At 66.4% G+C, this 55,003-nt stretch carries 54 protein-coding genes, 1 other RNA gene, 2 pseudogenes and 1 other annotated feature (1 of these 58 cut by a window edge); of the genes and pseudogenes, 37 read left to right on the forward strand and 20 right to left on the reverse strand.

Going from position 1 to position 55,003, the window contains the following annotated elements:
• Positions 1-984 carry the 3' portion of an IS30 family transposase gene (locus tag ACFOOL_RS09975; protein ID WP_449240189.1) on the forward strand. It extends 21 nt beyond the left edge of the window, so only the last 984 of its 1,005 coding nucleotides appear in the window; its start codon lies off the left edge, out of view; it ends in the stop codon at positions 982-984.
• 56 nt (positions 985-1,040) lie between these two features.
• Here ACFOOL_RS09975 and ACFOOL_RS09980 read toward each other — a convergent pair whose 3' ends face one another.
• From ACFOOL_RS09980 to ACFOOL_RS09990, 3 genes are all read right to left on the reverse strand, one after another.
• Positions 1,041-1,775 (reverse strand): YqaA family protein, encoded by a 735-nt coding sequence (locus ACFOOL_RS09980; RefSeq protein ID WP_380096811.1) that lies wholly within the window; start codon positions 1,773-1,775, stop codon positions 1,041-1,043.
• 126 nt (positions 1,776-1,901) lie between these two features.
• The gene (locus ACFOOL_RS09985; protein ID WP_380096812.1) at positions 1,902-2,840 is read right to left on the reverse strand and encodes a 2-hydroxyacid dehydrogenase; all 939 of its coding nucleotides are present in this window, start codon (positions 2,838-2,840) and stop codon (positions 1,902-1,904) included.
• Positions 2,841-2,909: 69 nt separating this feature from the next.
• The gene (locus ACFOOL_RS09990; RefSeq protein WP_380096813.1) at positions 2,910-3,680 is read right to left on the reverse strand and encodes a c-type cytochrome; all 771 of its coding nucleotides are present in this window, start codon (positions 3,678-3,680) and stop codon (positions 2,910-2,912) included.
• A 259-nt stretch (positions 3,681-3,939) separates the two neighbouring features.
• Here ACFOOL_RS09990 and ACFOOL_RS09995 point away from each other — a divergent pair, with 259 nt between their 5' ends.
• The 5 genes from ACFOOL_RS09995 to ACFOOL_RS10015 all read left to right on the forward strand — a co-directional run bounded on the left by ACFOOL_RS09995 (position 3,940) and on the right by ACFOOL_RS10015 (position 8,113).
• Positions 3,940-4,767 (forward strand): prephenate dehydratase, encoded by an 828-nt coding sequence (locus ACFOOL_RS09995; RefSeq protein ID WP_380096814.1) that lies wholly within the window; start codon positions 3,940-3,942, stop codon positions 4,765-4,767.
• 50 nt (positions 4,768-4,817) lie between these two features.
• Positions 4,818-5,660 carry a 2,3,4,5-tetrahydropyridine-2,6-dicarboxylate N-succinyltransferase gene (dapD, locus tag ACFOOL_RS10000; protein WP_380096815.1) on the forward strand — a complete coding sequence of 281 codons (843 nt, stop codon included), beginning with the start codon at positions 4,818-4,820 and terminating at the stop codon, positions 5,658-5,660.
• A 173-nt stretch (positions 5,661-5,833) separates the two neighbouring features.
• Entirely contained in the window at positions 5,834-6,988 is a 1,155-nt protein-coding gene (gene dapE, locus ACFOOL_RS10005; RefSeq protein WP_380096816.1) for a succinyl-diaminopimelate desuccinylase, read from the forward strand.
• Positions 6,985-7,527, forward strand: coding sequence for a hypothetical protein (locus tag ACFOOL_RS10010; RefSeq protein ID WP_380096817.1), 543 nt, complete (start codon positions 6,985-6,987; stop codon positions 7,525-7,527). Before dapE ends, ACFOOL_RS10010 begins: the two co-directional genes overlap by 4 nt.
• Positions 7,528-7,543: 16 nt before the next feature.
• Complete coding sequence (locus tag ACFOOL_RS10015) at positions 7,544-8,113, forward strand: hypothetical protein (RefSeq protein WP_380096818.1); 570 nt, start codon at positions 7,544-7,546, stop codon at positions 8,111-8,113.
• 308 nt (positions 8,114-8,421) lie between these two features.
• On the opposite strand, the gene ACFOOL_RS10020 is transcribed toward ACFOOL_RS10015, so the two are convergent.
• On the reverse strand, positions 8,422-9,288 hold the full coding sequence (locus ACFOOL_RS10020) for an LOG family protein (protein ID WP_380096819.1): 867 nt from the start codon (positions 9,286-9,288) through the stop codon (positions 8,422-8,424).
• A gap of 528 nt (positions 9,289-9,816) precedes the next feature.
• Here ACFOOL_RS10020 and ffs point away from each other — a divergent pair.
• From ffs to recR, 4 genes and pseudogenes are all read left to right on the forward strand, one after another.
• Positions 9,817-9,912: signal recognition particle sRNA small type (gene ffs / locus ACFOOL_RS10025), an RNA gene on the forward strand.
• Between the two features lie 118 nt (positions 9,913-10,030).
• Positions 10,031-11,824: pseudogene (locus tag ACFOOL_RS10030) on the forward strand (DNA polymerase III subunit gamma/tau); the annotation flags it as partial.
• Complete coding sequence (locus ACFOOL_RS10035; RefSeq protein WP_380096820.1) at positions 11,821-12,144, forward strand: YbaB/EbfC family nucleoid-associated protein; 324 nt, start codon at positions 11,821-11,823, stop codon at positions 12,142-12,144. The pseudogene ACFOOL_RS10030 and the gene ACFOOL_RS10035, both read left to right, overlap by 4 nt.
• A gap of 302 nt (positions 12,145-12,446) precedes the next feature.
• Positions 12,447-13,043, forward strand: coding sequence for a recombination mediator RecR (gene recR / locus ACFOOL_RS10040; protein ID WP_380096821.1), 597 nt, complete (start codon positions 12,447-12,449; stop codon positions 13,041-13,043).
• Positions 13,044-13,063: 20 nt separating this feature from the next.
• Here recR and ACFOOL_RS10045 read toward each other — a convergent pair whose 3' ends face one another.
• Together ACFOOL_RS10045 and ACFOOL_RS10050 are read right to left on the reverse strand one after the other, a co-directional pair.
• Entirely contained in the window at positions 13,064-13,540 is a 477-nt protein-coding gene (locus tag ACFOOL_RS10045; protein WP_380096822.1) for a hypothetical protein, read from the reverse strand.
• Between the two features lie 67 nt (positions 13,541-13,607).
• Positions 13,608-14,999, reverse strand: coding sequence for a DNA recombination protein RmuC (locus tag ACFOOL_RS10050; protein WP_380096823.1), 1,392 nt, complete (start codon positions 14,997-14,999; stop codon positions 13,608-13,610).
• A gap of 132 nt (positions 15,000-15,131) precedes the next feature.
• On the opposite strand from ACFOOL_RS10050, the gene def reads away from it, so the two are divergent.
• The 3 genes from def to truA all read left to right on the forward strand — a co-directional run bounded on the left by def (position 15,132) and on the right by truA (position 17,412).
• Entirely contained in the window at positions 15,132-15,647 is a 516-nt protein-coding gene (gene def / locus ACFOOL_RS10055; RefSeq protein WP_380096824.1) for a peptide deformylase, read from the forward strand.
• A gap of 101 nt (positions 15,648-15,748) precedes the next feature.
• A complete protein-coding gene (fmt, locus tag ACFOOL_RS10060; protein WP_380096825.1) occupies positions 15,749-16,672 on the forward strand; it encodes a methionyl-tRNA formyltransferase in 924 nt (307 codons plus the stop codon).
• Positions 16,672-17,412: a tRNA pseudouridine(38-40) synthase TruA gene (gene truA / locus ACFOOL_RS10065; RefSeq protein ID WP_380096826.1), complete on the forward strand. Its 741-nt coding sequence runs from the start codon at positions 16,672-16,674 to the stop codon at positions 17,410-17,412. Before fmt ends, truA begins: the two co-directional genes overlap by 1 nt.
• 15 nt (positions 17,413-17,427) lie before the next feature.
• Here truA and ACFOOL_RS10070 read toward each other — a convergent pair whose 3' ends face one another.
• Genes ACFOOL_RS10070 through ACFOOL_RS10080 form a run of 3 tightly spaced genes read right to left on the reverse strand, consistent with a single transcriptional unit; the run spans position 17,428 to position 20,288 of the window.
• On the reverse strand, positions 17,428-18,183 hold the full coding sequence (locus tag ACFOOL_RS10070) for a FadR/GntR family transcriptional regulator (RefSeq protein ID WP_380096827.1): 756 nt from the start codon (positions 18,181-18,183) through the stop codon (positions 17,428-17,430).
• 27 nt (positions 18,184-18,210) lie between these two features.
• Positions 18,211-19,275 (reverse strand): Gfo/Idh/MocA family protein, encoded by a 1,065-nt coding sequence (locus ACFOOL_RS10075; protein ID WP_380096828.1) that lies wholly within the window; start codon positions 19,273-19,275, stop codon positions 18,211-18,213.
• 5 nt (positions 19,276-19,280) lie between these two features.
• Positions 19,281-20,288, reverse strand: a complete 1,008-nt coding sequence (locus tag ACFOOL_RS10080; protein ID WP_380096829.1) for a Gfo/Idh/MocA family protein — start codon at positions 20,286-20,288, stop codon at positions 19,281-19,283.
• 287 nt (positions 20,289-20,575) lie between these two features.
• On the opposite strand from ACFOOL_RS10080, the gene ACFOOL_RS10085 reads away from it, so the two are divergent.
• The 7 genes from ACFOOL_RS10085 to ACFOOL_RS10115 all read left to right on the forward strand — a co-directional run bounded on the left by ACFOOL_RS10085 (position 20,576) and on the right by ACFOOL_RS10115 (position 28,169).
• A complete protein-coding gene (locus ACFOOL_RS10085; RefSeq protein WP_380096830.1) occupies positions 20,576-21,847 on the forward strand; it encodes an ABC transporter substrate-binding protein in 1,272 nt (423 codons plus the stop codon).
• A 69-nt stretch (positions 21,848-21,916) separates the two neighbouring features.
• Positions 21,917-22,915: a carbohydrate ABC transporter permease gene (locus tag ACFOOL_RS10090; protein WP_380096831.1), complete on the forward strand. Its 999-nt coding sequence runs from the start codon at positions 21,917-21,919 to the stop codon at positions 22,913-22,915.
• Entirely contained in the window at positions 22,908-23,993 is a 1,086-nt protein-coding gene (locus tag ACFOOL_RS10095) for a carbohydrate ABC transporter permease (protein WP_380096832.1), read from the forward strand. The genes ACFOOL_RS10090 and ACFOOL_RS10095 overlap by 8 nt, the downstream gene beginning before the upstream one ends.
• A 9-nt stretch (positions 23,994-24,002) precedes the next feature.
• Complete coding sequence (locus ACFOOL_RS10100; RefSeq protein ID WP_380096833.1) at positions 24,003-25,079, forward strand: ABC transporter ATP-binding protein; 1,077 nt, start codon at positions 24,003-24,005, stop codon at positions 25,077-25,079.
• Between the two features lie 24 nt (positions 25,080-25,103).
• Positions 25,104-26,342, forward strand: a complete 1,239-nt coding sequence (gene uxuA, locus ACFOOL_RS10105) for a mannonate dehydratase (RefSeq protein ID WP_380096834.1) — start codon at positions 25,104-25,106, stop codon at positions 26,340-26,342.
• An 81-nt stretch (positions 26,343-26,423) separates the two neighbouring features.
• Complete coding sequence (locus ACFOOL_RS10110) at positions 26,424-27,206, forward strand: (2Fe-2S)-binding protein (protein ID WP_380096835.1); 783 nt, start codon at positions 26,424-26,426, stop codon at positions 27,204-27,206.
• 51 nt (positions 27,207-27,257) lie between these two features.
• Positions 27,258-28,169: an acetamidase/formamidase family protein gene (locus ACFOOL_RS10115; RefSeq protein ID WP_380096836.1), complete on the forward strand. Its 912-nt coding sequence runs from the start codon at positions 27,258-27,260 to the stop codon at positions 28,167-28,169.
• 21 nt (positions 28,170-28,190) lie between these two features.
• Here the strand turns inward: ACFOOL_RS10115 and ACFOOL_RS10120 are convergent, their stop codons facing one another.
• On the reverse strand, positions 28,191-28,598 hold the full coding sequence (locus ACFOOL_RS10120; protein ID WP_380096837.1) for a zinc ribbon domain-containing protein YjdM: 408 nt from the start codon (positions 28,596-28,598) through the stop codon (positions 28,191-28,193).
• Between the two features lie 4 nt (positions 28,599-28,602).
• Positions 28,603-28,658, forward strand: a sequence feature (sul1 is cis-regulatory element that is thought to sense ions involved in sulfur or methionine metabolism; They are found in Alphaproteobacteria).
• A 68-nt stretch (positions 28,659-28,726) separates the two neighbouring features.
• Here ACFOOL_RS10120 and ACFOOL_RS10125 point away from each other — a divergent pair.
• The 5 genes from ACFOOL_RS10125 (at position 28,727) to fghA (ending at position 32,912) form a co-directional block, all read left to right on the forward strand.
• Positions 28,727-30,211, forward strand: a complete 1,485-nt coding sequence (locus ACFOOL_RS10125; RefSeq protein ID WP_380096838.1) for a SulP family inorganic anion transporter — start codon at positions 28,727-28,729, stop codon at positions 30,209-30,211.
• A gap of 86 nt (positions 30,212-30,297) precedes the next feature.
• Positions 30,298-30,528, forward strand: coding sequence for a hypothetical protein (locus ACFOOL_RS10130; protein ID WP_380096839.1), 231 nt, complete (start codon positions 30,298-30,300; stop codon positions 30,526-30,528).
• Positions 30,529-30,621: 93 nt separating this feature from the next.
• Entirely contained in the window at positions 30,622-30,912 is a 291-nt protein-coding gene (locus tag ACFOOL_RS10135; protein ID WP_380096840.1) for a metal/formaldehyde-sensitive transcriptional repressor, read from the forward strand.
• Between the two features lie 34 nt (positions 30,913-30,946).
• On the forward strand, positions 30,947-32,059 hold the full coding sequence (locus ACFOOL_RS10140; RefSeq protein WP_380096841.1) for an S-(hydroxymethyl)glutathione dehydrogenase/class III alcohol dehydrogenase: 1,113 nt from the start codon (positions 30,947-30,949) through the stop codon (positions 32,057-32,059).
• Positions 32,060-32,072: 13 nt separating this feature from the next.
• Entirely contained in the window at positions 32,073-32,912 is an 840-nt protein-coding gene (fghA, locus tag ACFOOL_RS10145; protein ID WP_380096842.1) for an S-formylglutathione hydrolase, read from the forward strand.
• 50 nt (positions 32,913-32,962) lie between these two features.
• Here fghA and ACFOOL_RS10150 read toward each other — a convergent pair whose 3' ends face one another.
• The 6 genes from ACFOOL_RS10150 to ACFOOL_RS10175 are packed head-to-tail and all read right to left on the reverse strand — an operon-like array spanning position 32,963 to position 41,441.
• Positions 32,963-33,757 (reverse strand): 2,3-dihydro-2,3-dihydroxybenzoate dehydrogenase, encoded by a 795-nt coding sequence (locus tag ACFOOL_RS10150; RefSeq protein WP_380096843.1) that lies wholly within the window; start codon positions 33,755-33,757, stop codon positions 32,963-32,965.
• On the reverse strand, positions 33,754-37,671 hold the full coding sequence (locus tag ACFOOL_RS10155; RefSeq protein ID WP_380096844.1) for an amino acid adenylation domain-containing protein: 3,918 nt from the start codon (positions 37,669-37,671) through the stop codon (positions 33,754-33,756). Before ACFOOL_RS10155 ends, ACFOOL_RS10150 begins: the two co-directional genes overlap by 4 nt.
• Positions 37,668-37,904 carry a phosphopantetheine-binding protein gene (locus ACFOOL_RS10160; protein ID WP_380096845.1) on the reverse strand — a complete coding sequence of 79 codons (237 nt, stop codon included), beginning with the start codon at positions 37,902-37,904 and terminating at the stop codon, positions 37,668-37,670. The genes ACFOOL_RS10155 and ACFOOL_RS10160 overlap by 4 nt, the downstream gene beginning before the upstream one ends.
• Positions 37,901-38,539 carry an isochorismatase family protein gene (locus tag ACFOOL_RS10165; protein WP_380096846.1) on the reverse strand — a complete coding sequence of 213 codons (639 nt, stop codon included), beginning with the start codon at positions 38,537-38,539 and terminating at the stop codon, positions 37,901-37,903. The genes ACFOOL_RS10160 and ACFOOL_RS10165 overlap by 4 nt, the downstream gene beginning before the upstream one ends.
• Entirely contained in the window at positions 38,539-40,167 is a 1,629-nt protein-coding gene (locus ACFOOL_RS10170) for a (2,3-dihydroxybenzoyl)adenylate synthase (protein ID WP_380096847.1), read from the reverse strand. The genes ACFOOL_RS10165 and ACFOOL_RS10170 overlap by 1 nt, the downstream gene beginning before the upstream one ends.
• Positions 40,164-41,441 (reverse strand): isochorismate synthase, encoded by a 1,278-nt coding sequence (locus tag ACFOOL_RS10175; protein WP_380096848.1) that lies wholly within the window; start codon positions 41,439-41,441, stop codon positions 40,164-40,166. Before ACFOOL_RS10175 ends, ACFOOL_RS10170 begins: the two co-directional genes overlap by 4 nt.
• A gap of 135 nt (positions 41,442-41,576) precedes the next feature.
• Here ACFOOL_RS10175 and ACFOOL_RS10180 point away from each other — a divergent pair, with 135 nt between their 5' ends.
• The 4 genes from ACFOOL_RS10180 to ACFOOL_RS10195 all read left to right on the forward strand — a co-directional run bounded on the left by ACFOOL_RS10180 (position 41,577) and on the right by ACFOOL_RS10195 (position 45,550).
• Positions 41,577-42,380 carry an alpha/beta hydrolase gene (locus ACFOOL_RS10180; RefSeq protein WP_380096849.1) on the forward strand — a complete coding sequence of 268 codons (804 nt, stop codon included), beginning with the start codon at positions 41,577-41,579 and terminating at the stop codon, positions 42,378-42,380.
• A gap of 119 nt (positions 42,381-42,499) precedes the next feature.
• A complete protein-coding gene (fepB, locus tag ACFOOL_RS10185; RefSeq protein ID WP_380096934.1) occupies positions 42,500-43,399 on the forward strand; it encodes a Fe2+-enterobactin ABC transporter substrate-binding protein in 900 nt (299 codons plus the stop codon).
• Positions 43,400-43,457: 58 nt separating this feature from the next.
• On the forward strand, positions 43,458-44,492 hold the full coding sequence (locus ACFOOL_RS10190) for a FecCD family ABC transporter permease (RefSeq protein WP_380096850.1): 1,035 nt from the start codon (positions 43,458-43,460) through the stop codon (positions 44,490-44,492).
• Positions 44,493-44,551: 59 nt separating this feature from the next.
• Positions 44,552-45,550, forward strand: a complete 999-nt coding sequence (locus tag ACFOOL_RS10195) for a FecCD family ABC transporter permease (RefSeq protein ID WP_380096851.1) — start codon at positions 44,552-44,554, stop codon at positions 45,548-45,550.
• 6 nt (positions 45,551-45,556) lie between these two features.
• Here the strand turns inward: ACFOOL_RS10195 and ACFOOL_RS10200 are convergent, their stop codons facing one another.
• The 3 genes from ACFOOL_RS10200 to ACFOOL_RS10210 all read right to left on the reverse strand — a co-directional run bounded on the left by ACFOOL_RS10200 (position 45,557) and on the right by ACFOOL_RS10210 (position 48,288).
• A complete protein-coding gene (locus tag ACFOOL_RS10200) occupies positions 45,557-46,381 on the reverse strand; it encodes an ABC transporter ATP-binding protein (protein ID WP_380096852.1) in 825 nt (274 codons plus the stop codon).
• An 85-nt stretch (positions 46,382-46,466) separates the two neighbouring features.
• Positions 46,467-46,916, reverse strand: coding sequence for a hypothetical protein (locus ACFOOL_RS10205; RefSeq protein ID WP_380096853.1), 450 nt, complete (start codon positions 46,914-46,916; stop codon positions 46,467-46,469).
• A gap of 115 nt (positions 46,917-47,031) precedes the next feature.
• Entirely contained in the window at positions 47,032-48,288 is a 1,257-nt protein-coding gene (locus ACFOOL_RS10210; protein ID WP_380096854.1) for a YncE family protein, read from the reverse strand.
• A gap of 366 nt (positions 48,289-48,654) precedes the next feature.
• Between ACFOOL_RS10210 and ACFOOL_RS10215 the strand changes: the two genes are divergently transcribed.
• Positions 48,655-49,242, forward strand: coding sequence for a cytochrome b (locus ACFOOL_RS10215; protein WP_380096855.1), 588 nt, complete (start codon positions 48,655-48,657; stop codon positions 49,240-49,242).
• Positions 49,243-49,255: 13 nt separating this feature from the next.
• A complete protein-coding gene (locus tag ACFOOL_RS10220) occupies positions 49,256-49,831 on the forward strand; it encodes a YceI family protein (protein WP_380096856.1) in 576 nt (191 codons plus the stop codon).
• An 82-nt stretch (positions 49,832-49,913) separates the two neighbouring features.
• Here the strand turns inward: ACFOOL_RS10220 and ACFOOL_RS10225 are convergent, their stop codons facing one another.
• Positions 49,914-51,230 carry a tetratricopeptide repeat protein gene (locus ACFOOL_RS10225; protein WP_380096857.1) on the reverse strand — a complete coding sequence of 439 codons (1,317 nt, stop codon included), beginning with the start codon at positions 51,228-51,230 and terminating at the stop codon, positions 49,914-49,916.
• 186 nt (positions 51,231-51,416) lie between these two features.
• Here ACFOOL_RS10225 and ACFOOL_RS10230 point away from each other — a divergent pair, with 186 nt between their 5' ends.
• The 6 genes and pseudogenes from ACFOOL_RS10230 to ACFOOL_RS10255 form a co-directional block, all read left to right on the forward strand.
• Positions 51,417-51,794: an integron gene (locus ACFOOL_RS10230; RefSeq protein ID WP_380096858.1), complete on the forward strand. Its 378-nt coding sequence runs from the start codon at positions 51,417-51,419 to the stop codon at positions 51,792-51,794.
• A gap of 5 nt (positions 51,795-51,799) precedes the next feature.
• On the forward strand, positions 51,800-52,912 hold the full coding sequence (locus ACFOOL_RS10235) for a hypothetical protein (RefSeq protein WP_380096859.1): 1,113 nt from the start codon (positions 51,800-51,802) through the stop codon (positions 52,910-52,912).
• A 21-nt stretch (positions 52,913-52,933) separates the two neighbouring features.
• A complete protein-coding gene (locus tag ACFOOL_RS10240; protein WP_380096860.1) occupies positions 52,934-53,785 on the forward strand; it encodes a rhodanese-like domain-containing protein in 852 nt (283 codons plus the stop codon).
• 67 nt (positions 53,786-53,852) lie between these two features.
• Positions 53,853-54,182, forward strand: a complete 330-nt coding sequence (locus tag ACFOOL_RS10245) for a Rap1a/Tai family immunity protein (protein ID WP_380096862.1) — start codon at positions 53,853-53,855, stop codon at positions 54,180-54,182.
• The gene (locus ACFOOL_RS10250) at positions 54,183-54,653 is read left to right on the forward strand and encodes a hypothetical protein (RefSeq protein WP_380096864.1); all 471 of its coding nucleotides are present in this window, start codon (positions 54,183-54,185) and stop codon (positions 54,651-54,653) included.
• A gap of 128 nt (positions 54,654-54,781) precedes the next feature.
• Positions 54,782-54,952 (forward strand): annotated as a pseudogene (locus ACFOOL_RS10255) (IS3 family transposase); the annotation flags it as partial.
• Positions 54,953-55,003 lie beyond the last annotated feature (51 nt).

Raw genomic sequence — 55,003 nt, forward strand, 5'->3', positions numbered from 1 at the left:
TTGAGCCTGCGCGAGCGGGTGCTGGTGGGCCACTGGCTCGGCGAAGGTCGGTCGGTGCGCTGGATGGGCCGGGAACTGGGCCGTGCCGCCTCCACGATCAGCCGGGAGCTGGCCCGCAATAGCCGACCCACCAAACAGTGGCGCAGCCGCTACGAGGGGGAACGGGCCCACGGCCTGGCGCTGCGCCGCCGGCGCTGGGATGCCCGCTTCAAGCTGGCGCGCCAGCCGGACCTGCGCGAGCGGGTCAGGCAAGGCCTTGCGATGGGACACTCACCCGAACAGATCGCTGGCCGGCTGGCGCGCCAGCACGGTCGCACGATCATCAGCCACGAGTCCATCTACCGGTTCATCTATCACCGCTCGGCCCAGAAGGATTACTGGCACCGCTTGCTGCCCCGGGCCAAGAGCCGGCGGGGGCGGCTGGGCCGGGGCGGCGGCTCGTCCACCAGCCTGATCCGCCGCCGCCGGCCCCTCGCCCTGCGGCCCGCAGAGGCAAACGAGCGCGCCGTTCCGGGCCATTGGGAGGTCGACCTGATGGCCTTCTCCAGATATGGCCAGTACGTGCTCGTCACCCATGAGCGGACATCGCGCCGGCTCAGCCTCGAGCGCCTGCTCAACAAGAGCGCTGCCGCCGTCCGTCTGCGCCTGGCGGCGCAGCTGGCGGCCTTGCCGCGCTCCCTGCGCCGCTCGCTGACCTTCGACAACGGCACCGAGTTCGCCCTGCACTACAAGCTTTCCTGCAAGCTCAGCCACGGCACCTTCTTCTGCGATCCGCACGCCCCCTGGCAGAAGGGCGGCATCGAGAACGCTATCGGCCGCATGCGCCGCTCCCTGCCGCGCAAGACCGACCTGGCAACCCTGGGTGCCGACGAGCTCGAGGCCCTCGTCAAGGCCTACAACGACACCCCCAGAAAATGCCTTGCCTTCAAAACACCCAATGAGGTCTTCTGCGAAACAATCAACCGTGTTGCACTTCAAACGTGAGACCACCTTCCCGCCTCCGCGGGAATGACCCCGCGATGGGGACGCCCCCGTCCCCATTACTCGCCGGGCGCGTCCTCCCCGCCGCCGCCCAGCAGCTCGCCCGGATTGGGCAGCAATTCGCGCGGCACCACCTCGTCCACCGCCGTCATCTGCTCGACGGCGATTTCGGTGGCCGGTCCGTGGCTCTTGGGGAACAGCAGCGGCGCCATGGCGAAGCCCGCGACCACCAGCACCACCATGCCCCAGCCGGCCCATTTCTTGTGCCGCTCGATGAATTCGCTGGCCACCGGCCCGAAGAAATAGAACAGGCCGCAGGGCACGAAATAGCGCAGTCCGCGCCCGATCAGCCCGTAGATGATGAAGGTCCACAGATCGAGCCCCGCCACGCCGGAGGTGATGGTGATCACCTTGTAGGGGATGGGCGAGAGCGCCCCGATCAGGATCATCAGCGGCCCGTTGGCCACGAAGCTGTGGCGCAGCGATTCGAAGCCCTCGCCGGCGCCGTAGAAATCGATGATGGCCCGCCCGACGGAATCGAAGAGGAAATAGCCGATCGCATAGCCGGCCAGCCCCCCGGTCACCGAGGCGATGGTGCAGATCGCCGCCAGCCGCCAGGCGCGCATCCGGTCCGCGATGATCATCGGCGCCAGCATGATCTCGGGAAAGATCGGCAGGATCATGGCTTCGAGAAAGCACAGCAGCGCCAGGATCGGCTCGGCGAGGCGGTGGCGGGTCGCCTTTTTCAGGCGGTCGTAGAGGCTGACCTTGGCGGCAGGGGCAATATCGGTCATTCGGTCTCGGACGGATGGGCGTTTCTGTCGCCATGCTTGACCATTATCGTCGTCCCGCACCAGTGAATTTTGTGTGTCGGGCCCGTCCGCCCCGCATAAAGGATGGTTTTCCGCAATAAACTGGCCTCAATAGCCGCGCTTGCGGTCCACCACATTGATCAGCGGCTTGCCCGCCTCGTGATCCTCGAGGATGCGCGAGAAATAGCGCACCCCGCTCGCCTCGTCGGAAATGGCCGCGATATGCGGGGTGATGTAGCAGTTCTCGATGGCCCAGAGCGGGCTGTCCTCCGGCAGCGGCTCGGTCTGGAACACGTCGAGGCTCGCCGCCCCCAATATGCCGGTCTCGAGCGCCCTGGCGATGTCCGCTTCGTTCTGGTGGCCGCCGCGCGCCGCGTTGACGATCACCGGCCCGCCCTCCAGCCCCCCGCGCCGCAGCTTGGAAAAATTCTCCATGTTGAGGATGCCGGCGGTCTCGGGGGTCAGCGGCAGCAGGTTGACGAGGATATCGGTGCCCGCCAGAAAGGCGTCGAACTGCTCGGCGCCGGCGAAGCCCTCGACGCCCTCGACCCGTTTCGGCGTCCGGCTCCAGCTACGCAGCGAAAAGCCCAGCGGCCGCAGCCGCGCCGCCGCGTCCTGCCCCAATACGCCCATGCCCATGATGCCGACGCTGGTTTGGCTGGCCGAGGGCGGGTAGAACTGGTCCCAGCGCCGCGCCTTCTGGTCGGCGCGGAAGCGGGTGAACAGCCGGTGATGCATGCTCACCTGCGCCACCACGTAATCGCTCATGCGCTGGCTCAAATCCTCGTCCACGAAGCGCACGATGGGCGCGTCGGGCAGATGGGGGTGCTGCATCAGCGCGTCGACGCCCGCCCCCAGCGACAGCACCGCCTTGAGATTGGTCAGCCCCGCGAAGGCGTCGGCCCCGGGCTTCCAGACGAAGATATAGCGTATCTCGGCCGGGTCGAATTCGTCGCCGCGCCGCACGACGGGGTAGGGGGCCAGCGCGGCGGCGAAGGCTTTCGCCCAGCTCGCCTCGTCGACATCGGAAAGGTGCAGCAGCAGCATGGTGTCGTCCTCAAGAAAAAGCCGCGCCTCCGGGCGCGGCTCGATGATTTTCCTATCGCAGCCGGCCGTTTACTGGCCGGTGGTCGTGTCCGATCCCGGGGCTTCGGGCGTGGTCTCCTGCACCGGCGTGCCTTCCACCGGGGTCTCGTCCTGGGTGGTGGTGGGGGTCTCCACCGCGCTTTCGGGCGCGGTCGGCTCGGTCGCCTCGGCTTCGGGAATGGCTTCCTCGGCCGGTGCGGCGTCCTCCTCCACGGCCTCCTCGGAAGCCGCCTCGTCCTCGGCCGGGGCTTCCTCGGCTGCCGGGAACGGCACCGGATCGCTCGACAGGGTCTGGAGATAGGCCAGCACGTCGGCGCGCTCCTCGGGCGAACGGATGCCGGCAAAGGCCATCTTGGTGCCCGGCGCATAGCCGCGCGGATTGGTCAGGAAGGCGTCGAGATTCTCATAGGACCAGACCTGGCCCTCTTCGCGCTGCTGCAGCAGGATGTCGGAATAGGCGAAGCCTTCCGCATGCGCCTTGGGGGCCCCCACGATATTGTAGAGATTGGGGCCCTGCTTGGCCGATTCGCCCTCCCCGAAGGTGTGGCAGGACTGGCACTTGCGCACTGCCGAGGCGCCGCGATCGACGCTGGCGCTGGCCAGCAGCACCCCGAGCGGCACTTCCGGCGCGGCCTCGGCCGGCGCGCTGGCTTCGGCCATTTCCGGCTCCGGCAGGACATAGCCCGGCCCGCGGCCCTCGATGGGATGGTAGATGGCTTCGGCCAGGAAGCCGACGCCCATGATGAACAACAGGGTGCCGAGCACGGCGCCGATGATCTTGTTTAGCTCGAACGAATCCATTTGGTCTCTCTGCCGGTCCATCCCCTGTGGGCGAATCGCGTCGCCGGCCCAACTTCCGATCCCCTGGCGGGGTTCTGCCTCAACCGGCCGGTCCGATGCGCGCGGAAGATAGTATTAAGCCCCTCGTGGCGCAACAGGTCAAACCCCCTATGCGACAATTCCCCTCCGGCCCCCGGCGTTCGGGCCGTTCCGGGGCGCAGATTGACACCGGCGGGCCCCCGCGTCAAAACCCGCGGGCCAAAACAGCCACGGATCTTCCATGACCAAGACCATTGCCTTTCAGGGCGAAGCCGGCGCCTTCAGCCACGCCGCCGCCGCCAATGTGTTTCCCGGCGAGGAGTTCCTGGGCTGCGTCACCTTTGAGGAGACGCTGAGCGCCGTGCAGTCGGGCCGCGCCGATTTCGCTGTGGTGCCGGTGGAGAACTCGCTTTACGGGCGCATCACCGACATCCATCACCTCCTGCCCGAAAGCGGTCTCTACATCATCGGCGAGACCTATTTGCGGGTGGAAATGACCCTTCTGGGCGTGCCCGGCGCGCGCCTCGAGGATATCGCGGCGGTGCAGTCCCTGTCGGTGGCGCTGGGCCAGTGCCGCAAGTTCATCTCCGGGCGCGGCCTGCGCACCATCAATGCGGTGGACACCGCCGGCTCGGCCCGCGAAATCGCCCAGAAGGCCGACAAATCCGTCGCCGCCATCGCCTCGCGCTTTGCCGGCGAGATCTACGGGCTCGAGGTGCTGGCCGAAAACATCGAGGATGCCGACCACAACACCACCCGCTTTCTCGTGCTCTCGCGCGCCGAGCGGCCCGCCGCCAACCAGGGCCGGGTGAAGACCACCTTCATCTTCCGCGTCCGCAACGTGCCCGCCGCGCTCTACAAGGCCATGGGGGGCTTCGCCACCAATGGCGTCAACATGACCAAGCTGGAAAGCTACATGGTGGGCGGCGCCTTCACCGCCACCCAGTTCTATGCCGATATCGAGGGCCATCCCGACGATGAAGCGGTGCGGCTGGCTTTCGAGGAATTGAAGTTCTTCACCGACCGGTTCAGCATTCTGGGCGTCTATCCGGCCGCGCCCGTGCGTTGACACGCGGCCGGCGCGCTTTATTGTCCGCGCGGCCGCAACGAGGAACTGCCATGTCGCAAGCCCAGCTCGCCCCGCTCATCGACGCCGCCTTCGACAATCGCGCCGATATCGGTGTCGAGACGGGCGGCGAGGTCCGCGAGGCGGTCGAGGCGGCGCTCGAACTGCTCGACAGCGGCCGCGCCCGCGTCGCCGAGAAGGTGGATGGCGTCTGGCGGGTCAACCAATGGCTCAAGCGCGCCGTGCTGCTCTCCTTCCGGCTCGAGGCCAACCGGCCCATGAGCGGCGGGCCGCAGGGCTCCTTCTGGTGGGACCGGGTGCCCACCAAGTTCGCGGGCTGGGACGAGGCGGCCTGGCGCGCGGCCGGCTTCCGCGCCGTGCCCGGCGCCATCGTCCGCCGCTCCGCCCATATCGCCCGCAATGTCGTGCTGATGCCCAGCTTCGTCAATCTGGGCGCCCATGTCGGGGAGGGCACCATGGTCGACACCTGGACCACGGTGGGCTCCTGCGCGCAGATCGGCCGCAACGTGCATCTTTCCGGGGGCGTGGGCATCGGCGGCGTGCTCGAGCCGCTCCAGGCCGGCCCCACCATCATCGAGGACAATTGCTTCGTCGGCGCCCGCTCCGAGATCGTCGAGGGCGTGGTGGTGGGCGAGGGCGCGGTGATCTCCATGGGCGTGTTCATCGGCGCCTCCACCAAGGTGGTCGACCGCCAGACCGGCGAAATCCATATCGGCCGCGTGCCGCCTTTTTCCGTGGTGGTCTCGGGCAGCCTGCCCGGCAAGCCATTGCCCGACGGCTCTCCGGGGCCGAACCTCTACTGCGCCGTCATCGTCAAGACCGTCGACGCCCAGACCCGCGCCAAGACCGCCATCAACGAGCTGCTGCGCGACTAGAGCATCGGACCGAAAAGTGCGAAGCGGTTTTCGGACTGATCCGATGCGGTGAAAAAGATAGAGCATCGGACCGAAAAGTGCGAAGCGGTTTTCGGACTGATCCGATGCGACGATAAACAGATAGAGCGCCCGATCCGATTGCATCGGATCGTCCGGCGCTCCGGGAGACCCGCTTGGCCCTCGATCCGGTTGCCCTGCTCGAACGCCTCATCGCCTGCCCCTCGGTGACCCCCGCGGAGGCCGGGGTGCTCGACCTGCTCGAAACCGAGCTCACCGCGCTCGGCTTCGCCGTCACCCGGCTGCGCTTCGATGGCGACGGCTCCTATCCGGTCGACAATCTCTTCGCCACGCGGGGAGAGGGGGGGCGCCGCCTGCTGTTTGCCGGCCATACCGATGTGGTGCCGCCCGGCGACCCCGCCCTCTGGCGCTCCGACCCGTTCGTCGCGCGTCACGAGGCGGGCCGCATCCATGGCCGCGGCGCCGCCGACATGAAATCGGGCATCGCCGCCTTCCTCGCCGCCTGCGCTGCCCTGCCCCCCGAGGCGGGCACCATCCTTCTTGCCATCACCAATGACGAGGAAGCCGATGCCGTCAACGGCACCGACAAGCTGCTGCAATGGATGGCGCGGAACGGCCACGGCTTCGATTTCGCCGTCGTGGGCGAGCCCAGCTCCGCCGAAGTGCTGGGCGACAGCATCCGGATCGGCCGGCGCGGCTCGTTTTCCGGCGTGGTGACAATTGCCGGCACCCAGGGCCACGTCGCCTATCCGCACCGCGCCAACAATCCGCTGCCGGTGCTGGCCGCCATCGCCTCGGCCCTCGCGGCCGCCCCGCTCGATGCCGGCACCGCCCATTTCCCCGCCAGCAATCTGGAGCTGACCTCCATCGACGTGGGCAATCCCGCCGCCAATGTCATTCCCGCCGCCGGCCGGCTGCATTTCAATATCCGCTACAACGATCTGTGGACCCCCGAAACCCTCGCCGCCTGGGTGCGCGACCGCCTCGCCGCGGTGCCGGCCGGCGGCACCACGGTCGGTTTCGAGATTTCCGGCGTGCCCTCGCGCGCCTTCCTCTCGCCGCTGGGCGAGGACGTCGAGACGCTCGCCGCCGCCATCGCGGCCCGCTGCGGGCGGCAGCCGGACTATTCCACCGGCGGGGGCACCTCCGACGCCCGCTTCGTCGCCCTTTACGGCCCGGTGGTGGAATGCGGCCTGGTCGGCGCCTCCATGCACCGGGCCGACGAGCACGTGCTGGTCTCCGACCTTTTGGGCCTTGCGCAGATCTATGCCGATTTCATGCGGCGCTTCTTCGCGCGGGAGCCGGCATGACCATTCTCCGGGCGCTCCGCCAGGCCGTTTACGGCTGGATCATGCTGCTGCGCGGCGAGGCCGGCTGGCAGCAGCGGTTCCGCCTCGGACCCGCTGGGCTCTCGACGGCGCTGGTGCTGTTCTATCTCTGCGCCTTCCTCGCCATCGTCCTCGCCTCGCTCGAACTGGGCGTGCCCACGCTGCGGGGCGTCCTCGACATCATGCTCGTCCACACGCTGTGGCTGCTGGCGCTGGCGGCGGGCGTCTTCGGCATCCGCCGCGTGCTGCGCGATCGCGGCCCGGCGCTCGGCGTGCTGGTGCCGGGCGTCTATGCGCTGATCTTCTACCTGATCCTGGGGACGCTGATTTCCCTCACCCTCGGCCCGCTGCTGCCCCTGATATGGCTGGGGCTGGCCTTTCTGCTATACCGGCTGGGCCGGGCGGCCGGCGGCTGGGGGCCGGGCGCGTCGGCGGCTTTCGCGCTTCTCACCCTCATGCTGCTTGTCGGCCTGCCCCTGACGCTTTACATGCTAACTGCCCCCGCGCTTCCCGCCGCCTGAGACGAGACCTGTTGCCTTGGCCCAGCCCAACCAGACCTTTCCCCAAGAAGCCCTGAGTGCGGCTGCCGGCTGCTGGGCGCTGGTCCTGGGCCGGCCCGACGCGGCGCGCCACTTCGATTTTTCCCCGCGCGGCGTGCTGGGCAGCTTCATCGCCCTGCTGCTGGCGGTGGCCGTCAGCGTCTTCGGCCCGCAACTGCTCGGCGTTCCCGCCCCCGCCGGCGCCGCCACCAGCGCCGCCATCCTCGCCGCCCTGCTGTTCGCCCTGCAGCTTGGCGCCGCCTATTTCACCCTGCGCGCCATGGGCCGGCTCGACGGCTTCATGCCCTATGTGGTGGCCGACAACTGGGTGAACTTCTTCGTCTCCCTGCTCGGCACGATCAGCGTCGTGCTCCTGGGCGGCAGCGACATCATGCTGCTCGTCGTGGGCATTGTCAGCATCGTGGTCGAGGTCAACATCGCCCGCCGCATCGTCACCCTCGCGCCCATGCAGGTGGCCATCTTCATCGTCGTCCAGATCGCCGCGCAACTGGCCGGCCTGCTCCTGCTCGGTGGCCTCATGCTCCAAGCCATGCCCCCCGGCGCCTGAACCCGCGCCCGTGCACCGCCCCATCCCCTTTCGTCATTGCCGGGCTTGTCCCGGCAATCCATCTTCCGAGGCACCGCCTGGACCACCGGGACAAGCCCGGTGGTGACGATGGGAGAGGTGTGGGGCCGGTCCGAGGGCATCGTCGGTTAGGGATTTCCGTTGGTAAATCACCCCGAACCCCGGCTCACCTTCCCCGCCCCGTCCCCCTTTCGTCATTGCCGGGCTCAGTCCCGGCAATCCACCTTCCCGAAGCGCCGCATGGACCAATGGAACAAATCCGGTGGTGATGATCGGCCCCAAGCCGCCCCTCAGCCGCCGCGCCAGACCGGCTCGCCCATCAGCGGCAGGTTGTAATATTGGCGCACCACGTCCCAGCCTTCCTGGGCGGTATCCACCAGGGTGAACAGTTCGGGATCGGTGGGCGAGATGGTGCCGGCCTCGGCCAGCGCCTCCAGATTGATGACGCGGCTCCAGAAATCCTTGCCGAACAGCAGCACGGGCACGCTTTCCATGCGGCCGGTCTGGATGAGGGTGAGCGCCTCGAAGAATTCGTCCAGCGTGCCGAAGCCGCCGGGAAACACCGCCAGCGCCTTGGCGCGCAGCAGGAAATGGATCTTGCGCGTGGCGAAATAGTGGAAGTTGAAGGAGAGGTCGGGCGTGACGTAGAGATTGGGCGCCTGCTCGTGCGGCAGGACGATATTGAGCCCGATGGAGGGCGCGCCCATGTCGGCGGCGCCGCGATTGCCCGCCTCCATCACCCCCGGCCCGCCGCCGGTGACCACCACGAATTCCTTGAAATCGGTGGCCGCCGAGGTCTGCGCCGCCAGTTGCGCGAAGCGGCGCGCCTCGTCGTAATAGCGCGAGGCCGCCTCCAGATTGCGCTTTTGCGTCTCGTTGCGCGCCGCCCAGGCGGGCTTGCCCGGCTCGGGAATGCGGGCGCCGCCGAACAGCACCACGGTCGAGACGATGCCGTGCTGGCGCAGGCGGAATTCGGGCTTGAGATATTCGAGCTGGAAGCGGACGCCCCGCGTATCCTCGGAGGTCATGAACTCGTCGTCGGCGAAGGCCAGGCGATAGGCGGCGCTGCGCGTCTGGGGCGTGTCGGGCGCCTTGCGCGAAACGGCGATGTCCTGGCTCGACGTGCGCAAGGCGGTGCGGTGGCGGCGTTTGGCCAAATCGGTCTCCTCGGTCCTGGCCCCTAGGGCATAACCAGCCTCGGTGGATCGGGCAAGCAATCGGTTTGGTGCCGGCGCTGTGCGGCAGGCCAATCCAGCCCGACAAGGGGCTGTCGCACAGGAACTCGAACCCGAAAATGGCACCGTCGCCTTCCCCTCCCCCTTGAGGGCTTCGAACTGTCCCGTAGGGTCAATCGCTCCGGTGGAGCGATTGAAAGTGAGAGCTATGCTCGAGTGGCTGGGCCAGGGGTAGGGGTTTGGGATTGTCCGGTAGCTCATAAATCATCCCCTTCCCTGTCGTCATTGCCCGGCTTGTCCGGGCAATCCAGCTTTCGCCGCACCATCGCATGGACCACCCGAACAAGTCGGGTGGTGACGATGGAGGGGGTAGTTCGGGGCGGAAGCAGCGGTTTGCGCCGGATGCCATCCCCCCTGCCTCAAGGGGGAGGGAAGCAAAAGAGCCGGGAGCCTTGTGCCATCCGCCCCCGCCCCCTTGCCATGGCGGCGTTTTCTGCCCATATAGCCGTTGGGAGGTTGGCGCGGACGTGTTCCTCGCCAACCGGGTCAGGTCCGGAAGGAAGCAGCCCCAACGAGATCCTCACGGGTCGTTGCCAGCCTCCTGCCCAATCTGTTCAAAGATGGCATTTCACCAGGGCAAATCCTCTCGGGGCTTTTGCGGGCCGGGCCGTGTTGCCCTATGGTCGGGCCATGACTTCCGGCAGATTCCCCCAAAGGCCGGGTCCCGCAAGACCCGGCAAGGACAGGCAGCATGGCTGACACCCGCACCGCGCCCTATCTGGTGCTGGCGCGCAAATACCGCCCCCGCGACTTTTCCACCCTGGTGGGGCAGGATGCCATGGTGCAGACGCTGGGCAATGCCTTCGCCCAGAACCGCATCCACCACGCCTTCATCCTCACCGGCGTGCGCGGCGTGGGCAAGACCACCACCGCCCGAATTCTCGCCCGCGCCTTCAATTACGAGGACGAAAGCGGCCGCCATCCCACGCTCGATCTCGGGGTCGAGGGCAATCATTGCCGCGCCATCATCGAGGGGCGGCATGTCGACGTGGTCGAGATGGACGCCGCCTCCAATACCGGCATCAACGACATCCGCGAGATCATCGATTCGGTGAAATACGGCCCGGTCTCGGCGCCCTACAAGGTCTATGTCATCGACGAGGTGCACATGCTCTCGACGGCGGCCTTCAACGGGCTCCTCAAGACCCTGGAGGAGCCGCCGCCCTATGTGAAGTTCATCTTCGCCACCACCGAGATCCGCAAGGTCCCCATCACCATATTGTCGCGCTGCCAGCGCTTCGACCTGCGGCGCATACCCGCTGCGGTGATGACCGCCTATCTCGAGGACATTCTGGGGCAGGAGGGGATCGGCTTCGAGCCCGACGCGCTGGCCATGATCGTGCGGGCCGGCGAGGGCTCGGCGCGCGACAGCCTGTCCCTGCTCGATCAGGCCATCGCTCACGGCAACGGCGAGGTCTCGGCCTCGACCGTCAAGGCCATGCTGGGGCTGGGGGACCGGGCGCGGATCATCGACCTGTTCGAGGACCTGATGGGCGGGCGCGTCGCCGAGGCGCTCACCGCCCTGCGCGAGCTCTACGATCTGGGTGCCGATCCGCAGACGCTGCTGGCCGATCTGGCCGAATTCACCCATCTGGTCACCCGCATCAAGGTGGTGCCGGCCGCCGCCGACGACGCCGCCCTGACCCCGGACGAGCGCAGCCGCGGCACCGATCTGGCCGCCCGCCTCACCATGCGCGCCCTGACCCGCGCCTGGCAGATCCTGTTCAAGGGCAATGAGGAGGCGGCGCGGGCCGGCAACGCCTTGCAGGCGGCCGAAATGGTGCTCATCCGCCTCGCCTATGCCGCCGACCTGCCCGGCCCCGACGAGGTGATTTCCCGCCTCACCCAGCAGGGGCAGGCCGCCACCGTCGCGCCCGCCGCCCCGCCCGTTTCGGCCCCGCCGCCGCGCCTGCCCCCGGGCGGCTCGTCGGGCGGCCCCGCGGCCCTGCGCGTCGAGGCGGCGCGGCCGGCGCCGTCCGCCCCCGTGTCGGCCCCCATGCCCGCCGCCGTGCCGCAGGCGCTGGCCCAGCCGGCGCTCGCCAGTATTTCCAGCTACAAGGACCTGATCGCGCTGGCCGCGGCCAAGCGCGACGTGCTGGTCAAGCTGGCGCTGGAAAGCCAGATGCGGCCGATTTCCTTCGAGAAGGGCCGCATCGAGGTGGCGCTGGCCGATGGCGCCGATCCGGGCATCATCGCCACGCTGTCGGCGCGCCTGCAGAACTGGACCGGCGAGCGCTGGCTGGTGATGGTATCCACCCGCCCCCCGGAGGGGCTTACCATCCGGCAGGAAAAGGAGCAGCGCCAGCAGGAGGCGACGGCCGCCGCCCATGACGATCCGCTGGTCAAGGCCATAATCGAGACATTTCCCGGGGCGAAGCTGGTCAATGTGACGGTGCGCGAGGAAGCCGCCGCCGATCCGGACGGGCTGCCGCCGCCACACGAAGAGGACGACGAATGAAAGACATCATGGGCATGATGAAGGCCGCCGGCGAGATGAAGGCGAAGATGGAGGCCATGCAGGCCGAACTGGCCGAGCTGGTGGTCGAGGGCCGCTCGGGCGGCGGCATGGTCACCATCGCCCTGTCCGGCAAGGGCGAGATGCGCTCGATCAGCATCGATCCGGCGCTGCTCAAGCCCGAGGACGCCGGCATGGTCGAGGACCTGATCGTCGCCGCCTTCAACGACGCCAAGGGCAAGAGCGAGGCCGAGATGCAGCGCAAGATGGCCGAGGTCACCTCCGGCCTGCCGCTGCCCCCCGGCATGAAGCTGCCGTTCTAGGGCATCGGATCGTCCGGCTCCGGGGGTTTTGCCGCCCGAGGGAAACGCATATGCACACTGCCATCCTGCACCCCCATCCTCGCCGTCCTTCACGGTGTCATTCCCGCGCAAGCGGGAATCCCTGTTCGGCGGACGGAAGGGAAACGGAGCTTCCCGCTTGCGCGGGAATGACCCGGGGGGATGTTGCATCTTTCTTGTGAGGGGCTTCGCCGCAGCGCCGGGATGTCGCTCCGGCGTTACGGCCTGCACCGCAAAATGCTAACGATGTGCTGGCCTCGGCGCCAGAAAGGCGAACGCGAAAAATGGCTTCCGGCGGACCGGAGATCGAACAGCTGATCCAGCTCCTGGCGCGCCTGCCCGGGCTCGGCCCCCGCTCGGCCCGGCGGGCCGTGCTGCACCTGATCAAGAGAAAGGAGCAGCTCATGCTGCCCCTCTCGGCGGCGCTCGACCGCGCCGTCGCCGCGGTGCGCTCCTGCGAGGTCTGCGGCAATGTCGATACCGTCAGTCCCTGCTCCATCTGCGCCGATCCGCGGCGCGCCGAAAGCGGAATTCTCATTGTGGTGGAAGACGTTGCCGATCTGTGGGCGCTGGAGCGCGCCGGCGTCGGCCAAGTGCGCTACCATGTGCTGGGCGGCGTTCTCTCACCCCTGGACGGGGTGGGGCCGGACGATCTCAACCTCGATGGCCTCCTCGCCCGGGCCCCCGATTACGCCGAGATCGTCCTGGCCATGAACGCCACGGTCGAGGGCCAGACCACCGCCCACTACATCACCGACCGGCTGGCGGGCACTCCCATCAGGGTCACCCGCCTCGCCCATGGCGTGCCGGTCGGCGGCGAGCTCGACTATCTGGACGAGGGTACGTTGAGCCAGGCGCTCAAGGCGCGGACGGAAATCTGACAGCGATTCCAATCGCTTGCCTAATTCATGTCGTGGCGGAATTCCTCGCTGCCGGCCCATTCGTGGTCGTCATCGGCGGGGCCGTCCTCGTCGTCCTCGTAGAATTCCTCCTCGCCGATCAGCGCCTCGCGCGCCTCCACATCGTCGGGCGCGAGCGCGTCGAGATGATCCTGCGGGTCCCTGATCGAGGAGATGTCGAAATCGCCCGTCGCCTCGGCATTGTCCAGGTCGCCCTGCAATTGCTCGATGGCGCGGTCGATTTCCTCGAGCATGGCAGCCGGGTCGCGGCCGCCGAAATCGCCGCTTTCCCGGGCGATGGCCTCGGCCCGCATTTCCCGCAGCCGCGCGATGCGATCCTGTGCCGGGCGGTCGTCGCCGAACAGCAGGTCCTCGATTTCGCTCTGGCTATAGGGCTGGGCGATGCCCGGCGTGTCGGCATTGTCGAAGCTGGTTTCCTGCGGCACCAGACTGCCCGGATGGCCGTGATGCTGAACCATGATCGGTCTCCCTAAGCTGTTGCATAGGGAAGGAACGCATGAGGGCCGCGCCGGTTCGATCACCCTTTCAGGCGAGGTCCCCCGGTTCGTCCTTGACGAGGCGGAGCGCCGGCGGCTCGTCCTCGCCCCCGTCCCAGCCGGCGGGCAGGGCCTTGCTCGACTTGGCGCCCAGATCGCGCAGCATTTCCACCTGCCGGACCAGGCTGCCCCTGCCGGTGGCCAGTTGTCCCTTGGCGTCGTCATAGCTTTGCCGGGCACGCTCGAGATGGGTCTCGAGCTTGTCCATGCTGCCCAGAAACCCCGCCACCTTGTCGTAGAGCGCCCCTGCGCGGGCGGCGATCTCCTCGGCGTTCTGATGACGCTTTTCGATGTCCCAGACATTGCGCACCGTGCGCAGCACGGTCATCAGCGTCGTCGGCGTGGTCAGCATCACTCCCCGCCCCATCGCATATTCGACCAGTTGCGCATCGTGCTGGATGGCGGTGGCCAGCGCCGATTCGATGGGCACGAACATCATGACGAAGTCGAGCTTGCTCCTGGCGTGGCGCTGATAGGTCTTGTCGCCCAATGTCCTGACGTGATTGCGGATGGAGGCGATATGGGCCGCCAGATGCACGTCGCGGTCTTCGTCCTCTCCGGACGTATAGGCGGCGAAGGCGGTCAGCGAGACCTTGGAATCGATGATCAGCCGGTCGTCATTGGGCATCAGCACCTCGACGTCGGTGCGCACCCGCGCCCCGTCCTCATTGGTGTGGCTGGTCTGGGTGACGAACTGCTCGCCCTCGCGTAGCCCGGAGCGCTCGAGGATGGACGACAGGATCATCTCGCCCCAGGCGCCCTGGGCCTGGGAGTTGCCCTTGAGGGCGCGGGTGAGATTGCCGGCCTCGGTCTGCATCTGCAGGCTGGATTCGGCCAGCGCCCGGATCTGCTCCTTCATCGAGGCGCTGTCGCGCGCCAGTTCGCCCTGGAATTCCACCAGCTTGTCGTTGAGCGGCTTGAGCAGCGTATCGACCTGTTCGCGGTTCTGCTTGGTGAAGGTCTCGCTGTGCGAGCGCAGCACGTCCCCGGCAATGGCCTTGAATTCATCGGTCATCTGCTGGCGCGCTTCGGTGAAGCGCTTGAGATTGAGCTCGTTCTGGCGCGCCTGCTCGTCCAGCCTCGTGCGCATCGCCGCCAGCTCCGATTGCAGCCCCGTGCTCCGGTCGCGCTCCCGCTCGAGGCGCAATTCGAGCTCGCTTATGCGGGTGTCGCGTGCCGCGACCTGCTCGTGGAAGCCCGTGCGCAGCGTATCGATCACGTCCTGCCCCGCCGCCTCGGCACGCCTCTGATTGCCCCGCGCCCATTGCACCAGGAGGACGAGGGCGGCGAGCAGCATGATGGCGCCGCCGGCTATCAGCGCCATGGCCAGGGACACCGGCACATCGCCGAGGAAAAACACAATACGGTCGAGTTCGCTCATGCCGCCACTCTACGCCGATTCTCATGTTCGCAAAATGTTCCGATTCCGGCGAGATTGAACCGGCTTGCAGTTGACCGGCGGAACGGAAATAGCCATATCGGGGTCAATCCATTCTTCGCCGGACCTTCTGCCATGGCCATCCGCCCCATTCTGATCATTCCCGATGCGCGCCTGCGCGCCGTAGCCGACCCCATCATCGAGGTCGACGACGAGATCCGGGCGCTGGCCAAGGACATGCTGGACACCATGTACGATGCGCCGGGCATCGGCCTGGCCGCCACGCAGTTGGGCGTGATGAAGCGCATCGTGGTCATGGATCTGGCCGGTGAGGATGAGCCCGCTGCCCCGCTGGTGATGATCAATCCGGAAATCACCGGGTTCGGCGACGAGATGCAGGTGACCGAGGAAGGGTGCCTCAGCATTCCCGAGCTTTATTACGAGGTCGAACGTCCCAGCACGGTGACGGTGAAATATACCGATCTCGAGGGCAAGCAGGTCGATCTGGAGGCCGATGGCCGGCTCGCCGTATGCGTTCAGCACGAGATCGACCACCTCGATGGCGTGCTCTATATCGATTATCTGAGCCGCCTGAAGCGCGACCGGGTGATCAAGAAATTCGACAAGGCCGCCCGGCGCGCGGCCGGTTGATCCGGCTCCGGCGCGATCGCTGTCAAGCCGAGCGTCATCACCGGGCTTGTCCCGGGCAATGACGATGAAACAGAGTCTAGATCGCCAGAGGACATTTGGGCATGCGCGTCGTCTTCATGGGTACGCCCGAATTTTCCGTGCCGACGCTGACCGAGATCGTCTCGGCCGGGCATGACGTGCTGGCGGTCTATACGCGCGCGCCCAAGCCGGCCGGGCGCGGCCAGGCCGAGCGCCGCAGCCCGGTGCATGAAGCGGCCGAAGCCTTCGGCATTCCGGTCTTCACCCCCCGGTCGCTCAAGGGTGCGGCCGAGCAGGCGCAATTCGCCTCGCTGGGCGCCGAAGTGGCGGTGGTGGTGGCCTATGGCCTGCTCTTGCCTGCGCCGATCCTAGGGGCGCCAGAGCATGGCTGCCTCAACCTGCATGGCTCGCTGCTGCCGCGCTGGCGGGGCGCCGCGCCGATCCAGCGCGCCATCATGGCAGGCGACCGTCAGACCGGCATCGTCGTCATGCAGATGGACGAGGGGCTGGATACCGGCGCCATGGGCCCGACGGAAATCATCCCCATCGGCGAAAACATGACAGCGGGCGAACTGCACGACCAGATGATGCGGTTGGGGGCCGATTTGATGGGCCGGGCGCTGGCGGCGCTGGAGCGGGGCAGCCTCGATTTCACCCCGCAGCCGGCGGACGGCGCCACCTATGCGGCCAAGATCGACAAGGCCGAGGCACGGATCGATTTTTCCCGCGATGCGCAAAGCGTCCACGACCTGATCCGCGGTCTCTCGCCCTTTCCCGGCGCCTGGTTCGAGCTGGAACTGGGCGGCAGGAAGGTGCGGGTCAAGGCCTTGCGCTCGGCGCTGGCCGAAGGCGCGGGTGTGCCGGGAACCATTCTGGGTGGCGATCTCGTCATTGCCTGCGGCAGCGGTGCCGTGCGCCTTCTGCAGGTGCAGCGCGAAGGCAAGGGCGCCATGGATGCGGCCACTTTCCTGCGCGGAGCGGGAACGCTGCCCGCCGCATTGGCCTGATGCCGCGCTACAAGCTCACCCTCGAATATGACGGCACCCCGTTCTGCGGCTGGCAGCGCCAGGCCGAGCGGCTGAGCGTGCAGCAGGTGCTGGAAGAGGCGGTGGCGCGGTTTTCGGGCGAGGCCGTCACCAGCCAGGCGGCGGGCCGCACCGATGCCGGCGTCCATGCGCTGGGCCAGGTCGCCCATATCGACCTCGACCGCGACTGGGACCCGTTCCGCATCCGCGAAGCGCTCAACTATCATCTGCGGCCCCATCCGGTCGTGGTGATCGAATGCGACGGCGTGGGGGAGGATTTCGAGGCGCGATTCTCGGCCCTGGCCCGCCACTACGAATACCGCATCCTCAACCGGCGGGCGCCGCCGGCCATCGAGCGCAATCAGGTCTGGCACGTGCCGGTGCCGCTCGACGCGAAAAAGATGCACGAGGCGGCCCAGCTCATTCTGGGCAAGCACGATTTCTCCACCTTCCGCTCATCCGAGTGCCAGGCCAGCTCGCCCATCCGCACGCTCGACATCCTCGATGTCAGCGGCGACGGCGAGGTGATCGCCATTGCCGCCAGCGCCCGCAGTTTCCTGCATCACCAGGTGCGCTCCATGGTGGGGTCGCTCAAAATGGTGGGCGAGGGCAAATGGAGCCCGGCCGATTTCCGCGCCGCGCTCGACGCTGCCGACCGCAGAAGCTGCGGCCCCATGGCGCCGGCGGGCGGGCTTTATCTCATCGGCGTCGATTACCCGTAAGTCCGCCCGCGCGCTTCAGCTCTCGCGGGCGATGGAGCCGTCCAGCCTTCCCTGTTCGTCGGCATCGAGCAGTTCGTTGATGACGTTGCGGATATGGCGGGCCATGGCCTTGTAGGCGGCGTCGGGATTGCGCAGCCGCAGCGCGGCGACGATGGAGTGATGATCCCCGATCCAGAGCGGGCGCACGTCCTCGGCGTGGATGTGCTCGTGCAGCTTCTGCCACATGATCGACTCGTCCCGCTGCGCCCACAGCGCCTCGATCATCGAGAAGATGATGGCGTTGTTGGTCATCTTGGCGATGGTCATGTGGAAGTCGCGGTCGCCCTTTTCGTGCAGCAGCACCACATTGCGCTCGCGTTCCATGCGCGCGATGCATTCTTCCAGCACCATCAAGTCGTAGGAGGTGGCGCGCTCGGCGGCGAGCGCCGCCGCGCTCGATTCGATGGCGAGTCGCGCCTCGAGCAGCTCGAACGGGCCGGGACCGACATCGATGCCGACCAGGTCGAAGCTGATCTGGCCGGACGAGCGCGGCGGCAGGATGACCATGCCGGCCCGCCCACGCACCTCGACGATGCCGCGCATTTCCAGCGCGATGATGGCCTCCCGGATCACCGGGCGGCTGACATTGAGCTCCTCGGCCAGCTCCCGTTCCGAGGGAATGCGCCAGCCCTTGTTGCCGGCATTCTCCTCGATCAGCCGGGCGATGCGGCGGGCGACGACCTGGTAGAGCCGCTGCCCGCCAGCCAGATGTGGGACCGGTTCTTCGCGCATGCGGCCGGGCTCCTTCCTTCCTGCCCGCTAGGGGAGCCAGGACGTATAGAGGGGATGATCGGGGGTGATGGGCAGCGGCGTCGGCTGTCCGGTGCGCTGTGAATGATAGGCGGCGGTCACCAGCTCCAGCGAATTGCGCGCATCCTGCAGCGTCACCGGCGGTTCGCCCCCCTCGACGATGGCATGATGGAACAGCTCGAACTGGCGTGTATAGCCATCCTCCTTCACCTCGTAATCGGCCAGCGCCGCGTCGATCCTGGCCTGGTGCTCGGGCTCGCCGGCAATGAAGGTCCACGGATCGCGGCCCATCGTATAGGGCTCGAGGATGCTTTCGGCCACCATGTCGGCGAAGCAGAAGCGCAGCCGCGAGATTTCCTTGCGCGAGCCCAGCGTCATGGACAATGCCGCCAGCGAGCCGTTCTGCATCCTGACGGAAAGCGTCATGGTGTCCTCGACCTCGATCGGGTTCACCAGGGTCGCGCCATAGGCGAAGACTTCCGCGCAGGCGCCATGGACATAGTTGAGCATGTCGTGCGCGTGGATGGCGTGGCCGAGCAGCCCGCCGCCCAGCTCGCTCTGCCATTTGCCGCGCCAAGGCACCTCGTAATAGGCCGGGCCGCGCCACCAATGGGTCTCGATCGTGGTCAGGAACGGCTTGCCGGTCAGCCCCAGCTCGATCAGGCGCTTGAGCTTCTGCAGCCCCGTGCCGTAGCGGTACTGGAAGATGGGCATGAACTTGCGGTCGGTGCCGGCCACGATCCCGGCCATGCGGTCGACATCGGCGATGGAGCCGAATAGCGGCTTTTCGCAGATGACGTGCTTGCCCGCCTCGATGGCGCGCCGCGACAGCTCGAAATGCGAATCGGGCGGCGTGCACACATCGATGATGTCGAGGTCGTCGCGCTCGAACAGGGTCTCGACATTGCTGGTGAACTCGCCCACGCCGTAATCGGCAACCGCCTGGCGGCCGCGATCCTCGTCCAGCGAGCACAGCACCGGAACCTCGAACAGCTCCTTGTTCCAGTTGTAGCCGACCAGGTGGCGCTGGGCGATGCCGGCGCCGATGACGCCGACGCGCAGTTTACGGGTCATGACGATTATCCTTGCGAGATGGTGACGGCCTTGGCCTGCGCCTCGAGCGACAGGCGGCACACTTCATAGACATGGGCCTGGGTCATCGCCGTTTCCGTGCGGTCGCGCACATCGGCGATGAAGTCGCGGAAATAGTCGAGCTCCTCGCCTGAGCAGTCGATATGCTCGACCCCGGACTTGTTGACGAGGAACAGGTGATCCTTGCCCTCGCGCCCGGCGATGTCGATATATTTGCGCAATTCGATATAGCCCTCGGTGCCCAATATGGTGAGGCGTCCGTCGCCCCAGGTGGGCAGTCCGTCGGGGGTGAACCAGTCGACGCGCACATAGCCCGAGGCCCTGTCGCTGCGCAGCATCAGATCGCCGAAATCCTCGAATTCGGGCGCCTGCGGATTGGCGAAATTGGCCACCTGCGCGGCCACCACCTCGGCGGCCGACGAGCCGGTATAGAACAGGAACTGGTCGATCTGGTGCGAGGCGATGTCGACGATGATGCCGCCAAAGGCGTCGCGCTGCCAGAACCAGTCGGGCCGCGAGCCGCCCAGCCGGTGCGGACCGGTGCCCAGCGTCTGGATGACCCGGCCGATAGCGCCCTCGGCGATCAGCTTGCCGGCCTTGACCGCCGAACGCACGCAGAGCCGCTCGGTGAAGCACACCGAAAAGATGCGGCCGGTTTCGGCAACCGTCTGCCGGACCTGATCGAGTTGCTCGAACGTGGTGACGCCCGGCTTGTCGGTGATCACGTCCTTGCCCGCCCGCATCGCCGCGATGGCGACGCCGGCGCGGTCGCGGGGAATGGCGGCGGTGCAGATGACGTCGATGCTCTCGTCCGCCAGCAGCGTCTCCCGGTCGATCTGCGGCGCGTCGGGATAGGTTTTGGCGAATTGCTCGACCAGGCCCGGCACCGAGGTTTTCGGGCAATAGCCGACGAATTCGGCGCCAGCGCGCGTCAGCCCTTTGACGTGGTCGAAGATATGGCCGTGATCGATTCCGACGACCGCAAATCTGATCATTGAGATACTCCCGCTTGCCCCATGGCCGCCTGTCGGATCGGGTCCTCCGGATGCGGCTTTCTGGTCAAACCAGATCGCATTCAAAAGCCGGTGTCAAGAAGCTGGCTGACCAGATGCGGGCATCGCATGACGACAAAATTCGCTGATAAACCCGCATTTTTCCGAGAAATATACCCCATTTTTCAACGGGAAAATTTTTGGCCTTACCAGCGGGTTGACAATCTGGCCTTACCAGAACAGATTTCGGGACGTGTCGTGGAGGCGGCACCAGTGGAGGAGAGAGATAAATGATACGCAGGAATATGACGACGGCTGCCTTGGCGGTGATCATGGCTGCCGCGCCGTTCAGCGCCCAGGCCCAGCAAATCACCGTCTGGGCCGGCGATACGGGGACGGGCGGCAAGATTTTCGATGAGCTGTCCAAGACCTTCGAGGCGGAAAATCCGGGCGTCGACGTGGTGGTCGAAGAGGTCAGCTACCAGACGCTGGTGGAGAGCCTGCCCGTGCAGCTCGAGGCCGGCGAAGGCCCCGACATCGCCATCATCACCGATCTGGGCGGCCTCAGCCGCTTCTATCTCGACATCGCGCCCTATGTGGATACCGACTATTTCGAACAGGAATGGGGCCAGACCCTGCAATGGCTGCGCGGCGGCGTCCCCAGCAGCACCGCGATCAACGGCATGCCGACTACGCTGACCGTGAATGGCGGCTATGTGAACCTCACCCTGTTCGAGCAGGCCGGCGTCGACGTGCCCGAGGAAGGGGCCACCTGGGAGGAATGGGCCGAGGCCACGCGGCAGGTCGCCGAGGCGACCGGAACCGACTTCCCCATGGAAATGGACCGCTCGGGCCACCGCTTCGCCAGTCTTGCCATCAGCTACGGCGCCGAACTGGTCGATGAGGAGGGCATGCCCGTCGTCGATGACGGGCTCAAGGCCGCCATCGAGCAGTTCGTGACCTGGCACCAGGACGGCACCATGCCCATGGACCTGTGGGGCGCCATCGGCGGGGCGACGCACCGCGAGTTGTTCTCCGATTTCCTCAACGCCGACACGGTCATGTATTTCGGCGGCTCCTGGACCCTCGCGCAGATGGACAGCGAGGTCGGCGATCTGTTCGACTGGAAGGTGATCCCGGCCCCCTGCGGACCCTCGTCCTGCACGGTTATGCCCGGTGGCGGCGCCATGACGGCGTTCTCGCACACGCAGAACCCCGAACTGGCCGGCAAGCTGATCGGCTTTTACGCGCAGCGCGACAATCTCGACTATTATATCTCCAATGAAGTCGAGATTCCCTCGGCGGCGTCGCAGATCGCCGATGGCGTCGATTATCCTTCCGCCTCGCAGCGGACCAGCGAGGCGCTCGCCACCTTCATCAACCAGATCCCCAAGATGGCGCCGGCGGCCTATCGCTTCCAGGGCTGGCGCTACCAGCGCGCCATGATGAACGCGCTGACCACCCGCATCAGCCAGGTGCTCAACAATGAGCTGACGGTCGATGACGCGCTCCTGCGCATCGAGGAGGACGTCAACCTCGCCATCCAGGCTGCGCAGGGCTAGGGCCCCAAGCGTGACGGGCCGCCCAGAGGCGGCCCGTCCATTGCCGTCCGCTTTCCGGAGAATGGTTCCATGAGCGCAAGCACCCCGTTCGCTTCGGCGGCCAGCGCCATCCTGTCCCTGCCTGCCCGCGCGGTCGAGCCGCTCATGTACGGCTTGCAGCGGCTGGTCGGCATCAAGCGCATGCCGTGGGTCTTCCTGATCCCCAACCTCACCGCGGTGCTGCTCTTCGCCCTGTTGCCGGTGTTCATCAACGTCTTCTATTCGGTGAGCGGCAGCGATCGTCTGTTCCCCTGGGACCGGCCGCTGGTGGGCGGCGCCAATTACCAGACGCTGTTCGATTGCAGGAATTTCCTCGATCCTTCCACCTGTTCGCGCGACCTGTTCTGGCGCGCGCTGGGCAATACGATGGTCTTCGTGCCGGTGCAGGTGGTGTGCATGATCGTCATCGCGCTGCTGACGGCGGTATGCCTCAACCGCGACATTCGCGGCCGCGGCTTCTTCCGGGGCGTCTTCTTCTTTCCCGTCATGCTTTCGCCGGTGGTGGTGGCTCTGACCTGGCAGTGGATCCTGCAGCGCAACGGCGCTCTCAACGGCCTGATCGAATCTGTGGGCCTGACCCCGATCAACTGGCTGGTCTTTCCTAATACCGCCTTTTTCTGGTCGGTCTTCGTCACCGTCTGGGCGCATATGGGCTTTTACACCATCATCCTCCTGGCCGGCCTGCAGGCGATCCCGCGTGACGTTTACGAGGCGGCGCGCATGGACAGCGCCACCCCGACTCGGATGTTCTTCCGCATCACCCTGCCGCTGCTCAAGCCGGTGCTGCTGGTGGTCTTCATCCTGGCGGTGATCCGCTCGGTGCAGACCTTCGACGAGCTTTACGTGCTCACCGGCGGCGGTCCCGGCTCGGCGACCATGCTGATGGTTCAATATATCTACGAGGTCGGGTTCGCCTCCCAGCCGCGCAATTTCGGTCTGGCCGCCGCCGCCTCCCTGCTGCTGGGCCTGGCCTTGCTCGTGTTCACCGGCATCCAGATGCGCATTTCCCGAGGTGGGAACAATGACTGACGCCAGCCTCACCCGTTCCGGCAGTTCCATCGGCGAATTCGTGTTCCGCCGGCGCGGCCGCAAGCGCCTCGATTGGACCGACTGGCTGACCTATCTCTACCTCGTGATCGGCCTGCTGGTGATGTTCACGCCAGTGTTGTGGGTGGTGGTGTCCTCGTTCAAGACCCCGGCCAATCTCAGCGAGTTCCCGCCGACGCTGCTGCCCTATGCGGCGGAGACGGTGATGGTGGACGGCCATGACGATCCGCTGCCGCTGTTCGACGTGGTCACCGAGGATGGGGATGTCCAGCGGCTGGCGCAACTGCGCCGCGTCGGCATCCGCGCCCAGATGATCGATCCGGCCAATCCCGAGGAACGGATAACCGTTCCGGTCGAGAACGCGACGCCGGTGCGCCGGATCTATCTGGCGGTCGAAAACTACACCAACCTGCTCTCGAGTTCGGGTGGGCAGATCTGGCGCTATGTCTTCAACAGCCTGTTCATCACTGTGGTGGCGACGCTGATCACGCTGGTGATGAACTCCATGGCCGCCTTCGCGCTCTCCAAATACCGCTTTCGCGGCTCCAATGCCGCGCTGGTGTCGATCTTGGCGACGCTGATGATCCCGGCGACGGTGGTGCTGGTACCCACCTATATGATCGTGGCCCAGCTGGGGCTGGTGGGCAATCTGTGGGGGGTGATCCTGCCCACGGTCGCGACGCCGACCGGGGTGTTCCTGCTGCGCCAATACATGCTGACCATTCCCGATGAGCTGATCGAGGCGGCGCGCATGGACCATGCCAGCGAATGGCGCATCTTCTGGCGCATCATCCTGCCGCTGTCCTCCCCGGCGCTGGCGGTGGTGGCGATCTTTTCCATCCTGTCGCGCTGGAACGACTTCCTGTTGCCCCTGGTGGTGCTGACACGGCGCGATTCCTACACGCTGCAACTGGCGCTGGCCTCGTTCCAGACCGAATACGGCATCCGCTATGAAATCCTGCTGGCGATGACCACGCTGACGGCGCTGCCGCTGGCCTTCGCCTTCATCTTCCTGCAGCGCTACATCACCAGCGGCATCGCTTCCACTGGCATCAAATAGGGTTCCCCGATGGCCAATCTCACGCTCGACAACGTCAAGAAGTCTTTCGGGGTGGTGGAAATCATTCCCGGGGTGGACCTGGAAATCAACGATGGCGAATTCGTCGTCTTCGTCGGTCCCTCGGGTTGCGGCAAGTCCACCCTGCTGCGGCTGATCGCCGGGCTCGAGGAGGTCAGCGGCGGCGATATCCGCATCGACGGCAAGAGCGTGGTCGATACCCCGGCGGCCGAACGCGGTGTCGCCATGGTGTTCCAGTCCTATGCGCTCTATCCGCATATGACGGTGCGGCAGAATCTGAGTTTCGGGCTCGAGAACATCCGCATGGCCCGGCCCGAGATCGAGCGCCGCGTCAACGAGGCGGCGCGGCTGCTGCAGATCGAGCAATTGCTCGAGCGTCGGCCGAGGCAGCTTTCGGGTGGCCAGCGCCAGCGCGTCGCCATCGGCCGCGCCATCACCCGCGACCCCAAGATTTTCCTCTTCGACGAGCCGCTGTCCAATCTGGATGCGGAGCTGCGCGTGCTGATGCGCGTGGAGATCACCAAGCTGCACGAGCGGCTGGGCAATACCATGATCTACGTGACCCATGACCAGATCGAGGCCATGACCATGGCCGACAAGATCGTCGTGCTGCGCAAGGGCGTCATCGAGCAGGTCGGCTCGCCGCTCGACCTCTACAACAATCCCCGCAACCTGTTCGTCGCCGGCTTTATCGGCTCGCCGCGGATGAATTTCATCGAGGGGCGATTGGCGGGCTCCGCCTTCGAGGCCCCCGGGCTGGAGAAGCTGGACCTGCCGGGAGCGCCGGCCGATGGCTCCGGGCCGGTGACGCTGGGCGTGCGGCCGGAGGATTTCATCGTCTCGCGCGATGGTGCCGGCTGGCCGGTCACGGTCAGCGTGGCCGAGCAATACGGCTCCAGCAGCTACCTGCACTGCACCCTGGGCGCCGACATATCGGTGCTGATCCACGAACAGGGCCAGAGCACGGCGGGCCGCGGCGACGTGCTTCACGTCACCCCGCGCGAGGGGCACTGGCACCTCTTCGACGCCGAGGGTCTCACCATGGCCCGGACCCGGAACCGATCATGACGCCTCTTTTCTCCCGGATAGACCATGCTTGAAACCTGGCGCTGGTTCGGCCCCACCGACGTGACCACCATTTCCGACGTCATGCAGACCGGCGCCCGGGGCATCGTCTCGGCGCTGCATCATGTCAGCGACGGCGAGCTCTGGACGCCTGAGGAAATCGCCCGGCGGCAGGCCGAAATCGCCCACACCGCCGACGGGCGGGAATCGGGCTTCAAATGGGAGGTGGTCGAGAGCCTGCCCGTTTCCGAGGACATCAAGCTGCAGACCGGCGATTGGCGCCGGCATCTCGACAACTACCGGCAGAGCCTCGCCAATCTGGCCCGGGCCGGCATCGAGGTGGTGTGTTATAATTTCATGCCGGTCATCGACTGGACCCGCACCGACCTCGCCTGGCGCCTGCCCCATGGCGGCACCTGCATGCGGTTCGACGCCGTCGATTTCGCCGCCTTCGACATCCACATCCTGCAACGGCGCGGGGCGGCGGCGGATTTCCCCGCATCCGTGGCCGCGCAAGCGGCCGAACGCTTCGCCACGATGACGGAGGCGGACAGGCACCGCCTGGTCACGAGTGCGCTGGCCGGTCTGCCGGGCGCCGCCGACAGCCTTTCGGTCGCCGGTGTCCAGCTTTATCTCGACCGCTATGCGGGCGTGGGGCCGGACCGCTTGCGCCGGCACCTGCTGGATTTCCTCGAAGCAGTGGTGCCCACTGCCGCCCGGCTGGGCCTGCGTCTCTGCTGCCATCCGGACGATCCGCCCTTTCCGCTGATGGGCCTGCCCCGCATCATGTCGACCGAGCAGGATTACCGGTCCATGCTGGACCATGTTCCGGACATGGCCAATGGCATCACGCTGTGCTCGGGCGCGCTGGGGGCGCGGCCCGACAACGACCTGCCCGGCATCATGCGCCGGCTCGGCCATCGCGTGCATTTCCTGCATCTGCGCAATGTGCAGCGCGAGGGCGCGGAACTGGGCTGCTCCTTCCATGAATGCGAGCATCTGGACGGCTCGGTCGACATGATCGATCTGGTCGCCGCCATCGCCGAGGAGGAGGCGCGCCGCCGCCGCGAGGGTCGCCGCGACTGCGTCATCCCCATGCGGCCCGACCATGGACAGGACATACTCGACGATCTGGGCCGCGACGCCCAGCCCGGCTATCCGCTCATCGGCAGGTTGAAGGGGCTGGCCGAGCTGCGCGGGGCAATGCGGGCGCAGGAGCGCATGATCGGGCAGGGGATGGCGCCGGGAGCATCCGGCCGCCATTGACCCGACTCGTCCGCTCGCCCACAAACGCCGCGACGGGCGCGAATCTCGGACCGCGCTCCAAGCAGGGAATCGCCGGTGCCGTTGAGTTCGCACGATATGGGTTCGGCCCGGATAGCGCTTCGCCGCCTGGCCGCCGAAAAGCCGGAACTGGGCATCGATCCCGGTCCCATCGCGCCGCCCTTCCTGTCACCGGGGCAAATCGCTTCAGGCCCGGAACTCGATATCTGGCTGGATCGGACCGCCATGCTTTACGGCGGCATGGATCGACGCTCGGCCGCCGCCTATCTCCTCAGCATCCTCGTATGGCGGCTGGGGGAGATTCTGGGTTCGCTTTATCTCTCGGACACCAGGCTGCCGCGCCTGACCGACCGCGATCTGGCCATGGTCCTGCGGATCGAGGGTGCCGGCACCGGCCGCGACATCGATTTCCGCTTCCGCTTCGCGATCCCGGAAGCGGGCCGCCCCCGTGACCGCGCCGCCTTCATCGGCACGCTGGCCGCTATCCACGAGCCCCTGGTCGCGGCGCTGAGCGACCGCACCGGCCTGTCGCGGCGCGCGCTCTGGCGTCTGGTGGGCGACGGGATTTCCGGGGGCATGCTGGCTCATGCCAAGCGCTGCGGCGGGGAGGAAAGGGCGCGCGCCGAGGCGGAAGCGATCATGGCCTCGGAGCCGTTGCGCAACCGGCAGTGGCGTTTCGTCGAAGTCGACGTGGCGGGGGAAGGGGAATGGTTCCGCCTGCGCGGGGGCTGTTGCCGGCTATACCGCACACCGGGGGGCGCCTATTGCAGCACCTGCGTGGTGGTGCCGGCCCCGGACCGGATCGAATGGCTCGCCGCCGCGATCCGGCGCCGGCGCGGCGCATGATCCCGGGGCGGCTTGCCGCGCCGATCCGGGTCGGCTAAGTCATTGAACATCATGACGACACATCGCTTCAGCGCCAGCACCTGGCACAACGTTCTGGGCTCGCTGCCCCCGGCCCTCACCATCGCCTCGGGTGACACGGTCATCACCGAAACGCTCGATGCCCGCGGCTTCGACAAGGACGGGGTGAAGCGCGCCGACGGCTCCAACCCGATGAACGGGCCGATCTTCGTAACCGGCGCCGAGCCGGGCGACGCGCTCAAGGTGGAGATCGTGCGCATGACGCCGATCCGCGAGACCGGCTGGACGCTGGGTTCGCTGTCCGCCCTTGTCGTCGATCCCGAAACCGTGCGCACCCTGCCGCCGCGCGACAAGGTGAACTGGCAGATCGACCTCGAAGCGCTGACCGCGAAGCTGGACCCGCCGGTGCAAGGCCTTGAGGATTTCGTGTTGCCGCTCGAGCCGATGCTGGGCTGTTTCGGCGTGGCCCCCGGCGGCGGGCAGGCCCTGTCCACCGCGACCAGCGCCGAAAATGGCGGCAATATGGACTATCGCGTCTTCGGACCGGGGAGCACGGCGTGGTTCCCCGTCGGCGTGCCGGGTGCGCTGTTCTTCCTCGGCGACGGCCATGCGACACAGGGCGATGGCGAGATCGTGGGCACCGGCATCGAGACCTGTTTCGAGGTCGAGGTGCGCCTGACGGTGGAAAAGAACCGCAAGCTGGTCTGGCCGCGCGGCGAGACCGCCACCGAGATTTTCTCTGTGGGCAATGCCCGGCCGCTCGACCAGGCCTTGCAGCACGCCACCAGCGACATGTTCGCCTGGCTGACCGGCGAATACGGTCTCAGCCCCGCCGCCGCCAGCCATCTCATGGGCCAGGTGGTCCGCTACCATGTCGGCAATGTCTACGACCCGGCCTACACCATGGTCTGCCGGATCGAAAAACGGTGGTTGCCCGGGCGCTGATCGGGCGGCCGGTTAAGCGCCCTACCGCTTGCGGACGAACTCGGTGCGCAGCACGAGGCCCTTGATGGCGTCGTGCCGGCAGTCGATTTCCTCGGGGTTGTCGGTGAGCCGGATCGAGCGGATGACCGTGCCCTGTTTCAGCGTCTGTCCGGCGCCCTTGACCTTGAGGTCCTTGATCAGCACCACGGAATCGCCATCCGCCAGCACATTGCCCGAGGCGTCGCGGACGGCCTCGCTCTCGGCGGTTTCGGCGGCAAGCTCGGAGGCGGGGCGCCATTCGCCGGTCGCCTCGTCATAGATGTAGTCGTCATTATCGCTGGTCATGGGACGGCTATGGCAGCTTGGAGCTGGTTTGCCAATCCCGGGCAGGAGGGCGGCCGTCGCCCAAGGGTTGCCGCTTTCGCGCAATTGTGGCATCGAGGCAGGCATTCGCCCCGGACCCGGTGCAATCCCGGGTGGCTCTTCCGGCCGCCGATCCGCCGGATCAACTCCAGACTACGCAAACCATTTCCGTTTGGCTCGCTCCGCGAACCGCACGTTCTGCGTCCATGGTCCGAATGTCCCTTGCTCACACACTGCGCCGCGACTGGCTTTCCAATATCCGTGCCGATATCCTGTCCGGCATTGTCGTCGCCCTGGCGCTCATTCCCGAAGCCATCGGCTTTTCCATCATTGCCGGCGTCGATCCGCGGGTCGGGCTTTACGCCTCCGTCGTCATCGCCATCGTCATATCCTTTGCCGGCGGCCGCCCGGCGATGATCTCCGCCGCCACCGCCGCCACGGCCGTGCTGTTCGGCGCGCTGGTGCGTGAGCACGGCCTGCAATATCTGCTGGCCGCCACCATCCTTGCCGGCATCATCCAGATCGGGGCCGGCTGGCTGCGCATCGGCTACGTCATGCGCTTCGTCTCGCGTTCGGTCATGACCGGCTTCGTCAACGCGCTGGCGATTCTGATCTTCATGGCCCAGCTTCCCGAACTGATCGGGGTGACCTGGCAGACCTATGCCATGATCGCCCTGGGGCTGGGCGTGATCTATCTGTTTCCCCGGCTGACCCGCGCGGTGCCCTCGCCGCTGGTGTGCATCCTGGTGCTCACCGCGCTTGCCCTCGCCCTGGGCATCGACACGCGCACCGTGGCCGATCTGGGCGAATTGCCCAATGCGCTGCCGGTGCTGCTGCTGCCAGATGTGCCGCTCGACCTCGAAACCCTCCGCATCATCTTTCCCACCTCGGTGGCCGTCGCCGCCGTCGGGCTGCTCGAAAGCCTGCTGACCGCCTCCATCGTCGACCAGATGACCGATACGACCAGCGACAAGAACCGCGAAAGCGTCGGGCAGGGCATCGCCAATATCGCCAGCGGATTGTTCGGCGGCATGGCCGGCTGCGCGATGATCGGCCAGTCGGTGATCAACGTGAAATCGGGCGGGCGGACGCGGCTCTCCACCTTCGTCGCCGGCTCCTTCCTGCTCTTCTTGCTGCTGGTGCTCGGGGATTGGGTGGGGCTGATCCCCATGCCGGCGCTGGTGGCGATCATGATCATGGTCTCCATCGGCACCTTTAGCTGGTCCTCGCTGCGCGACCTGGCGCGTCACCCCCGCCGGTCGAGCGTCGTGATGCTCGCCACCGTGCTCACCGTGGTTGGAACCAGCAATCTGGCGCTGGGCGTGGGGGTAGGCGTCCTGCTTTCCGGCATCTTCTTCGCGTGGAAGGTGTCGCAGATCTTCCGCATCACCGCATCGCTGTCGCCGGATGGCCGGGAACGCACCTATCTGGTGGAAGGGCAGCTCTTCTTCGCCAGCGCGGACGATTTCCTTGCCGCACTGGATTTTACCGAACAGGTGGATCAGGTGCGCATCGATCTGGGGCGGGCCCATCTGTGGGACCTCACCGGGGTCAGTGCCATCGACATGGCGATCCTGAAGTTCCGGCGCGCGGGTACGGCTATTGAAGTCGTCGGGCTCAATGCCGCCAGCGCCACCATCATGGACAAGTTCGCCATGCATGACCGGCCCGGCGCGATGGAGAAGATGCTGGGGCATTGACGTCCCCGGCATTGCTTTTTCCTTGGCAGGCGGCTCCGGAACCTTGGTGCGCCTGGTGGCATTCCCTTGGGGAAAGGAGGCTCCCCATGGAAGACCGCCCTCTAAGGACCGAGCAGGTCGAACGTCTGCCCCTGTTCGCGGCGGACATGGATGAGGTGCCCCGGGCGATGCTCTGGGGTCTGGCCCTGCTGTGCTACGCCCTGCTGATCGGCTTCGTCATCGGCGCGCCCGGTGTCGGGCTCGTCGCCGGAGCGGGCTGCTTTGTCGGCCTGCTGGCCTATCTGTTCGTCCACCGCAGCGACTGGATGCTGCGCTAAGGCGTTTCCCCTGGCGTCGAAGCGCACCCCGTTCCGCTCTCCCTTGAATACTCCCCTGGAGTATGTCAAATTTGGCCGGTCACAGGAGTGGCCATGCCATATTCACCAGAGGAGAAAAGGCGCGCCGTCGCGCGCTTGCGCCGCATTCGGGGGCAGGCCGAGGCCCTGGAGCGGGCGGTCGATGCCGGCACGGATTGCGGAACGTTGCTGCAGCAGATCGCGGCGTTGCGCGGCGCCACCAACGGGCTGATGGCGGAAGTGCTGGAAAGCCATCTGCGTGAAACCTTCGGGGAAGCCGCCAAAGCCATTGCCCGGCCGCCGGACGCCGATCCCGACGCCGAAATCGACACCGTCATGAAAATCCTGCGCACCTATCTGAAATAGGCGCGCCACGAGAACGCATAAAGGGGAAAGCATCATGAAATCACGCGCTGCCGTGGCCTGGGAGGCCAGCAGGCCGCTGTCGATCGAGACTGTCGAGCTGGGCGGGCCGAGGGCCGGGGAGGTGCTGGTCGAGATTATGGCGACCGGCGTATGCCACACCGATGCCTATACGCTTTCGGGTCTCGATTCGGAGGGCAAGTTTCCCGCCATCCTCGGCCATGAGGGGGCGGGCATCGTCCGCGAGGTCGGGGCAGGGGTCACCTCCGTCAAGCCGGGCGACCACGTCATTCCGCTCTATACGCCCGAATGCCGCGAGTGCAAGACGTGCCTGTCGCAGCGCTCGAACCTGTGCACTTCGATCCGCCCGACCCAGGGCCAGGGGCTGATGCCCGACCACACCACGCGCTTCTCGCACGATGGCCGCGACGTCTTCCACTATATGGGCTGCTCGACCTTCTCGAACTTCACCGTCCTGCCCGAGATCGCGGTGGCGAAGGTGCGCGAGGACGCCCCCTTCGACAAGATCTGCTATATCGGCTGCGGCGTCACCACCGGCATCGGCGCGGTGATCTATACCGCCAAGGTGCGGCCCGGCTCCAATGTCGTGGTCTTCGGCCTCGGCGGCATCGGGCTCAACGTCATCCAGGGCGCCCGCATGGTCGGCGCGGACCGGATCATCGGCGTCGACATCAATCCCGCCAAGCGCGCCATGGCAGAGAAATTCGGCATGACCGATTTCGTCAATCCGCGCGAGATCGGCAACGACAAGGTGGTGCAGGCCATCCAGGACCTGACCGATGGCGGCGCCGATTATTCGTTCGATGCCACCGGTAATACCGATGTCATGCGCCAGGCGCTCGAATGCTGCCATCGGGGCTGGGGCGAATCCATCATCATCGGCGTCGCCGAGGCAGGCAAGGAGATCGCCACCCGCCCCTTCCAGCTCGTCACCGGCCGGGTCTGGAAGGGCACCGCCTTCGGGGGCGCGCGCGGCCGTACCGACGTGCCGAAAATCGTCGACTGGTACATGGAGGGCAAGATCAATATCGACGATCTGATCACCCACACCATGCCGCTCGATGAGATCAACACCGCCTTCGAACTCATGGAAAAGGGCGAATCGATCCGCTCGGTCATCGTTTATTGATTTGGGGGACACCGTGGAAACCATCTCGACCGCCAGGAGCTTCGGCGGCATCCAGGGCGTCTATCGCCACCAGAGCGCGGCCTGCCGCTGCGACATGACGTTCGCGCTGTTCCTGCCGCCCCAGGCGCAGGAGGGGAAGGTGCCGCTGCTCTGGTATCTTTCGGGGCTGACCTGCACCCATCAGAACGTCATGGACAAGGGCGAATATCGCCGGCTGGCGGCCGAGCTCGGCGTTGCCGTGATCTGCCCCGATACCAGTCCGCGCGGCGAGGATGTCGCCGACGAGAAGGACAATTGGCAGTTTGGCAAGGGCGCCGGCTTCTATGTCGACGCGACGGAAGCGCCCTATGCCGCCCACTACCGCATGGCCAGCTATATCGCCGAGGAACTGCCCGCTCTGGTGGGCAAGAATTTTCCGCTCGACATGGCGCGGCAGGCCATCTTCGGCCACTCCATGGGCGGGCACGGCGCCATCACCCTCGCCCTGCGCCACCCGGGCAGGTTCCGCTCGGTTTCGGCCTTCGCTCCGATCGCGCAACCCTCGACCGCCGGCTGGTCGCGCCCCGCCTTCGAAAAATATCTCGGAAAGGACGAAAGCGCCTGGCGCCCCTATGACGCGACGCTGCTGATCGAGGATGGCCACCGTCTGCCCGAATTGCTGGTCGATCAGGGCACGGCGGACGGCTTTCTCGATGACGGGCTGCGACCCTGGCTGCTCGAACAGGCCTGCAAGGCAGCGGGCATTCCCCTCACGCTCAACATGCGCGAGGGCTATGACCACTCCTATTTCTTCATCTCGACCTTCATGGACGACCATCTGCGCTGGCACGCCGAGCGGCTGGCGCAGGCTTAGGGACGTTTATTGTCGGGCGGAAGCGGCGGCGGCCGGCGCTCCCCGAAATTTCAGATGCAGAGCGCTGCCCCGCCATCCACCGTCAGATTGGCCATGGTGATATGGGATGCCCGGTCCGAGAGGAGGAAGACGACGGCGTCGGCGATCTCCTCGGGGGCCGCGAGTTTGCCGAGCGGGATGCCGGTCTTGTAGATCTCCGGCGATCCCGCGATGACGCGCTGTGCGCCGTTTTCATCCGCCCACATGCCGGTTTGCATGGGGGTTAGGGTTGAGCCGGGTGCGACGGTGTTGCACCGGATGCCGAAAGGGGCGAGTTCGAGGCCCAGGCAGCGCATGAACATCGAGGTCGCCGCCTTGGAGGCGGCATAGGCTGCCATGCCGTGGCGGGGAACGCTCGCAGCGTTCGATCCGACCGTGACCATGGCCCCGCGCCCGCGCGGCGTCATGCGTCTGGCGAGCGCCCGCGCGACGTGGAAAACGCCATGCGTGTTGACTTCGAAGACACGCCGCCAGGCCGCCTCGCCGGTCTCGATGACCGAACCCGTCGCTAAAATCCCCGCGACATTGACGCCCAGATCGATCGGCCCCCAATCTTGCTCGATAGCGGCAACCGCATCCTCGACGGCCGCGCCGTCACTGACGTCAAGCGTCAGGGCGCGGAGCGACGGGCCGAGTTCCCGGGCCAGGGCCTCGATCCCGTCCGCCTCGATATCGGCCGCCACCACCCGCACGCCTTCGGCGCGCAACTCCCGGGCCACCGCCGCACCGATGCCGCGCCCGGCGCCGGTCACGAAGGCGAGCTTTCCCGCAAGTCCGCTGGGACGGGGATCGACGGTTTCTCTCATCGGGAAAAGCTCCTGTGGGCCAGCCGCTCGTTCAAGGCGCTCGCGACCATTTCCGATGCGGCGGGGCCGGCCATCTGCGGATGCAGGAATGGCAGGTCGATAAGCTCCACCGTCCGTGCGTAGGGCTGCCAGAGCGCAGGCGTCAAACCGCTTTCCCCGTGATCCAGCGCGGCGCGGAAATGGGTCAAAATGCCCTCGAAACGGCGGTGATAATGGCCGCGCACCAGACGATTGACGTCGAGGACCACGCGGATGACCCCATCGAGCGCATCGTCGGGCAAGGCGCCCAGTGGGCTGCTGCCTGCCTTTAGGAAACCGACGATCTGCTCGCGGGTCACCAGATCGGGATAATCCTCGGGGACGTGCCCGGCCACCGCCAGCAGGGCCCGCAGCGCTTCGGTGGGGGTCGGCTCCCGTTCGACGCGCCAGCAGTCGGAGGGATAGGAATCGAGGAGGGCGACGACGCCGACTTCCTCGCCCAGTTCGCTGAGACGCACCGCCATGGCCTGGGCGATGATGCCGCCCACCGACCATCCGGCGATATGGTGGGGGCCACGGGGAGAGACCGCGAGCAGGCGCTCGACATAGCCGGCGGCCAGCGCCTCGAGCGTGTCCGGAACGGCGATGCCCGGTGTGAGCGCGGGAGCTTGCAGGCCGTAAACGGCGCGGCGCGGGGACAGCGCTCGCGCCAGGTGCCGGTAGCACCAGGCGATGCCGCCCACCGGATGAACGACGAACAGGGGCGCCAGGTTTTCGTTGCCTGATCCCAGTCGCAGCAGGGGTTGCAGGCCATCGTCGGAGACGGATGCATCGGCATCGATCCGCTGCGCAAGGCCCGCGATGTCGGGCCGCTCGAACAGCGTGCCCAAGCCTGGATCGACGCCGAACATCTCCTCGATGCGCAGCATGAGCGTGACCGCCAGCAGCGAGTCGCCGCCGAGATTGAAGAAGTCACCATGCGCCGAGGGCGGTTCGGCAAGGCCGAGCAATTCGGCATAAAGATCGGCCAGGGCCCGTTCGGTGCGGGTGGTGGCCGGCCGGCCGGCCGTCTCGGCGAAGCGGGGCTTGGGGAGGGCGGATCGGTCCAGCTTGCCATTGGCGCCGATAGGCAGCGCATCGAGGGTCACCAGCGCGGCGGGGAGCATGTAGTCGGGCAGCACCCCCTGCATATAGGCCCGCAAACCGTCCTCGTCGTAATGCGGCCCCGGCACGACATAGGCGACCAGGCGCTTCTGGCCGGCGCGGTCTTCACGCATGACGATGGCGGCGGCGCCGACGAGGCCGGATGCCATCGCGGCGGCTTCGATTTCGCCCAGTTCGATACGCAGGCCGCGAATTTTGACCTGGCTGTCGGACCGCCCCAGGAAGACGACCGCGCCGTCATCACGCCAGCGGGCCAGGTCGCCGGTGCGATACATCTGCTCGCCGGGCCGGAAGGGGTCGGGCACGAAGCGCTCGGCGGTGAGGTCGGGGCGGCCCAGATAGCCGCGCGCCAGTTGCACCCCGGCCAGATGCAGATGGCCGACCATGCCGGGCGGCACCGGGCGATCCCGCTCGTCAAGGATATAGAGCCGCGAATTCCACACCGGGAAGCCGATGGGAACCGGCCGGTCCCGGGCCCCGGCGCGGACCGGCCAATAGCTGATATCGACCGCGGCTTCGGTGGGGCCGTAGAGATTGTGCAGCTCGGCTTCGACATGGTCGTGGAAGCGGGCGCAGAGATCGGCGGGCAATTCCTCCCCGCTGCTGAACACGCGGCGCAAATGCAGCCCATGCGCCTCCGGCGCGTCGAGAAAAGCGGCCAGCATGGACGGGACGAAGTGCATGGTGGTGACGCCATGCCGGCGCACGAGCGCGGCGATGGCCCTGGGGTCGCGATGGGCCCCCGACGGCGCGACCACCAGCGATCCGCCGCTGATGAAGGGCAGGAAGAACTCCCAGACCGAGACATCGAAGGTGGCAGGCGTCTTCTGAAGGATGCGATCCTCGCCCGAAAATCCATAATGGCGGCGCATCCATTCGAGCCGGTTGACGATGGCCCGGTGCTCGATCATCACCCCCTTGGGCTCGCCGGTCGAACCGGAAGTGTAGATCACATAGGCCAGATCGCCGGGGGCGGCCGCGTTGGGCAGGTCATGGGCCGAAGGCTCGGCGTGCCAGACCCGGGGAGGCAGGGCCGGCGGCGACCCGGGAAGAACATCTTCGCTGGCGGCCAATAACAGCCGCGGCCGGGCCGATGCGAGGATGCGCGCGATTCGTTCGGGAGGGTGCTCGGGGTCGAGCGGGAGATAGGCGGCTCCGGCCCTGATCACCGCCAGCAGCGCCACGACCAGTTCGGGCGAGCGGGGCAGGGCGATCGCGACGATATCGTCCCGGCTTATGCCCCGCGCCTGTAATTGGAGGGCGAGGGCTCGCGTCCGGCGCTCCAGCTCGGAATAGGTCCAGGTCCGGGCGCCGAAGCTCACGGCCGGTGCATGAGGAGTGCGCCGGAGGCCTTCTTCGAGCAGGCCGGCGAGGGTGCTGTCCGGCACCTTATGGGCCGTCCGGTTCACGGTCTCCGTATAGTGGCGAGCCTCATCGGTCGTCGCCATGGGCACCTCGTCGAGCGTCGAAGCCGTCAGCGCTCGCTCGATGAACCCGGCCAGCCGCGCGGCCTGAGCCGCGCCGTCGCGGGGCGCATAGAGGTCGGGATTCGTATCCACCTCCAGGGCCAGGGCGGTTCTGCCGTCGCCGCGGAAGGTGATGGTGACGTCGTCCACCGGCCCGGTGCTCAGCGTTTCCGTGTTCACCTCGATCCCCTCCAGCCGCGGCGGCACGTCGAACGGCAGCACGTTGACCAGCGGCCCGTAGAGGCGGCGGTGCCCTCCGAGGAGGCCGAGGTCGCGGCGCATCTGCTCGCTGCGATAGCGCCCATGGCGGCGGGAGGCCGCGAGGGTTTTGGAAACGGCGGTGACGAAATCCTCCATCGGCATCGTCTCGCTCGCGGAAAGTCGAAGGGGGAGCACGTTCATCACCATGGCCGGAACACGGGCGGCGGCGCTGCCGAGGCGGCCCATATGCGGAACGCCGACGACGATCTCCGGGCCGCCGGCAAAGCGGCGGCAATAGGCGGCCGTGAGGGCGGTCAGCAGGTCCGGCCAGGGAAGGTTCCACTCCCTGGCCCGCAACTGCAGGCTTTGCAACAGCCTCGCATCCAACATCCGCGTGGCGCGATCGAAGCGATGCGCGCTGACCGCCCGGCCCGGAACCATGCCGCCAATGTCGGGCAGGTTGGCGAGGTAAGTCTGCCAATAGGCCCCGTCCTCGCGGCGCCGGTCGCCCTCGCGATAGGCCATGTCCTCGGCAAAGACGGCATCGATGGGCGGGAAGGCCGGTCCTGCGGCATGGCCGGTCCGGCAGGCGTTATAGAGCTCGGCGACGCGGGCATTGAGCAATGCCATGCCGTAGCCGTCGATGGCGAGGTGGTGGACGCGCCGATACCAAAGGTGATGCCGGGGCCCCAGAACGAACAGCTTTTCGGTGGCGAGCGGGGCAGCCGCCGGATCCGTGGCCGTGCCGATATCGTCTGCGATCGACGCCAGGGCCTCGGCATGGGGGTCGTCCCGCCCTGCAAGGTCGATGATCTCCAGACGCAACCGCCTGTCCGGAGCCGGTGCCTGCCAAGGTCCGGCCAGGCCCTCGTTTATTCTGAGGCGCAACGCATCGGCCTCGGACAGCATCCGGTCGGCGGCGGCGCGGAAGGCGTCGCGGTCGAGGGGGCCGCGAAGCTCGGCATAGTGCCCGGTATTGAACAGGGGATTGGCCGGGTCGAGCCGCTGGGCATACCACAGCCCCTCCTGTGCTTCGGTCAGCCGATAGCCCCCAACTGCGGACGACTGGCCGGAGGCGCTTCGCTGGCTTAACGAGGGTTTCACCGCGCGTCCTGCCGGGCCTGTGCATGCGCCCACCAGCCCGCCAGCGTGGGCTTTTCGGCGAGAGCGGAGAAATCGAGCTCGACGCCGGCCTCGCTCCAGGCGAGCACCAGATTCATGGCGCGCATGGAATCGAGGCCGAGATCCATGAGATTGTCTTCGAGCCCGATATTGCCGGGCTCTTCATGAAGCATGCGGGCGATGTCGGCGCGCATCGTCTCGAGCGTCAGGGTCATGGGTTAAGCGCCGCGGTCAGTTGTCGCGTGGTCATGGGAACGCCGCACCGTTCCGCCACATAGTCGACGGCCATATCGTGCCGGTCGCGCGAGAAATCGGCGATGGCGTCGGCGATGAAGAATACCTCGATATCGCGCTGGAAGGCCTCGGCGGCGGTCAGCATGCACCCGATATGGCCATAAACACCGCAGATGACGATCTGGTCGCGGCCGCGGGCCCGCATCAGGGTTTCGAGGTTGGAGCGCTGGAAGGCGCTGTAGCGGTGCTTGACGAGGACGAAATCCTCCGGCTGCGGCGCGAGCGCGGCCGTGATGGCCTGATGCTCGGGCGCGCTCGTCATGCCCGGCCCCCAGATGTCAGCCTGCAACCCCCGGTCGCGGCGATCCTGGTCGCCGTTCTGGGCGGTGTAGAACACCGGGATACCCGCCAGGCGGCACGCGGCGGCGAGGGCCGCGATATTGGCGATGACCGGCGCGATGGGCGAAGTGTCGACGGCATAGACGCGCAGAAAGTAGTTCTGCATGTCGTGGACGAGCAGCGCGGCACGGTCGTGGGCGAGGGTCCAGGGACCCCGCGCCTTGGGCAGTTCGGCCTCGCCGGGCAGCGGATAGGGGGCGATCTGCGGCAGTCCCATCAGGCGGTCTCCTGCTCGGCGAGGAAGGTTTCGCGCAGGCGGGCCCGCAGTTGCTTGCGGCTGATCTTGCCCACCGCCGTGGTCGCGAAGCCCGGCACGAGGACGATCTGGTCGGGCACTTTGAAGGCGGCCACGTCGCGCCGGCGCATCCAGCCCTTGAGCGCAGCAGGCCTGGGTTCGGCCCCGGCATGGGGGATGACGAAGGCGCAGCTACGCTCGCCCAGCGCCGGATCGGGGATCGAGACGACGACTGCGTCGAAGACGTCGGGGTGGGCGAGTAGGTGGTCCTCGATCTCCTCGGCCGAAATCTTCTCCCCGGCCCGGTTGATGTGATCGGTGGCCCGCCCCTGCACGACGAGGTAACCTTCCGGCGTGCGCTTCACCACGTCGCCGGTTCGGTAGAAGCCGTCCGAGGTGAAGGCGCGCAGATTGGCCTGGTCGTCATTGTGATAGGCGCGGATCGTATAGGGGCCGCGCGTCAGCAAATGGCCGGGCTCGCCCTCGACAACCGGATTGTCCTCCTCGTCGACGATTCTGATCTCGTCGGCGGGACTGATGGGCCGGCCCTGGGTTTGGGTGACGAGATGGTCGGGATCGTCGAGCCGGGTATAATTGACCAGCCCCTCGGCCATGCCGAATACCTGCTGTAGCTGGCAGCCCAGTTCCGAGCGCACGCGCCGGGCGGCCTCGGGCATGAGCTTGGCGCCGCCGACTTGCAGGATTTCGAGACTGGAGATGTCGTCCCTGCGCGACTTCGCCGCCTGCATCCACAACAGCGCCAGAGGCGGCACGAGCCCGGTAATGGTGACCTTTTCGCGCGCGATGAGGGGAAAGGCGACTTCCGGGCCGGGCGCGGGCGAAAGGACGATGCGGCTGCCGGTCCACAGTGCTCCAAATACGCCGGGCGAGCTCATGGGGAAATTGTGCGCCACCGGCAAGGCGGCGAGATAGACGCTGTTTTGGTCGAGAAGACAAATCCGTGCGCTTTCGCGGACGCTGTAGAGATAGTCGTCATGGGTGCGCGGGATCAGCTTGGAGAGGCCCGTGCTGCCCCCGGAAATCTGCAGGAACGCCACATCCGAGGGTGAGGCGTCCGGCGGAAGCGGGCAAGCATCGACACGAAACCCGGCCAGTGGGGTGAATTCGGCGGCATCCCCGGCCACGACCACATGGCGGATGGCGGGCACCGCGGCACGAAGCTCGCGCGCCAGGCCGCGATAGTCGAAGCCGCCGAAACTGTCGGCGCAGACATAGGCGGCGGCTTCCGCCTTGCGCGCGAAATGGGCGATTTCGGTGAGCCGGTGCGCCGGAAGGGCATAGACGGGGATGAGCCCGGCCCGAAACAGGCCGAAGACGACTGCGAAGAATTCCGGGATATTGGGCAATTGCACGACGACCCTGTCGCCGGGCCGCAAGCCAAGGGAGAGCAATCCGGCAGCGGTTCTTTCGGCCTGCCCGAGAAGCTCGCGATAGGTCCAGCGTATCTCGCCGCCAACGATGATCACACGATCGGGCCACAGCGCCGCGCGCGCCCTCAGCATCTGCGAGAAGGTCTCGCCTCTCCAATATCCGGCGGCGCGATAATGCTCGGCCAGGTCATCGGGCCAGGTCTGCCGGAGCGGCTTCATGAGATCGCATCCACAAGCGGGCGGCCAAGTTCATCTATGCCCAGAGCATGGAGCAGGGCGAGGAACTTGGCCGAGGTTTCCTCGGCTTCGGCAGCGGGATCGGAGCCGGCGACGATTCCTGCGCCCGCAAAGAGCGTGATGCGGCGATCGGAGATTTCGCCGCATCGCAACGCGATGTGCCATTCGCCATCGCCGCCGGCGTCGGTCCAGCCGATCGCGCCGGCATAAAAGCCCCGATCGAAGGGTTCGAGCTCGCGGATCAGCGCTTGCGCCCTGTCGCGCGGAAAGCCGCATATGGCCGGGGTCGGATGGAGCCGCGCGACGAGGTCGGTGCAGGAGATGCCATCGTCGCGCAACCGGCCCTCTATCCGCGTGCCCAGGTGCCACATGGAGGCCGTCGCGTGCAGTGCCGGGCTTTCGGGTGCCTTCAATTGCACGCAACAAGGCGCCAGCGCGTCCATGATCGCTTCGACCACCACGGCATGTTCGCGGCGATTCTTGTCGGATGCCTCGAGCGCCGCCGCCGCAGCCAGGTCGGCGGATGCATCGGCCTGTCGCCGGGCGGAACCGGCGAGGGGATTGGAGCGGATGGCGCGCCCGGTCTTTTCGAGCAGCAGTTCGGGCGTCGCGCCGACCAGTGTGCGCGCCGGTCCATCCAGCGATACGGGCATCACGAAACTCGTGATGCTGGGATCGCGGCCCAGGCGCATCGCCACCGCCCGGGGATCGAACGCGGTGTCCGTTTCGACCATCAGGGTTCTGGCGAGAACCACCTTGCTCAGGCCGGCATCGCTGCCGATGAGCTCCAGCGCCCGGGCCACCATTTCTTTATAATCGGCGGGGCTTGGATGCATGGTCACGCGCCGGCGCCCTCCTTGTCCCTGCGCGGACATCGCGAGGGAAGGCGGTGGCATGATGTCGGCTATGGAAAGTGGCTGGAAGAGGCAGTCGGGCTGCGTGCGGTCGAATGGCAGGGCGCCGAGCAGGAGTTGCGCCCCAGGCGACGAGCGAAAGAAATCCCTTACCCGTGCGCCCAGCGTATCGAGCGGTCCCGGGGGCAGCGCGGCGCCCACGCCTTGCGTCGAAAACTGATTATTGGCCGAGCGGAAGATCGCGTGTGTCGCAGGATCGGGCATCTGGTGCATTTGATTTGGCACGCTGGTAATCGTCATACGTCCCGTCTTGCATGCGCCGCTTGGTGGTTTGTTCCACCGGAAGCGTGGGGGTGCGGCCTGAAGGATTTCTTCGCGGCGAACCACGAGGCAGCGCAACATGACTCGTGAACTCAAGTTTTTCAAGAAGTAATATGATTGAAACGATCATGATTATGTTCTAGGGGACCCATCGGCCACGACAGACAGGCATCGAGCGTGACAGGCTTTCCCCCTCCCATCGCCGCGGATTGGCCGTTGGCAACCATCCCCGACACGCAAGTGCGGCCCATGTCCGTGGGCGGAATCGACTATCGGATCAGCATCGCCCTGCCTGACGGACCTGTCCCCGCGGGAGGATTTCCGGTCTTCTATCTGCTCGATGCCGATGCCGGGTTCGCGACTGTCGCCGAAACCCACCGGCGGCTCAGCCGCCGGCCCGACGCCACCGGCGTCGCGCCTGCGGTCATTGTCGGGATCGGCCATGGTTCCGGCGCTCTCTACGACACCAGGCAACGGGAGCGGGATTACGTGCCCAAGGGCCTGCAACCAGCGGGCGAGGGTGGCGCCGAAGCCTTTCTCGATTTCATCGAAACCCGTCTGAAGCCGGAGATCGGCGCGGCGCTTCCCCTCGATCCCCGGCGGCAGGCCCTTATCGGGCATTCGCTATCGGGATATTTCGTGCTGTGGACCATGGTTCGGCATACCCGGGCGTTCCAGAGCTATGTGGCGATCAGCCCCTCGCTATGGCGGGACGCAGGATTGGAAACGGATATCCCCGCCATCCGAGGGGAGATTTCGCGCGTCTTCATCGCCGTTGGCGAGTGGGAAGAAGCTCTGGCGCCCTGGCAGGCGGGCCGCGGCGATACGAACGACATTGCCAGCCGCCGCGCGGCGCGCAGCATGGTGGGCAACGCCCGCGCGTTTGCGGCAAAGCTGGGCGGCCATATCGGGGCCGGACGTGTGCGGTTCGAAATCTTCCCCGACGAGGACCACGCCTCGGTCTTCGGTATCGCCGTCAGCCGCGCCATGCGCATCCTGTCCGAGGCGCATTTAACTTGACATTCTATATCAAGTTATGGCTGCTCCGCTGTGGCGAAACGCAAACCGGGAGAGATGCCATGCCTATCCTTCGTACCCGTTTCAGGGGCGCGCTTCTGGTCGGTCTGAGCGTAGCCTCTATGCTTTTGTCGGCTGGTGCCGCGTTGGCCCAGGATATGGCCGGCTGGCCTCGCTCGTTCGGAAACGCCGATGGTTCGGTTACCGAGATACCGGCGCAGCCGCAGCGGATTCTCTCGACATCCGTGACCATCACCGGCACGCTGCTGGCGGTCGACGCCCCGGTGGTGGCGAGCGGGTCGGCAGGAAACGGCACCTTCTTTGCCCAATGGGCAGAGCTGGCCGAGGAGCGCGGCGTCGAGAACGCCTGGCCCGCCGGCAGCGTCGATATCGAGGCGGTCTATGCCGCCGCGCCCGATCTCATCATCGTTTCCACCTCGGGCATGGATTCCGCCCTCGATCAACTCGATGCCTTCCGTACCATCGCGCCCACCATCATCCTCGATTATGGCGGACAGACCTGGCAGGACCTTGCCATCGAGCTCGGCGAGGCCATCGGCATCGAGGATCGGGTCGAAGGCGCGATCGACGAATTCGACGCCTATGTCGAGGAGGCGCGCCGCTCGATCACCATTCCCGAGGGCACGGCCAACATCATCTCCTTCAACGGGCCGGGGCAGGACAACCCCATTGCCCGCGCCGGCAGCGTTCATGGCCAGTTGCTCACCGCGCTCGGCTTTACCCTCGAAGACCCCGATCCCGAATGGCACGCCCAGCCCAATCTGCGCGAGGACTTCGTCTGGGCGCCCTATGAAAACCTCGTCGCACTGACCTCGGCGACCACTTTCCTGCTTCGCGTTGACGATGGCGGCGTCGCCCCCTTCGTCAACGAGCCGACCCTCGCCAATTTGCCGTCGGTCCAGGCGGGCCAAGTCTATGGGCTGGGCGCCAATTCGTTCCGCATCGATTATTTCAGCGGACGGGAAATCATCGACGGGATCGTCGAGAAGTTCGGCAATTGATGTCGGCGGGGCGCGCGAAAGGCACGGCTTTTGTGCGGCCTTCAGGACAGGCGCATCGATGACGGCGTCCTCGCCGGCGATTCCGTCCTCGTCCGGGCGCAAATTGCGCGTCGCGGGACTGCTCGTCTTGCCGTGCCTTCTGGCCGTCCTGATGCTGCTCAGCGTCGGCATCGGCACGCGATCCATCCCGCCCTCGGTGACATGGGATGCGCTTTTTGCCTTCGACCCCGCCAATTCCGATCATCTTCTTGTCCATCACCTGCGCCTGCCGCGCACCTTGCTCGCCGCAATCGTGGGGGCTGCGCTGGGGCTGGCAGGCGCCATCATGCAGGCGCTGACCCGCAATCCGTTGGCCGATCCGGGCATTCTGGGGGTAAATGCCGGCGCCTCGGCGGCCATCGTCGCCGCCATTGCCTTTCTGGGGATCGCCGATGTCACGGCCTATATGGCGTTCGGCCTCGCTGGGGCCGCCCTGGCCGGCGGCGCGGTCTATGCGCTGGGCAATCTCAGCCGGACCGCCAACCATGTCCGTATCGTGCTGGCCGGCGCCGCGCTCACCATCGTGCTCTTGTCGCTGACCCAGATCATCCTCATCAACAGCGAGGAACAGGTGTTCAACCAGTTCCGTCATTGGAGCGTCGGCTCATTGCAGGGCCGCGGATATGGAGTGTTGGGACCGGTCTTCGTGCTCGTATCCATGGGGTCGTTCGCCGCGCTCTTCCTGACACGGGCGCTCGATACCGTCGCGCTTGGAAACGATCTGGCCCGCACGCTTGGCGGCAGCCCCGCTCTGATCTGGAGCACATCGGCTATCGTCGTCGTCGTGCTGGCGGGCGGAGCCACCGCAGCGGCGGGGCCGATCGCCTTTGTTGGGCTCACCGCTCCCCATGTGGCGCGGCTCGTCACCGGCCCCGGCCACCGCTGGGTTCTGCCCTATTCCATGCTCCTGTCGGCGATCCTGATGGTGGCCGCCGATACGCTGGGGCGGATCGTGGCCCCGCCGGGAGAGGTCGGGGTGGGCATCATGGCGGCGCTCATCGGCGGCCCATTCTTCATCGCGCTGGTCCGGCAGCGGCGGATCAGCCAGCTATGAGCGCGCCCGAAACCCTGAAGCCGTCTTCCATTGGGGGGATCGTCGTCAGGAACGCCGCCATGTCGCTGGTCGTCAGGCCGCGTATCGTGGCCGTAACGCTGGTTATCTGCGCCCTGGCCCTGTTCTGCGCCGCCTATGCCATCACGGTCGGACGGGTCGCCATCCCTCTGGGCGAGGTGCTCGCAACATTGCTGGGCGGAGGCGCAGGCGGAGTTTACGATCAGATCATCTTCAACGTCCGCCTGCCACGCGTCCTGACCGCGATCTTCGTGGGGGCCGCCCTGGGCGTGTCGGGCGCCGTCTTCCAATCGGTGTCGCGCAATGTGCTGGGCTCGCCCGATGTCATCGGCTTCACCACCGGGGCGGCGACTGGGGCTCTGTTGCAGATCATCGTGCTCGAGGGCGATGGCTTCGCCGTTGCGGCTTCCGCCGTTTGCGGCGGCTTGCTCACCGCCGCAGCGGTCTATCTCCTGTCGGTCCGGAATGGGACGACCGGCGGATACCGGCTCATTCTCGTGGGCATCGGTGTCGGTGCGGTCCTCCTGGCACTCAACAATCTGATGCTGGTGCGCGGCGACCTCGACAGCGCCATCGCCGCCAATCTGTGGCTGGCCGGCTCGCTGAATGCCCGCACCTGGTCGCATGTCGTGCCGGTCATGGTCGGCACCATCGTCATCGTGCCGCTGGTCGGCCTTGCCGCGCGCAGCCTCTCGATGATCGAGATGGGCGACGACATCGCGCGGCAATTGGGCATAAGGGTGGAGCGGACCCGCATCTGGATGATGTTCTGCGCGGTGGCGCTGGCCGGGCTCGCGACCGGGGCCGCCGGCCCCATCGCCTTCGTCGCGCTTGCCGCGCCGCAACTGGTCCTGCGGCTGACGGGCGCGAAATCGCTGCCCGTGCTCAGCGCGGCGGCAATGGGTGCGCTGCTGCTGGTCCTCGCCGACCTCGTGGCGCAGATGATGCCGCTCGACCTGGTGCTGCCGATCGGCCGGATGACCGGTCTCGTGGGCGGCCTCTATCTCATCTGGCTGTTGACGCGGACACGGATGCGCTGAACGAGGTCAGTCGGCGTTCTCGAGCGGGACGACCAGCGGCGTGTGGCTGACCGGGTCCTCGATGATCATGCAGTCCAGGCCGAAAACCTCCTTGAGCAATTCGGCGGTGACGATCTCCTCCGGCGTCCCGCTCGCCAGGATGCGGCCCGCGCTCATCGCCACCATGAAATCGGCGTAGCGGCACGCCAGGTTGAGATCGTGCAGCACCGCCACGATGGTGGTTCCCTCCTGCCGATTGAGGCGGCGCAACAGATTGAGCAATTCGACCTGGTGGGCGATGTCGAGAAAGGTGGTGGGTTCATCCAGCAGCAGGAGCGGCGTTTCCTGCGCCAGCACCATGGCGATCCAAACCCGCTGCCGCTGGCCGCCGGAAAGCTCGTCCACGGCACGTTCCGCCAGATCCTCGACCCGGGCCAGACGTAGGGCGCGATCCACCGCCTGCTCGTCGGCCACGGACCACCGATGCAGAAGGTTCTGATGCGGATAGCGCCCGCGGGAGACGAGGTCGGCGACGCTTATTCCGTCCGGCGCCGATGACGCCTGCGGCAGCAGGCCGAGCCGCCGCGCCACCTGCTTGGGGGGAATGTCGGAAATCGACTGCCCGTCGAGCAGCACCGCGCCGGCATGGGGTGCGAGCAGGCGCGACAATGCCCGCAACAGCGTGGACTTGCCGCAGGCATTGGGGCCGACGATGACCGTGAAGCCTCTGTGGGGGATATCGAGCGAAAGGTCCCGTGCGATAATTCGGCGCTCATAGCCGATCGTTATGTCCTGCGCGCGCAGGCGGGATGCCTGGGCATGGGCCGGAGCGCCGGAATTGGGGCTGTGCATGGGAGATGTCCTCTTCCTTCCTGCGCGCCATGATTGTCCCCGGCCCCGATGAGGTCGGCCGTGAAGCGCCCAGCCTGCGGCCGCCTTACTCGGCTTCGACCAGCGTTATCCGGAGGGTGGGATTGCGCACCTTGTCGTTATCGCCCAGCGCTCCGGTTAGCAGATGGATGGTGTGCTGCTCGCCGGCGCTCCAGCCGGCATCCTCCGGATAGGGCAATTGGGCCGAAAACGTCCCGCGTCCATCGGCCGTGATGCGCGCCCAGATATCGTCCATCTCGTCGACCGGATCGGAGGGAACCACCTCGCCGAAATCATATTTGACGCCGATCACCGAACCCCGGTCGCCCGCATGGGTGGTCCAGTTCTCGCCCTCGATGGCGAGCGGCTCCCCGATCACCCAGACCGGGGGCAACTGGAAAGTGGCGCCATCCAGCGTCGAGCCGGTGACGGGATCCTGCGCGACGGCCGGCGCGAGGAGCAAGGCGAGGAAGGCGGCGGCTGCGGCGGAGATCCGCACCGGTACGGGCATGGTCATGGTGAAAGCTTCCTTGGATATGGAAAACCGACACCGTCGGCAGGGATGCCAACGGGGCCGGAGCGGTATCGAACGGGAGGAAGCCGGGCGGGCCCGGCTTCCGCTTGGTCAGGTCTCACTCACCGGCATAGGTGAGGGTGAACACGTCGGTGACGCTGGCCTGCGAAAAGTTCGAGACCCAGGCGTCGCGCGTGACCGGATCGATGCCGATATTGAGCGCATTGCCCGTGGTGGGCAGGCGGTGCAGTTCCTCGAAGCTCTCGGCGTCATAGACCACGACCTCGCGGTCGCCCAGATTGGCCGAGTAGAGCAGGCCGCGCTCTCCATCGACAGCAACGGCATTGGTCGGGCCGGTGGTGATGGTGTCGATCACTTCGCCATAGGAGGCGCTGTCCGTGTCGGCATCGACGACGGTGATGGTGCCCTCGGGGCTGGCATAGGAGGAGATATAGAGACGCTGCAATTCGGGGCTGTAGGTGGGGCGCGCATTTTCCGGAACCGAGGCCGGCAGCAGGGTCACTGCGTCGGCGTTGAGCTCGAGATCGGCCGGGTCGCTGTTATCGAGCGCGCCGGCGTCGATCACGTAAAAATTCTCGCCCACGAGCGAGCCGACATAGACGAGGTCGCGTTCCTCATCCACGGCGACGCCGATGGCCCCGCCTTCGGGGATCGCGACGCGTGCGTCGACGGTCCTGGTGGGCAGGTCGATGACCACGACGAAGCCGGGGCGGGCCTTGTCGCCGCGCGCATCGGCGAAATTGGTCACGAACGCCTTGTGCGTCCGGGTGTTGACCGCTACGCGCCGCACCCCGTCGAACACCGGCGAGCCGTCCTCGAGCTGCCAGATGCGGTCGGCATCGGTCGGATCACCCTGGGCGGGGTTGAACACCACCACATGCCCGCCATAGCCCAGTTCGGCGTCGCGGCCGCGCGCCGTCGTGGTGATGACCAGCGGATCGCCGCCATTATAGTCGACGGCGATGCCATAGGGCGAGAAATGGGTGCGCATGGACGAGAGCGATTCGGCGTCGACGCCGCTCCAGTCGAATGCATCGCCTTCCGTGCCGTTGCCGTCGCTGCGCGCCAGGCCGAGATAGGAATAGACATTGTCGATCGCCCGGGTTTCGGCGTCGAATTGCACCAGCTTGCCGGTTGCCCGCTGAGTCACCGTGACCTTGCCGTCGGCGTCGCGGGCTTCGGTCCGCCAGCGCGTATCGGCGAAATAGACCTGGCGGCCTTCGGGATCGAAGGCGAGCTGATAGCCGTTATTGACGCCGGTGGCGATCCTTTCGACGGTGTAGGCCCATCCCGATTCCGCCACTTCCTGGGCGAAGGCCGCCGGCGCGAGCAGTCCTGCGGCCGTGATGACCAAAGCGGCCGCGCTCAGACGGCGTCCCGTGGATAAAGCGATCGAAGTCATTGAAATTTCTCTCGTGTTGCGGGGCGCTCCGCACGAGCGGCCCATTGCCATGCCGGTTGCGAAGCGCTGCACAGGGCCCCGCGACCTATGAAGCACCCGGTTCCGCGAAAAGCGGCAAACACGCGGAGCGACGGATGCGGGAAAATTTATGACTCTTGAGGTCAGGTTATGCAAGTCTATTATGATATTAAAAGTCATAATATAGCTTTTCCCCGAAGGGTAATGATGGCAAAGTCCCTCCCATCATGGCGGTCCGGGTGGTTTTCCGGGCCGCAGATCGCTGTCCATGCCCCGCCTGACGTAAAATCCGGATTGCCCATGAGTACCGAGCCGCAGACCATGGCCAGAGCCGGGAGGCCCTTGCCCTCAGCCTATGACCCGGTGGCCAAGACGCTGCATTGGCTGATGGCGCTCGCAATCCTGATGCTGATCGGGCTCGGGCTCTACATGACGGCGCAACCCCCATCGCTGCGGACCTATCGGCTGTTCGACATGCATAAGGCGGTCGGCCTGTCGCTGATGGTCCTGGCGGTTCTCAGGCTTGGCTGGCGTCTCTATCGGCCGGCGCCGCCGATGCTGACCGAGGGCGCCAGGCCATGGGAGCTATGGTTGGCGCATATTGTGCACGTCGCGCTCTACGCCCTGATGATCGCAATTCCGGTGGTGGGATGGGTCGGGGCGTCGGCTTCCGGCCTGCCCATGACCTTTTTCGGTCTGTTGCCCATCCCCGCGCTTCTCGACCCCAGCAAGCCGCTGCAGGAAATCGCGCTGTCGCTTCACGGCTGGCTCAACAAGCTGTTCATGGTCGTGATCCTCCTGCACGTCGCCGGCGCTTTGAAGCGCCACTTCATCACCCGCGACGCCACGCTGCGCCGCATGCTGCCCTTCGGATCAACCAGAACCTGATGGATTGTCTGCCATGACCTTTCGAATGCATGCCCTCGGCTTCATGTGCGCCGCCGCCCTGGCCGGAGCGGTAACCGAGATCCAGGCCGCGAGCTGGACCATGAGTCCGGAGGCCAGCACGGTGAGTTTCGCAGGCACCCAGACCGGAAGCGAGTTCACGGGCCAGTTCAGGCGCTTCGAAACCGCGATCGTCCTCGATCCCGCGGATCTTTCCGCCGCCACGATCGAGGTGGTCGTCGATATCGCCTCTTTCGCCTCGGGCTCACCCGATCGCGACAGCGACTCCCAGAACAGAAGCTGGTTTCACGTGGCCGCGTTCCCGCAGGCGCGGTTCACGTCCAGCGAGGTCGTGGAGGCGGAAGACGGCAGTTACGTGGCGCTGGGCACGCTGGAGATCAAGGGCGTCGCTCGGGAGATCGAGCTCCCCTTCACCCTCACCATCGATGGCGACAGTGCCGTGGCGGACGGTACGCTCTCCCTCGATCGCCTCGATTACAATGTCGGCGATATGGACGAGGACGTGGAAGAAGAGCTCGTCGGCCATGGGGTGACCGTGACCTTCCACATCGAGGCGACCAGGACAGGCTGACGGCCCGATCCCGGCATCGTTCCAGTTCGGGCGATGTAGCTGCGCGGATCGGACGTCTTCGCGCCTCCGGAATCCCACCGGATCAATCTTCCGGCGTGAACCCCGCCTCGGCCACCAGGGCCTGGTAGCGCGCGTCGCCGTGCAGCCCGGCCAATGCCGGCTCGAGCCTGATCCCCAGTATATCGGGCTCGCGCCGCCTGATGGACTGGACGAGGAAATCCAGGGCGGCGGCCTCCTCGCCCAGCATGGCGGCGGTCAGCGCCAGCTTGAAGGCCGGCTCGTTATCCTGGGCGTGCTGGCGCTGTTGCTCGGCGAACATGCGCCTGAGCATTTCCGGCCGCCCGCCTGCTCGCAAGCCGGCTTCCGCCGCCGTCGCTATGGTCGAGGCGGACCGGTTGCCCGAAATCTCCGCCGCCAGCCGATATTCGCGCAGGAAGTCGTTGTCCCGTCCGGTCGCCAGGTAAATGGTGGCGAGGTAGGCCGGCGGGGAGAGCAGGGTTGGCTCGTTCTGTTTCAGCGGGCGCAGGATATCGAGCGCCGCCTGCGTCTGGCCGGCATGGAACAGGATCAGTCCCTTATTGGCGAGGATCGAGGGAGCATGTGGATCGAGCCGCTGGGCGAGGGCAATCTGCTCCAGCGCCACGGTGAAATCGCGGTTCTGCATGGCGATCAGCGCGTACCAGTGATGCGCACGCGCATTGGCCGGGTCCAGCGCAATGGCTTTGTGCATCAGCGCCATCGCCGCCTGCGGGTCGCGGCTGTGATAGAAGGTATAAAAACCCAGCGCGGCATGAGCGGGGCCGTTTCCGGGGTCGAGCGCGATGGCGCGTTCGGCGGCGGCCCTGGCCTTGGGATAGCTCTCCTCGGCGCTGGCCGGGGTATATTGGCTGACCAGATTATAGGCGTCGGCCAGGCCGACATAGGCGGAGGCGAAACCGGGATCGGCGGCGATGGTCTGCGCGAAGAGCCCCAGCGCCCGCGCGATGCCGTCGGCGGTGCGCGTCTCCAGGTGATAGAGACCGTCGAGATAAAGACTTTCGGCGCTCGATACCGCCGCGCCCGACGGCATCCGCTCCTCCGGCTGCAGCAGGCGCCAGCCAACCGCCCCGGCAAGGCCGAGAACGAGGCAGGCAGCGCACAGGGCGGCGATCCATCTAGCGCCGGACCACCTGGGGGCAAGTGGTGCGACAGCCGGGCTTTCCACCACATGGCCGTGATTGACCAGCCAGCGGTTGAGGTCGGCGACATAGGCGAAGACCGGGCCGCTGCGGTCCCCGTTCACCCGATGCACCGGCAGGTCCCGCGTGGCGGCCCAGCGGCGCACGGTACGCTCGTCCTTGCCGAAATAACCGGCAATGGCTTTCCAGCCCGTCAGCGGGCGATTTGCCCTTTCGTCCACTCCCTTAAGCTCCCCCATCGGCCGATGTCCGCTTTTGCCCCCTCATGTCCGCTCATGTCCGGTTGCCCGGGCACGGCGCGCCATTAGCTTAACAGAAGGCTAAGAGCCTCGGAAAGCGCGTCGTCGCGGAGCCATGGCGGCGCGCAGGGCGGAGGAGTCGACATGGCGAACGGCAGGAAAAAGCGCATGAGTGGTTTCGTGCTTGCCGGCGCCGTCCTGCTCGTTCTTCTGCTGCCTGGCCCGGCCCAGGCGCAATATCTGACATTGGGCGGCGACGACATGGATGCCTGCGCCTCCAATGGGGTCGTCGTCGGGCTCGGGGCAGGGGACGACGATTTCCTCGCCGTCCGCGCCGGGCCGGGTGCCGGTCACGCGAAAATCGACCGTCTGCACAATGGCGACGCGGTCTTTGTCTGCACCGGCGCCGGCGCATGGGATGGCATCGTCTATGGCGGCGGCCGCGAGTGCGGCGTGAGCAGCCCGATCGTCCCCGCCCGGCTCTATACCGGGCCATGCAAGTCCGGCTGGGTGGAACGGAACTTCATCGCGGTAACGGCTGGATGAGCGCCATGAAACATCTCCTTGCAGCCCTGTTCACCGCCGTCTTGGCCGTTTTCGCCGCCCAACCGGTCATGGCGCAGGAAAGCGGGCTGCATGTAACGCCCACTGTGCTGATGCATTCGGACATGGCGGCGCTTCGCGGTTTCATTCCGTCCGGCTGGCGAAGCGAGGGCGGGCTGACCTGGGGCGACCCGTGCAACGCCTATGGCTACAACGTCAACTGGACCGCCCGGTCGCCCGACGGCCGCTACGGTCTGGGCTTTTTCCCCAGCCTGGGCTGGGGGCGCGGCGAGTTCAGCAATTGCCGGCAGACGCCGTTCACCTCGCTGGAAGACCTGCTGACCTATGAGGCGCAGGCGATCTGGCCCGACGCCCGCATGATCGATTTTCGTCGCCGCCCCGATATCGTGGGCGGGCAGGCGGTGCCCGCCGAGTTCCCGGGGCTGGGGATCAGCGCGCCGGGCATCTCCATGCAGTCCTGGCTCGACGCCGGCGAGGCCATGTTCGCCTTTACCGGTTCGGACGGGCAGGACATGCGCGGCGCCATCCTGGGCAGCGCCCTGTTCAGCCGGTCGGTGCTCGATCCGGCGGCGTCGGGGCTGATGATCGATCCCTCGCTGTTTCCCGGCCTGCCCATGCCGGCCCCGCCGCCGGCCCAGACCTTTCTGGGCGGCTCCAGCGAATGGAGCTTCGTCGTCTGGGCGCCGGCCGGCCATCTCGATCTCGCCGCCAGCGAGGCGATCCGCAAATCCTTCCTGCCGACGGGCGAATGGTCCGACTTCATCCTGCAGCACCGTGCCGTCATCGACGGGCAGAACATCCAGGGGGCTGCCGAGCGCGCGGAAATCCGCCGCCGCACCAATGCGGAAATCGCCGGCATCATCATGGATGGCTACAACGAGCGCATGGCCATCCAGGACCGTATGCACCGCGAAACCATGGAGGCGGTGCGGGGGGTGGAGACCTATCTCGACACCTCCGGCCGGCCGGTGCAGCTCGACTACAATTACCGCAATGCCTGGCAATTGCAGGACGGCAGCTATTTCCTGACCAATGACGACAATTTCAATCCCAACTCCGTTTTCAACATGGATGGCCGGCAATTGCAGGCCGCGCCCTGACCCAAGCAAGAGGACCGCATCGTGAAAAAGGCCGTTTTCATCGCCATGACCGTGACCCTGTTGGCCTCTGTGCCGGCGCTGGCGCAGGACGGGTTCAACCAGGCGCCCAATACCGGGTTCATGACGCAAAACCCGAGCATGCAGCCGCAGCCGAACTTCCAGCCCCAGCCGCAACCCAGTTTCCAGCCACCGCAGCCCTCCTTCACACCCCAGCCGCAGACCGACTTCCAGCCCCAGCCGTCCTTCCCCCAACCGCAACCACAACCGCAGCCTCAGCCGAACCAGACCGATATGATGGTGCAGCAATTGCAGCAGATGGCGCAGATGGAATTGCAGGATTACGGCGTCCAGCCCACCCAGCAATTGCATGACGGGGCCATGCACGGCCCCACGCCCAGCTCCATTCCCGGCGCGCGCGTCACCACCACGGCCGAGCTGTTCCAGCTGGTGATGAGCAACCAGCAACCCTATCTGCTGTTCGACGTGCTGGGGGGCGACCAGACCCTGCCGGGGGCGATCATGGCGGTCAACGCCGCCCAGCCCGGCTCCTTCCAGGATCAGACCCAGCAGGGTTTCGGCCAGTTCCTGCAACAGGTCACCGGCGGCAGGCAGGATGCGGCGCTGGTGTTCTACTGTGCCTCCACCCAGTGCTGGATGTCCTATAATGCCGCGCTGCGCGCCGCCAATCTGGGTTATCGCAACGTGCTCTGGTATCGCGGGGGGCTGGAGGCCTGGTCCTATGCCGGCCTGCCCACCATGCCCGCCGGCGGCGGCATGATGCCGAATCCAGGTGGCGGCGGCATGGCGCCGAATACGGGTGGCGGCATGATGCCCAATATGGGCGGCGGCGTGATGCAGCCCATGGGAAACTGACCGCGGGCTGCTCACAGGTGGTTCGGGCCAGCTTGGCAGTTCCCAGCGTGTCGGAGGAGGCGGCGTCGTGCTGAAATCGACCGCCCTTGCATTCGCCATTTTCCTTCTCCCTGTCGCCTCCTATGCGCCGGAAAGGGGACTGAGCGCCGCTGGGCTGTTCCGTATCTGCGGGGCGCCGGAGCCGACATGGATTGGCGTCTGCTATGGCTATGCGCTTGCCGTGGCCGAAATGTTCGACACGGCCGGAACCCGGTTCTGCATCGTGGACGTGGAGCCGGAAAAGGTCGTGGAGGCGATCCGAAAGACGCTGTACGGCCAGACTGATCTGCATTTCATGCCGGCTTACCGGGCCATCGTCTCGGCGCTCGACGACCATTTTCCGTGCCGGGTCGATTGAATGGATGATGGAGGGCGGCTGATCTATCGACGCCGCACGGGGCGGGCCATATGGCTGCTCCTTCTGGGGCCGCCGATTGCCGCCATGGCGGCGGCGATTGACGATCGGGGCTGGGAGGCAGGCATCCTGCCCGCGGCGATCGCCTTTGCCGGCATCGTCGTGGTCTTATGGATCGCCATTGGCTGGAGCGGCCGCACCAGGCTTGCCGAGGTCCATCTGCGGGATGGCATCCTCATCGTCCGTCGCAGCCACATATTCGATCGCGGCAAGGTCCTGCATATTCCCTTGTCCGAAACCAGGGACTGGAGCGCCATCATCGAACGATCTGGCAAGCACCGTCTTGAAGTGGCCCGGTTCGATCATGGGGACACCGCCTATATCCTGCAGATCGGCGGCGCTGAATATGCGGATCTGGCGACGCTCAATGCCTGGATTCAAAAAGCGACCGCCGACGGCCATGATCGCGCCTGATCCGGGGAGGCGGCATTGACGACGAGAACGAAAGGTGGCGCATGCTTGACGCGCTCACCGGAATGGCGGCTATGCACCCCATTCCGGCCGTTCTGCGTGGTGAGCAAATCCCGCAATGGTCGCCGGAAAAGGAATCAACCGTCAAGCGCTTCCACCACGATAGCCATGACCAGTTGCGCCGGCATCTTCAGGACGTCATCGACGCCTACAATTTCGGACGCGGCCTCAAGACCCTCAAGGGTCTCACCCCCTACGAATTCATCTGCAAGCAGCGGACATCAGGCGGCTTAGGTTACTAGTGCCCATCTTTATCTCAAAGATGAGAAAATCTATGTAATATCAAAGGATTA

Source organism: Devosia honganensis (assembly GCF_042648785.1).
Lineage (GTDB): Bacteria > Pseudomonadota > Alphaproteobacteria > Rhizobiales > Devosiaceae > Devosia > Devosia honganensis.

Excerpts from the sequence above, each read along its gene's own strand:
- ACFOOL_RS09980 (WP_380096811.1), bottom strand. The coding sequence starts at position 1,775 with ATGACCGATATTGCCCCTGCCGCCAAGGTCAGCCTCTACGACCGCCTG.
- ACFOOL_RS09985 (WP_380096812.1), bottom strand. The coding sequence starts at position 2,840 with ATGCTGCTGCTGCACCTTTCCGATGTCGACGAGGCGAGCTGGGCGAAA.
- ACFOOL_RS09990 (WP_380096813.1), bottom strand. The coding sequence starts at position 3,680 with ATGGATTCGTTCGAGCTAAACAAGATCATCGGCGCCGTGCTCGGCACC.
- ACFOOL_RS09995 (WP_380096814.1), top strand. The coding sequence starts at position 3,940 with ATGACCAAGACCATTGCCTTTCAGGGCGAAGCCGGCGCCTTCAGCCAC.
- dapD (WP_380096815.1), top strand. The coding sequence starts at position 4,818 with ATGTCGCAAGCCCAGCTCGCCCCGCTCATCGACGCCGCCTTCGACAAT.
- ACFOOL_RS10010 (WP_380096817.1), top strand. The coding sequence starts at position 6,985 with ATGACCATTCTCCGGGCGCTCCGCCAGGCCGTTTACGGCTGGATCATG.
- ACFOOL_RS10035 (WP_380096820.1), top strand. The coding sequence starts at position 11,821 with ATGAAAGACATCATGGGCATGATGAAGGCCGCCGGCGAGATGAAGGCG.
- recR (WP_380096821.1), top strand. The coding sequence starts at position 12,447 with ATGGCTTCCGGCGGACCGGAGATCGAACAGCTGATCCAGCTCCTGGCG.
- ACFOOL_RS10045 (WP_380096822.1), bottom strand. The coding sequence starts at position 13,540 with ATGGTTCAGCATCACGGCCATCCGGGCAGTCTGGTGCCGCAGGAAACC.
- ACFOOL_RS10050 (WP_380096823.1), bottom strand. The coding sequence starts at position 14,999 with ATGAGCGAACTCGACCGTATTGTGTTTTTCCTCGGCGATGTGCCGGTG.
- def (WP_380096824.1), top strand. The coding sequence starts at position 15,132 with ATGGCCATCCGCCCCATTCTGATCATTCCCGATGCGCGCCTGCGCGCC.
- fmt (WP_380096825.1), top strand. The coding sequence starts at position 15,749 with ATGCGCGTCGTCTTCATGGGTACGCCCGAATTTTCCGTGCCGACGCTG.
- truA (WP_380096826.1), top strand. The coding sequence starts at position 16,672 with ATGCCGCGCTACAAGCTCACCCTCGAATATGACGGCACCCCGTTCTGC.
- ACFOOL_RS10070 (WP_380096827.1), bottom strand. The coding sequence starts at position 18,183 with ATGCGCGAAGAACCGGTCCCACATCTGGCTGGCGGGCAGCGGCTCTAC.
- ACFOOL_RS10075 (WP_380096828.1), bottom strand. The coding sequence starts at position 19,275 with ATGACCCGTAAACTGCGCGTCGGCGTCATCGGCGCCGGCATCGCCCAG.
- ACFOOL_RS10080 (WP_380096829.1), bottom strand. The coding sequence starts at position 20,288 with ATGATCAGATTTGCGGTCGTCGGAATCGATCACGGCCATATCTTCGAC.
- ACFOOL_RS10085 (WP_380096830.1), top strand. The coding sequence starts at position 20,576 with ATGATACGCAGGAATATGACGACGGCTGCCTTGGCGGTGATCATGGCT.
- ACFOOL_RS10090 (WP_380096831.1), top strand. The coding sequence starts at position 21,917 with ATGAGCGCAAGCACCCCGTTCGCTTCGGCGGCCAGCGCCATCCTGTCC.
- ACFOOL_RS10095 (WP_380096832.1), top strand. The coding sequence starts at position 22,908 with ATGACTGACGCCAGCCTCACCCGTTCCGGCAGTTCCATCGGCGAATTC.
- ACFOOL_RS10100 (WP_380096833.1), top strand. The coding sequence starts at position 24,003 with ATGGCCAATCTCACGCTCGACAACGTCAAGAAGTCTTTCGGGGTGGTG.
- uxuA (WP_380096834.1), top strand. The coding sequence starts at position 25,104 with ATGCTTGAAACCTGGCGCTGGTTCGGCCCCACCGACGTGACCACCATT.
- ACFOOL_RS10115 (WP_380096836.1), top strand. The coding sequence starts at position 27,258 with ATGACGACACATCGCTTCAGCGCCAGCACCTGGCACAACGTTCTGGGC.
- ACFOOL_RS10120 (WP_380096837.1), bottom strand. The coding sequence starts at position 28,598 with ATGCCTGCCTCGATGCCACAATTGCGCGAAAGCGGCAACCCTTGGGCG.
- ACFOOL_RS10125 (WP_380096838.1), top strand. The coding sequence starts at position 28,727 with ATGTCCCTTGCTCACACACTGCGCCGCGACTGGCTTTCCAATATCCGT.
- ACFOOL_RS10130 (WP_380096839.1), top strand. The coding sequence starts at position 30,298 with ATGGAAGACCGCCCTCTAAGGACCGAGCAGGTCGAACGTCTGCCCCTG.
- ACFOOL_RS10135 (WP_380096840.1), top strand. The coding sequence starts at position 30,622 with ATGCCATATTCACCAGAGGAGAAAAGGCGCGCCGTCGCGCGCTTGCGC.
- ACFOOL_RS10140 (WP_380096841.1), top strand. The coding sequence starts at position 30,947 with ATGAAATCACGCGCTGCCGTGGCCTGGGAGGCCAGCAGGCCGCTGTCG.
- ACFOOL_RS10150 (WP_380096843.1), bottom strand. The coding sequence starts at position 33,757 with ATGAGAGAAACCGTCGATCCCCGTCCCAGCGGACTTGCGGGAAAGCTC.
- ACFOOL_RS10160 (WP_380096845.1), bottom strand. The coding sequence starts at position 37,904 with ATGACCCTGACGCTCGAGACGATGCGCGCCGACATCGCCCGCATGCTT.
- ACFOOL_RS10165 (WP_380096846.1), bottom strand. The coding sequence starts at position 38,539 with ATGGGACTGCCGCAGATCGCCCCCTATCCGCTGCCCGGCGAGGCCGAA.
- ACFOOL_RS10170 (WP_380096847.1), bottom strand. The coding sequence starts at position 40,167 with ATGAAGCCGCTCCGGCAGACCTGGCCCGATGACCTGGCCGAGCATTAT.
- ACFOOL_RS10175 (WP_380096848.1), bottom strand. The coding sequence starts at position 41,441 with ATGTTGCGCTGCCTCGTGGTTCGCCGCGAAGAAATCCTTCAGGCCGCA.
- fepB (WP_380096934.1), top strand. The coding sequence starts at position 42,500 with ATGCTTTTGTCGGCTGGTGCCGCGTTGGCCCAGGATATGGCCGGCTGG.
- ACFOOL_RS10190 (WP_380096850.1), top strand. The coding sequence starts at position 43,458 with ATGACGGCGTCCTCGCCGGCGATTCCGTCCTCGTCCGGGCGCAAATTG.
- ACFOOL_RS10195 (WP_380096851.1), top strand. The coding sequence starts at position 44,552 with ATGTCGCTGGTCGTCAGGCCGCGTATCGTGGCCGTAACGCTGGTTATC.
- ACFOOL_RS10200 (WP_380096852.1), bottom strand. The coding sequence starts at position 46,381 with ATGCACAGCCCCAATTCCGGCGCTCCGGCCCATGCCCAGGCATCCCGC.
- ACFOOL_RS10205 (WP_380096853.1), bottom strand. The coding sequence starts at position 46,916 with ATGACCATGCCCGTACCGGTGCGGATCTCCGCCGCAGCCGCCGCCTTC.
- ACFOOL_RS10215 (WP_380096855.1), top strand. The coding sequence starts at position 48,655 with ATGAGTACCGAGCCGCAGACCATGGCCAGAGCCGGGAGGCCCTTGCCC.
- ACFOOL_RS10220 (WP_380096856.1), top strand. The coding sequence starts at position 49,256 with ATGACCTTTCGAATGCATGCCCTCGGCTTCATGTGCGCCGCCGCCCTG.
- ACFOOL_RS10230 (WP_380096858.1), top strand. The coding sequence starts at position 51,417 with ATGAGTGGTTTCGTGCTTGCCGGCGCCGTCCTGCTCGTTCTTCTGCTG.
- ACFOOL_RS10235 (WP_380096859.1), top strand. The coding sequence starts at position 51,800 with ATGAAACATCTCCTTGCAGCCCTGTTCACCGCCGTCTTGGCCGTTTTC.
- ACFOOL_RS10250 (WP_380096864.1), top strand. The coding sequence starts at position 54,183 with ATGGATGATGGAGGGCGGCTGATCTATCGACGCCGCACGGGGCGGGCC.